The sequence below is a fragment of the Pseudoalteromonas sp. SR45-1 genome, from assembly GCF_014163655.1.
GTDB classification, from domain to species: Bacteria; Pseudomonadota; Gammaproteobacteria; order Enterobacterales; family Alteromonadaceae; genus Pseudoalteromonas; species Pseudoalteromonas distincta.
Genome location: NZ_JACJDR010000016.1, coordinates 1 through 57,671, shown reverse-complemented (window position 1 = coordinate 57,671; position 57,671 = coordinate 1). Strand labels below are relative to the sequence as shown.

48 protein-coding genes, 1 other RNA gene and 1 pseudogene (1 of these 50 running past the window's edge) are annotated in these 57,671 nt (G+C 39.8%); 26 read left to right on the top strand and 24 right to left on the bottom strand.

Annotated features, from left to right (window positions below; translation table 11 throughout):
* The 4 genes in view from cydD to H5089_RS15715 are tightly spaced (at most 12 nt apart) and all read right to left on the bottom strand, a layout consistent with a single transcriptional unit that may run on beyond the window.
* Nucleotides 1-484, bottom strand: the beginning of a protein-coding gene (cydD, locus tag H5089_RS15730) for a thiol reductant ABC exporter subunit CydD (protein WP_182712641.1). The gene continues 1,310 nt to the left of window position 1, outside the view; the window shows 484 of its 1,794 coding nt (coding positions 1-484); its start codon is at nt 482-484; its stop codon lies beyond the left edge, outside the window.
* Complete coding sequence (gene cydX, locus H5089_RS15725) at nt 474-638, bottom strand: cytochrome bd-I oxidase subunit CydX (RefSeq protein WP_002958303.1); 165 nt, start codon at nt 636-638, stop codon at nt 474-476. The genes cydD and cydX overlap by 11 nt, the downstream gene beginning before the upstream one ends.
* Nucleotides 639-650: 12 nt before the next feature.
* On the bottom strand, nt 651-1,790 hold the full coding sequence (cydB, locus tag H5089_RS15720) for a cytochrome d ubiquinol oxidase subunit II (protein WP_002958302.1): 1,140 nt from the start codon (nt 1,788-1,790) through the stop codon (nt 651-653).
* Nucleotides 1,787-3,370: a cytochrome ubiquinol oxidase subunit I gene (locus H5089_RS15715; protein ID WP_182696042.1), complete on the bottom strand. Its 1,584-nt coding sequence runs from the start codon at nt 3,368-3,370 to the stop codon at nt 1,787-1,789. Before H5089_RS15715 ends, cydB begins: the two co-directional genes overlap by 4 nt.
* 301 nt (nt 3,371-3,671) lie before the next feature.
* Here H5089_RS15715 and lpxB point away from each other — a divergent pair, with 301 nt between their 5' ends.
* The 6 genes from lpxB (at nt 3,672) to H5089_RS15685 (ending at nt 11,629) form a co-directional block, all read left to right on the top strand.
* Nucleotides 3,672-4,829, top strand: a complete 1,158-nt coding sequence (gene lpxB, locus H5089_RS15710; RefSeq protein ID WP_182712629.1) for a lipid-A-disaccharide synthase — start codon at nt 3,672-3,674, stop codon at nt 4,827-4,829.
* A complete protein-coding gene (gene rnhB / locus H5089_RS15705) occupies nt 4,819-5,421 on the top strand; it encodes a ribonuclease HII (protein ID WP_182712628.1) in 603 nt (200 codons plus the stop codon). Before lpxB ends, rnhB begins: the two co-directional genes overlap by 11 nt.
* Nucleotides 5,422-5,423: 2 nt before the next feature.
* Entirely contained in the window at nt 5,424-8,915 is a 3,492-nt protein-coding gene (dnaE, locus tag H5089_RS15700; RefSeq protein WP_182712627.1) for a DNA polymerase III subunit alpha, read from the top strand.
* A 16-nt stretch (nt 8,916-8,931) separates the two neighbouring features.
* Nucleotides 8,932-9,888, top strand: coding sequence for an acetyl-CoA carboxylase carboxyl transferase subunit alpha (gene accA, locus H5089_RS15695; RefSeq protein ID WP_002958297.1), 957 nt, complete (start codon nt 8,932-8,934; stop codon nt 9,886-9,888).
* 82 nt (nt 9,889-9,970) lie between these two features.
* Entirely contained in the window at nt 9,971-11,275 is a 1,305-nt protein-coding gene (tilS, locus tag H5089_RS15690) for a tRNA lysidine(34) synthetase TilS (protein ID WP_182712626.1), read from the top strand.
* Nucleotides 11,276-11,629 (top strand): hypothetical protein, encoded by a 354-nt coding sequence (locus H5089_RS15685; protein ID WP_182712625.1) that lies wholly within the window; start codon nt 11,276-11,278, stop codon nt 11,627-11,629.
* 30 nt (nt 11,630-11,659) lie between these two features.
* Here the strand turns inward: H5089_RS15685 and H5089_RS15680 are convergent, their stop codons facing one another.
* Nucleotides 11,660-12,556, bottom strand: coding sequence for a GGDEF domain-containing protein (locus tag H5089_RS15680; RefSeq protein ID WP_182712624.1), 897 nt, complete (start codon nt 12,554-12,556; stop codon nt 11,660-11,662).
* A gap of 133 nt (nt 12,557-12,689) precedes the next feature.
* Between H5089_RS15680 and H5089_RS15675 the strand changes: the two genes are divergently transcribed.
* Entirely contained in the window at nt 12,690-14,663 is a 1,974-nt protein-coding gene (locus H5089_RS15675) for a monovalent cation:proton antiporter-2 (CPA2) family protein (RefSeq protein WP_024596261.1), read from the top strand.
* Nucleotides 14,664-14,678: 15 nt separating this feature from the next.
* Here H5089_RS15675 and H5089_RS15670 read toward each other — a convergent pair whose 3' ends face one another.
* On the bottom strand, nt 14,679-15,824 hold the full coding sequence (locus tag H5089_RS15670) for a patatin-like phospholipase family protein (RefSeq protein WP_002958292.1): 1,146 nt from the start codon (nt 15,822-15,824) through the stop codon (nt 14,679-14,681).
* A gap of 239 nt (nt 15,825-16,063) precedes the next feature.
* Here H5089_RS15670 and H5089_RS15665 point away from each other — a divergent pair, with 239 nt between their 5' ends.
* The 3 genes from H5089_RS15665 (at nt 16,064) to H5089_RS15655 (ending at nt 20,613) form a co-directional block, all read left to right on the top strand.
* Entirely contained in the window at nt 16,064-16,939 is an 876-nt protein-coding gene (locus H5089_RS15665; RefSeq protein WP_182712623.1) for a DUF3014 domain-containing protein, read from the top strand.
* A gap of 139 nt (nt 16,940-17,078) precedes the next feature.
* An RNA gene (gene ffs / locus H5089_RS15660) (signal recognition particle sRNA small type) lies at nt 17,079-17,175 on the top strand.
* Nucleotides 17,176-17,853: 678 nt separating this feature from the next.
* Nucleotides 17,854-20,613 (top strand): response regulator, encoded by a 2,760-nt coding sequence (locus tag H5089_RS15655; protein WP_182712622.1) that lies wholly within the window; start codon nt 17,854-17,856, stop codon nt 20,611-20,613.
* A 26-nt stretch (nt 20,614-20,639) separates the two neighbouring features.
* Here H5089_RS15655 and H5089_RS15650 read toward each other — a convergent pair whose 3' ends face one another.
* Nucleotides 20,640-21,329, bottom strand: a complete 690-nt coding sequence (locus H5089_RS15650; protein WP_182712621.1) for a DUF1826 domain-containing protein — start codon at nt 21,327-21,329, stop codon at nt 20,640-20,642.
* Nucleotides 21,329-22,528 carry a zinc metallochaperone GTPase ZigA gene (gene zigA / locus H5089_RS15645; RefSeq protein WP_182712620.1) on the bottom strand — a complete coding sequence of 400 codons (1,200 nt, stop codon included), beginning with the start codon at nt 22,526-22,528 and terminating at the stop codon, nt 21,329-21,331. The genes H5089_RS15650 and zigA overlap by 1 nt, the downstream gene beginning before the upstream one ends.
* Nucleotides 22,529-22,750: 222 nt before the next feature.
* Between zigA and H5089_RS15640 the strand changes: the two genes are divergently transcribed.
* Nucleotides 22,751-24,886 carry a TonB-dependent siderophore receptor gene (locus H5089_RS15640; RefSeq protein WP_182712619.1) on the top strand — a complete coding sequence of 712 codons (2,136 nt, stop codon included), beginning with the start codon at nt 22,751-22,753 and terminating at the stop codon, nt 24,884-24,886.
* Between the two features lie 34 nt (nt 24,887-24,920).
* Here the strand turns inward: H5089_RS15640 and H5089_RS15635 are convergent, their stop codons facing one another.
* The 5 genes and pseudogenes from H5089_RS15635 to H5089_RS15615 form a co-directional block, all read right to left on the bottom strand.
* Nucleotides 24,921-26,015: a mechanosensitive ion channel family protein gene (locus H5089_RS15635; RefSeq protein ID WP_182712618.1), complete on the bottom strand. Its 1,095-nt coding sequence runs from the start codon at nt 26,013-26,015 to the stop codon at nt 24,921-24,923.
* A 97-nt stretch (nt 26,016-26,112) separates the two neighbouring features.
* Complete coding sequence (locus tag H5089_RS15630; RefSeq protein WP_002958285.1) at nt 26,113-26,514, bottom strand: DUF6691 family protein; 402 nt, start codon at nt 26,512-26,514, stop codon at nt 26,113-26,115.
* A 3-nt stretch (nt 26,515-26,517) separates the two neighbouring features.
* Nucleotides 26,518-26,930, bottom strand: a pseudogene (locus H5089_RS15625) (YeeE/YedE family protein).
* Between the two features lie 2 nt (nt 26,931-26,932).
* A complete protein-coding gene (locus H5089_RS15620) occupies nt 26,933-28,192 on the bottom strand; it encodes an OmpP1/FadL family transporter (protein ID WP_182712617.1) in 1,260 nt (419 codons plus the stop codon).
* Between the two features lie 379 nt (nt 28,193-28,571).
* On the bottom strand, nt 28,572-29,996 hold the full coding sequence (locus H5089_RS15615; protein WP_182712616.1) for a sugar porter family MFS transporter: 1,425 nt from the start codon (nt 29,994-29,996) through the stop codon (nt 28,572-28,574).
* Between the two features lie 358 nt (nt 29,997-30,354).
* On the opposite strand from H5089_RS15615, the gene H5089_RS15610 reads away from it, so the two are divergent.
* Complete coding sequence (locus tag H5089_RS15610; protein WP_182712615.1) at nt 30,355-30,774, top strand: N-acetyltransferase; 420 nt, start codon at nt 30,355-30,357, stop codon at nt 30,772-30,774.
* 505 nt (nt 30,775-31,279) lie between these two features.
* On the opposite strand, the gene H5089_RS15605 is transcribed toward H5089_RS15610, so the two are convergent.
* Complete coding sequence (locus H5089_RS15605) at nt 31,280-31,774, bottom strand: dual specificity protein phosphatase family protein (RefSeq protein ID WP_182712614.1); 495 nt, start codon at nt 31,772-31,774, stop codon at nt 31,280-31,282.
* An 89-nt stretch (nt 31,775-31,863) separates the two neighbouring features.
* On the opposite strand from H5089_RS15605, the gene H5089_RS15600 reads away from it, so the two are divergent.
* The 3 genes from H5089_RS15600 (at nt 31,864) to H5089_RS15590 (ending at nt 36,107) form a co-directional block, all read left to right on the top strand.
* Complete coding sequence (locus H5089_RS15600) at nt 31,864-34,065, top strand: exonuclease domain-containing protein (protein WP_182712613.1); 2,202 nt, start codon at nt 31,864-31,866, stop codon at nt 34,063-34,065.
* Between the two features lie 135 nt (nt 34,066-34,200).
* The gene (locus tag H5089_RS15595; RefSeq protein WP_182712612.1) at nt 34,201-35,091 is read left to right on the top strand and encodes a hypothetical protein; all 891 of its coding nucleotides are present in this window, start codon (nt 34,201-34,203) and stop codon (nt 35,089-35,091) included.
* A gap of 62 nt (nt 35,092-35,153) precedes the next feature.
* Entirely contained in the window at nt 35,154-36,107 is a 954-nt protein-coding gene (locus H5089_RS15590; protein ID WP_182712611.1) for a hypothetical protein, read from the top strand.
* Here the strand turns inward: H5089_RS15590 and H5089_RS15585 are convergent.
* On the bottom strand, nt 36,091-37,437 hold the full coding sequence (locus H5089_RS15585) for a S8 family serine peptidase (protein WP_182712610.1): 1,347 nt from the start codon (nt 37,435-37,437) through the stop codon (nt 36,091-36,093). The genes H5089_RS15590 and H5089_RS15585 overlap by 17 nt on opposite strands.
* 140 nt (nt 37,438-37,577) lie before the next feature.
* Between H5089_RS15585 and H5089_RS15580 the strand changes: the two genes are divergently transcribed.
* From H5089_RS15580 to H5089_RS15570, 3 genes are read left to right on the top strand one after another with little or no spacing between them, the layout of a single operon-like run.
* Complete coding sequence (locus H5089_RS15580; protein ID WP_039038091.1) at nt 37,578-38,069, top strand: RNA polymerase sigma factor; 492 nt, start codon at nt 37,578-37,580, stop codon at nt 38,067-38,069.
* Complete coding sequence (locus tag H5089_RS15575; RefSeq protein WP_182712609.1) at nt 38,066-38,806, top strand: anti-sigma factor; 741 nt, start codon at nt 38,066-38,068, stop codon at nt 38,804-38,806. Before H5089_RS15580 ends, H5089_RS15575 begins: the two co-directional genes overlap by 4 nt.
* Before the next feature lie 25 nt (nt 38,807-38,831).
* Nucleotides 38,832-39,344 carry a CC0125/CC1285 family lipoprotein gene (locus tag H5089_RS15570; protein WP_182712608.1) on the top strand — a complete coding sequence of 171 codons (513 nt, stop codon included), beginning with the start codon at nt 38,832-38,834 and terminating at the stop codon, nt 39,342-39,344.
* A gap of 17 nt (nt 39,345-39,361) precedes the next feature.
* Here the strand turns inward: H5089_RS15570 and H5089_RS15565 are convergent, their stop codons facing one another.
* Complete coding sequence (locus H5089_RS15565; protein WP_182712607.1) at nt 39,362-40,246, bottom strand: DMT family transporter; 885 nt, start codon at nt 40,244-40,246, stop codon at nt 39,362-39,364.
* Nucleotides 40,247-40,348: 102 nt separating this feature from the next.
* Between H5089_RS15565 and H5089_RS15560 the strand changes: the two genes are divergently transcribed.
* Nucleotides 40,349-40,837 carry a sel1 repeat family protein gene (locus tag H5089_RS15560; RefSeq protein WP_182712606.1) on the top strand — a complete coding sequence of 163 codons (489 nt, stop codon included), beginning with the start codon at nt 40,349-40,351 and terminating at the stop codon, nt 40,835-40,837.
* A 176-nt stretch (nt 40,838-41,013) separates the two neighbouring features.
* Here the strand turns inward: H5089_RS15560 and H5089_RS15555 are convergent, their stop codons facing one another.
* On the bottom strand, nt 41,014-41,901 hold the full coding sequence (locus H5089_RS15555; protein WP_182693739.1) for a LysR family transcriptional regulator: 888 nt from the start codon (nt 41,899-41,901) through the stop codon (nt 41,014-41,016).
* A gap of 101 nt (nt 41,902-42,002) precedes the next feature.
* On the opposite strand from H5089_RS15555, the gene H5089_RS15550 reads away from it, so the two are divergent.
* From H5089_RS15550 to H5089_RS15530, 5 genes are all read left to right on the top strand, one after another.
* A complete protein-coding gene (locus tag H5089_RS15550; protein ID WP_182693738.1) occupies nt 42,003-42,995 on the top strand; it encodes a zinc-binding dehydrogenase in 993 nt (330 codons plus the stop codon).
* Between the two features lie 61 nt (nt 42,996-43,056).
* Nucleotides 43,057-43,347, top strand: a complete 291-nt coding sequence (locus H5089_RS15545) for a putative quinol monooxygenase (RefSeq protein WP_182693737.1) — start codon at nt 43,057-43,059, stop codon at nt 43,345-43,347.
* Nucleotides 43,348-43,359: 12 nt separating this feature from the next.
* Nucleotides 43,360-43,779: a VOC family protein gene (locus tag H5089_RS15540; RefSeq protein ID WP_182712605.1), complete on the top strand. Its 420-nt coding sequence runs from the start codon at nt 43,360-43,362 to the stop codon at nt 43,777-43,779.
* A gap of 56 nt (nt 43,780-43,835) precedes the next feature.
* Nucleotides 43,836-44,600: a type 1 glutamine amidotransferase domain-containing protein gene (locus H5089_RS15535; RefSeq protein WP_220486985.1), complete on the top strand. Its 765-nt coding sequence runs from the start codon at nt 43,836-43,838 to the stop codon at nt 44,598-44,600.
* Nucleotides 44,601-44,645: 45 nt separating this feature from the next.
* On the top strand, nt 44,646-45,239 hold the full coding sequence (locus H5089_RS15530) for an NAD(P)H-dependent oxidoreductase (protein ID WP_182712604.1): 594 nt from the start codon (nt 44,646-44,648) through the stop codon (nt 45,237-45,239).
* A gap of 270 nt (nt 45,240-45,509) precedes the next feature.
* On the opposite strand, the gene H5089_RS15525 is transcribed toward H5089_RS15530, so the two are convergent.
* From H5089_RS15525 to H5089_RS15495, 7 genes are all read right to left on the bottom strand, one after another.
* Complete coding sequence (locus H5089_RS15525; protein ID WP_076914928.1) at nt 45,510-45,662, bottom strand: DUF2496 domain-containing protein; 153 nt, start codon at nt 45,660-45,662, stop codon at nt 45,510-45,512.
* Nucleotides 45,646-45,927, bottom strand: a complete 282-nt coding sequence (locus H5089_RS15520) for a late competence development ComFB family protein (protein ID WP_002958257.1) — start codon at nt 45,925-45,927, stop codon at nt 45,646-45,648. The genes H5089_RS15525 and H5089_RS15520 overlap by 17 nt, the downstream gene beginning before the upstream one ends.
* A gap of 51 nt (nt 45,928-45,978) precedes the next feature.
* Nucleotides 45,979-46,872: a histone deacetylase gene (locus H5089_RS15515; protein ID WP_182712603.1), complete on the bottom strand. Its 894-nt coding sequence runs from the start codon at nt 46,870-46,872 to the stop codon at nt 45,979-45,981.
* Between the two features lie 13 nt (nt 46,873-46,885).
* Entirely contained in the window at nt 46,886-47,494 is a 609-nt protein-coding gene (locus H5089_RS15510; protein WP_002958255.1) for a primosomal replication protein, read from the bottom strand.
* Nucleotide 47,495: 1 nt separating this feature from the next.
* A complete protein-coding gene (locus H5089_RS15505) occupies nt 47,496-48,272 on the bottom strand; it encodes a TSUP family transporter (protein WP_182696019.1) in 777 nt (258 codons plus the stop codon).
* Nucleotides 48,272-50,347, bottom strand: coding sequence for an ATP-dependent DNA helicase DinG (gene dinG / locus H5089_RS15500; protein WP_182712602.1), 2,076 nt, complete (start codon nt 50,345-50,347; stop codon nt 48,272-48,274). The genes H5089_RS15505 and dinG overlap by 1 nt, the downstream gene beginning before the upstream one ends.
* A gap of 84 nt (nt 50,348-50,431) precedes the next feature.
* Nucleotides 50,432-52,165: a tetratricopeptide repeat-containing sulfotransferase family protein gene (locus H5089_RS15495; protein WP_182712601.1), complete on the bottom strand. Its 1,734-nt coding sequence runs from the start codon at nt 52,163-52,165 to the stop codon at nt 50,432-50,434.
* Nucleotides 52,166-52,272: 107 nt separating this feature from the next.
* On the opposite strand from H5089_RS15495, the gene H5089_RS15490 reads away from it, so the two are divergent.
* On the top strand, nt 52,273-54,612 hold the full coding sequence (locus H5089_RS15490) for a DNA polymerase II (RefSeq protein ID WP_182712600.1): 2,340 nt from the start codon (nt 52,273-52,275) through the stop codon (nt 54,610-54,612).
* A 279-nt stretch (nt 54,613-54,891) separates the two neighbouring features.
* On the top strand, nt 54,892-57,671 hold a 2,780-nt coding region (locus H5089_RS15485; protein ID WP_182712599.1), incomplete at its 3' end, for a TonB-dependent siderophore receptor.

The window sequence follows — 57,671 nt, the reverse complement described above, 5'->3', positions numbered from 1 at the left end:
CCAATATTGCCAGCGGAATAAGCGCGCTGTAAGCAACACCTGGCAAGTATTTAGCATAATAGTCGTGAAGTGCTTCAACGCCATTATGCAGGGTATTTAATGTAGCGCCTTGGCCGTGTTGTTCTATATAACTAGGCCCAAGTAAGCTGAGCTTATGGAGAAGTGTTTGGCGCATAGCCGATTTTATTTTAAGCGCAGCAAATGCACTTAAGCGCTCACTTAACGCTAAAAACACCGCGCGCAATAAAATAATGCCTGCTAAGGGCCATAATAAATGAGTGACTTGGGCTAAATTATTACCTTCAAACATTACATTATGAATAGCTTGAGCCAGTAAATAAGCACCTGCAATCATCAGTAATGCGTTAAAAGTACCCAGTGCAATGCTTAACTTTAACCACACTGCAGCGGGTTTACTTTGACGCTTTAAAAAAGCGCGCAGTGATTGCTGCTGCGCGCGATCTGGCCGGGGGTTAGTCGTCATCTTTTGTGTTGTTAGCATCATTTAATAGATCGTGCATGGCTTGTTCATCATCAGCAATGCTGTTTTTATTTTGATGAAATTCGTACCACATTACATTTATTACACCTAAGGTACAGGCCAAAAGTACACCTAAAATCCAAGCGAAATACCACATTGTTTAGTCTCCTTAGTAGCTACCATGAGTGTTGTTTTCAATTTCTTCTACCGTTACTCTGCGCCACATTTTTACGTAACACCAAGTGGTGTAGGACAATATTAGTGGTACAAAAATACACACTGCAACAAACATTATATTGAGCGTTTTATGGCTCGATACCGCATCCCAAATTGTTAAGCTAATATTAGGGTTGTTACTCGATGGCATAATAAATGGGAACAGAGAAACACCGGCCGTCATAATTACGCCAATTAACATTAAGCTTGTTGAAATAAGTCCAAGTGCAGGTTTATTTAATTTTGAAAACACAAGTGCACTTAATGCCATTGCAAAGGCTAAAATAGGGAAGGTCATTGTCCACGGACGAGTGCTGTAATTACTTAACCAAGCACCTTGCGCTGTAGTGACTACTTTAGCTAAAGGGTCTGCATGACTTTGTGTATCAGCCATAGATACAACTTGGTAACCCGTTAAGTTAGCCACCCAAAAACCAGCTGCAGCAAATAACACGATAAACACAATAAGAGAATAGCGACCATATTGACCCGAACGCTCTGCGACCACACTTGCTGTTCTAAGTTGTAACCACATACCCGCATGCGCAACTAACATGGTAATACTCACTAAACCTGCAAGTAATCCAAATGGGTTAAGCAAGCCAAAAAATGATCCTTGGTAGCTTACACGCATAAGGTTATCAATATTAAACGGTACGCCTAAAAATAAATTACCAAACGCAACACCAAATACTAATGCTGGAATCGCGCTGCCTGCAAGCAAGCCCCAATCCCAGTTATTGCGCCAGCGTTTTGAGTCTACTTTACTGCGGTAATCAAATCCAAGTGGTCTAAAAAACAAAGCAAAGAGTACTAGCATCATGGCAAAGTAAAAGCCCGAAAATGCAGCTGCATAAACCATAGGCCACGCCGCAAATAACGCGCCGCCTGCAGTTATAAACCATACTTGGTTACCATCCCAATGCGGGCCAATTGTGTTTATTACTGTGCGGCGCTCTGAATCTGTTTTACCAACGAGGCGAAGCAACATAGCAACGCCCATATCCATACCATCGGTAATAGCAAAACCAATAAGCAGCACACCAATGATCAACCACCAAAGCATTTTTAATGTTTCATAATCAAAAATCATGATTGCTCTCCTTCAGTTTTATCAGCTTTGCTTGGTAATTCAAAATGATACTTACCAGTATGTAGCGAGCTTGGCCCTTGCTTAACAAAGCGGATCATCAGCCAGCCTTCCACAATGGCTAAACCAGTATAGAAAACAATAAACCCAGTTAAGCTAATTAAAATATCGTTTACTGTTAGTGACGACGTGGCTAAAAAGGTCGGCAGTATTTCAGATATAGCCCAAGGTTGACGACCATACTCGGCAACAATCCAGCCAAACTCAATCGCTATCCAAGGTAGTGGAATACTCAATACGGCAGCCCATAACAACCAGCGTTTTTGCTCAATAACGCGGTGTGCGTTGTAGTAAAATGCCAATATAAATACACCTAGCATGGCCACACCACAGGCAACCATAATCCTAAATGACCAAAACATAGGGCCTACTTTAGGAAAAGAGTCTTTAACAGCTTTTTGAATTTGTTCTTCAGTAGCATCTACAACATCAGGTGTGTAGCGCTTAAGTAGCAAGCCATAGCCTAAATCATCTTTTAGAGTATTAAATTTGGCGATATTATCTGGCGTATCTTCACCGTTTCTAAGTTTTGTAAGGTATTCATAAGCAATCATACCGTTGCGAATACGTACTTCATGTTGTTTTTCTAGGTCGTTAATACCCGTTACTTGCTCATCTAGTGAGCGCGTAGCAATTAACCCAAGTGCGTAAGGTATTTTAACCGCCGCATGTGTTACTTGCTCTTCTGAATCAGGAAAACCAAATGCGGTAAACGCAGCCGGAGCTTCTTCTGTGTGCCATTCAGCTTCAATTGTGGCAAGTTTTACTTTTTGGACTTCGCCTACTTCGTAGCCTGATTCGTCACCGAGTAAAATTACACACAAAATTGACGCTAAACCAAAGCCTGATGCGACTGAAAAAGAGCGTTTAGCAAATGCTAAATCACGACCCTTCAATATGTACCAGCTACTAATACCAAGCACAAACATAGACGCTGCTACATAACCTGCCGATACAGTATGAATAAACTTAACTTGGGCTACAGGGTTAAACACAAGCTCTGCAAAACTTGTCATTTCCATGCGCATGGTTTGATAGTTAAATTCAGCGCCTACTGGGTTTTGCATCCAACCGTTGGCAATTAAAATCCACAGCGCCGACATGTTAGTACCAATGGCCATTAAAAAGGTCGCGCCTAAATGTTGGCGTTTAGAAAGCCTGTCCCAGCCTAAAAAGAACATACCCACAAAGGTCGATTCTAAAAAGAATGCCATTAAACCTTCAATAGCCAGGGGAGCCCCAAAAACATCACCTACGTAATGGGAGTAATAAGACCAGTTAGTACCAAACTCAAATTCCATGGTAAGGCCTGTTGCCACACCAATTGCAAAGTTAATACCAAACAATTTTCCCCAAAACTTAGTCATATCACGATAAATTTCGCGACCGGTCATAACATAAACCGATTCCATAATAACTAAAATCCAGGTCATACCTATCGTTAACGGTACGAATAAGAAATGAAAGAGAGCGGTAACAGCAAACTGTAATCGCGATAGATCCACAAAGGTTTCATCTATCATTATTGGCTCCTTGAGAGTGACGGATTAACAGGGCAACATTTTATTGGCAAAGTTAAAATTTAATGAACTTTCAGTAATTACTGAAAGTTTGTAATAGTATTTACGTTTGTGCAATCTTTGTCAACATACATATTAGTAAAGCGTAATATATATTTCCTATGCTACATCAGTATTAAAAACAAACAACATAAAGCCTTAACTTAGGTAATAAAAAACCAGTTATTTAAAGCGTTTAACCAAACAGTAAAACACGGTAAACTAACAAGCATGAACGCCTGGTTTACTTGTGAAATAAAATCAAATGAATAAAGATAAAAAACAACTACGAATTGGTATTGTGGCAGGTGAACTGTCGGGCGATATTTTAGGTGAAGGCTTAATTAAAGCCCTTAAAAAACACTTTCCGGACGCTATTTTTGAAGGAATAGCAGGACCTAAAATGCAAGCGCAGGGCTGTAAAACACTTTACGACATGGATGAGCTTTCGGTTATGGGGCTTGTTGAGGTGCTAGGGCGTTTACCACGTTTGCTTAAAATACGTAAACAACTCGTGCAGCATTTTGTAGATAACCCACCTGATGTATTTATAGGTATTGATGCACCGGATTTTAACTTACGTGTAGAAAAGCCACTTAAAGATGCGGGTATTAAAACCGTACAGTATGTAAGTCCGTCTGTTTGGGCGTGGCGCGAAAAGCGCATTCATACAATAAGTGCAGCCACTAACTTAGTGTTAGCATTATTACCATTTGAAAAAGAGTTCTACGATAAGCACCAAGTGCCATGTACATTTGTGGGGCATACCTTGGCTGACGACATAGCACTTGAGCACGACGATACTAAAGCACGAGAAGAACTCGGCTTAAGCCTTGATGACAAAGTACTGGCGCTGCTACCTGGTAGTCGAGGCTCTGAAGTTGGTTTGCTAAGCGAGACTTACATTAAAACAGCCGCGCAGTTGCAAGCTAAAAACCCCAATCTTAAAATTGTGGTGCCGTTGGTTAACGAAAAACGCAAAGCGCAGTTTAGTGATATATTAAACGCTACCGCACCAAACCTTAATGTTAACCTGCTTGATGGGCAATCAAAATTAGCGATGCAAGCTGCTGATGCTATTTTATTAGCCTCGGGCACAGCAACACTTGAAGGTATGCTTTATAAAAAACCAATGGTTGTGGGCTATAAAATAAAGCCTGTGAGCTATTGGATTTTTAAAACTTTATTTACGTTTAATATTAAGTACTTTTCGCTGCCTAATTTATTAGCCGACGAAGAGCTTGTGCCTGAGTTTTTACAAACCGAGTGTAATGTGACTAACTTAACAAACGCACTTACCCCTATGCTCAACACAGATAACAAAGAGTTAAAAGCACGCTTTTTAGCTATTCACGAAAAAATTAGATTAAATGCCAGTGAACAAGCAGCCAATGCTGTGGCGGAGTTAATAAATGCAGATTGATAGACCCAATGTATCCTTAATTGCTGGTGTAGATGAAGTAGGGCGCGGCCCACTTGTTGGTGATGTAGTCACTGCCGCCGTTATTTTAGATCCCACTAAACCAATTGCAGGCTTAGCAGATTCTAAAAAGTTAACGGATAAAAAACGCCAAGCACTTGCAGTTGAAATAAAAGAAAAAGCATTGTGCTACGCGTATGGACGCTGCAGTCCAACAGAAATTGACGAGTTAAATATTCTACACGCAACGATGCTTGCCATGACTCGCGCAGTAGAGGCATTAAGCACACAACCTGAATTTGTATTTATAGATGGTAATCGATTGCCAAAACTCACTATGCCAGCACAAGCTGTTGTTAAAGGTGATAGCTTAGTGGCCGAAATTTCAGCGGCGTCTATTTTAGCTAAAGTAGCACGCGATGACGAAATGCTTGAACTTGATAAACGCCACCCAGAATATGGTTTTGCAGGGCACAAAGGGTATCCCACTAAAGCGCACTTTGCAGCACTTGAACAATACGGTGCAATTGACGAGCATCGTAAAAGCTTTAAACCTGTGCAGCGGGTTTTGGCGCAAGTCAATGGTGAGGGCTAAGCATGGCTGCTCCTGATTTTGTTCATTTAAGAGTTCATTCAGACTTTTCGATGGTTGATGGCCTTGCTAAAACAAAGCCAATCGTCGCAAAAGCGCAAGAGCTGCAAATGCCAGCCATTGCAATTACCGATCAAATGAACTTTTGTGGTTTAGTGCGTTTTTATGGCGCCACGCATAATGCAGGTATTAAACCTATAGTGGGTGCTGACTTTTGGGTTCGTAGCCCAGAGTTTCCTGATGAGCCAAGCCGCTTAACCATATTAGCCAAAGACAACGACGGCTATAAAAATATTACCTTATTAATATCTAAAGCGTATCAGCGTGGGCATGTGTTTCATCGCCCAGTTATTGACCGCGAATGGTTAGTTGAGCTAAAAGCAGGCTTAATTATTCTCTCAGGCGCTAAAGACGGTGACTTAGGTAAAGCATTATTAAAAAATAATCCGACTGTAATTGAATCGGTTGTTAGTTTTTATAAGCAGCATTTTAGCGATAACTACTACCTAGAGCTTGTTCGCACCAATCGACCGCTTGAAGAAGATTACTTGCACATGGCGGTAGAGCTTGCTGCTAAAGAGCAACTACCGGTTGTAGCCACCAACGAAGTGGTGTTTTTAAAGCCAGAAAACTTTGAAGCGCACGAAATTCGTGTTGCTATTTTTGACGGTTACACGCTCGATGATAAGCGCCGCCCTAAACGGTTCTCTGAAGAACAATATCTAAAAACACCTGAGCAAATGGCTGAGTTGTTTAGCGATATTCCAGAAGCCCTACAAAATACCGTAGAAATCGCTAAGCGTTGTAATGTAACTGTGCAATTAGGTACTTACTTTTTACCTGATTACCCAACCGGCTCGCTTAAAATTGAAGACTTTTTAGTTAAAGTGTCACAAGACGGCCTTGAAGAACGACTACAGTTTTTATTCCCCGACGAAGAAGATAGAAAAGTAAAACGTGTTGAATACGATGAGCGTCTTGCAATTGAGCTCGGTGTAATCAACCAAATGGGATTCCCAGGTTACTTCTTAATCGTAATGGAGTTTATTCAGTGGAGTAAAGATAATAATATTCCAGTTGGACCTGGTCGTGGTTCAGGTGCAGGTTCGTTAGTTGCGTACGCGCTTAAAATTACCGACCTTGATCCACTTGAGTTTGACTTACTCTTTGAGCGATTCTTAAACCCTGAACGTGTATCAATGCCCGATTTCGACGTCGATTTTTGTATGGATAGACGAGACGAAGTAATTGATCACGTGTCGGCTTTGTATGGTCGGGATGCGGTTTCGCAAATTATTACCTTTGGTACCATGGCTGCAAAAGCGGTAATACGCGATGTAGGGCGAGTGCTTGGCCATCCTTACGGGTTTGTTGATCGAATTTCAAAATTGATTCCGGGTGACCCCGGTATGACACTTGCCAAAGCGTTTGATGTAGAACCGCGCTTGCAAGAAGCCTACGATGGCGACAATGAGGTAAAAGACTTAATCGACATGTGTCGCATCCTTGAAGGGTGTACACGTAATGCCGGTAAACATGCGGGTGGCGTAGTAATATCGCCAACCACTATTACCGATTTCGCTGCACTTTATTGCGATGACGAAGGTAAGTTTCCAGTAACACAGTTTGATAAAAACGATGTAGAAACAGCCGGCTTAGTTAAGTTCGATTTCTTGGGTTTACGTACACTGACTATATTGCAGTGGGCGGTCGATATGACCAATGTGCGCATGAAGCGCCAAGGTAAAGACCCCGTTGATATAAACACCATTCCACTGGATGATAAAAAAAGTATTGAGTTGTTACTTCGCGCCGAAACGACCGCTGTATTCCAGCTAGAGTCGCGTGGTATGAAAGACTTAGTACGCCGCCTTAAGCCCGACTGCTTTGAAGATATGATTGCACTTGTGGCCTTGTTCCGACCAGGTCCGCTGCAATCAGGCATGGTAGATAACTTTATCGACCGAAAACTGGGCCGAGAAGAAATCTCATACCCAGATGCGCAGTATCAGCACGAAAGCTTAAAACCAATACTTGATCCAACTTACGGCATTATTTTGTATCAAGAACAAGTAATGCAAATTGCGCAAGTACTAGCAGGTTACACGCTAGGTGGCGCCGACATGCTGCGTCGTGCAATGGGTAAGAAAAAACCCGAAGAAATGGCAAAGCAGCGTTCAACGTTTGAAGATGGTGCAAGAAATAACGGCATTGACGGCGAGCTTGCGATAAAAATCTTCGACTTGGTAGAAAAGTTCGCAGGTTACGGTTTTAACAAATCTCACTCAGCAGCTTACGCACTCGTATCGTATCAAACATTGTGGATGAAAACGCATTATCCTGCAGAGTTTATGGCTGCGGTAATGTCGGCCGATATGGATAACACCGACAAAATAGTTATTTTGGTGGATGAATGTGAAAACATGAAGCTCACCTTATTACCACCAGACGTAAATGCAGGTGAGTTTAAGTTTACAGTAAACCTTGAAGGTGAAATTGTTTACGGCATTGGCGCGATAAAAGGCGTGGGTGAGGCTCCGGTTGATGCAATCCTAGAAGCGCGTGCAAAAGGCGGCCCATTTAAAGATTTATTTGATTTTTGTGCCCGTGTTGATTTAAAACGCTTAAATAAACGTGTTACTGAAAAATTAATTTACGCAGGTGCTTTGGATCAATTAGGACCAGAGAAAACCCAATCTGGGCGTGCTACATTACTAGCTAGTTTAAAAGATGCTATGCGTGCGGCCGATCAACACAACAAAGCTGAGCAATTAGGACAAAGTGACTTATTTGGTTTATTAGCCACTGAGCCTGATGAAGTTGAACAAGCTTTTATTAAAGCCACAGGGCTTACTGATAACGAGTGGTTAGATGGCGAAAAAGAGACGCTAGGCCTTTATTTAACTGGGCATCCAATAAATCAGTACCGCCGTGAGCTTAGGCATTACACTAGCGGAAAAATAGTTGATTTACAGCCAACTAATCGTGATGTGTTTGCAACGGCCGCTGGTTTGGTGATTGCTTCTAGAGTATTAATTAATAAAAAAGGAAATCGTTGGGCCTTAGTAACTTTAGATGACAAGAGTGCACGGATTGATGTACGCTTGTATTCAGACGAGTTTGAAAAGTACCAAGATATGCTCCAAGTTAACAATATCTTGGTAATATCTGGACAGGTCAGCTTTGATAACTTCTCCGGTGGTATTACAATGACCGCCAGAGAAATAAACACCATTGCTCAAGCGCGTGAAAAGCGTATTAAAGCGATTAAAATGACGCTGAACATGGTGCAAATCGAGGCAGGTTTCTTCGATAAATTACAAAAAGTACTCGAACCCTATAAAATGGGAACGTGTCCGATCAAGGTTTATTACCAACGTCCAGATGCGTTGGCGCAATTAACTCTTGGGATCGAATGGTGTGTTACGCCAAGTGACGACTTAATCCATAAGTTATCACTAATGGCTGCGCAAGATGTAGAACTAGAATTTAACTAATTAGGTAGTTTAGAGCATGAGCCTCAATTATCTTGATTTTGAGCTTCCAATTGCAGAATTAGAAGCAAAAATTGAAGAATTACAAAGTATCAGCCGCGCTGGCGAATTAGACCTTGAGTTAGAAGAGGAAGTCAGCAAATTAAAAGAAAAAAGTGCCAAACAAAAACAGGAGATTTTTTCTAATTTAGGCGCTTGGCAAGTATCACAGTTAGCACGTCATCCGTTGCGTCCTTACACTCGAGATTATATCGAGCGCATTTTCACGGAATTTGACGAGTTTGCTGGCGATCGTACTTTTGCTAACGATCCAGCTATTTTAGGTGGCATTGCGCGTTTAGATGGCGAACCGGTAATGGTTATTGGCCAACAAAAAGGTCGTGATACTGCTGAAAAAATTAAACGCAACTTTGGTATGCCAAAGCCAGAAGGTTACCGTAAAGCATTACGCTTAATGGAAATGGCTGAGCGTTTTAAAATGCCAATCATGACCTTTATTGACACACCAGGTGCATACCCAGGTGTTGGCGCTGAAGAACGTGGTCAATCTGAAGCAATCGCACGTAACTTAAAAGTAATGGCGTCACTTAAAGTGCCGACAATATGTACAGTTATTGGTGAAGGCGGTTCAGGTGGTGCATTAGCAATTGGTGTTGGCGACAGAGTTAACATGTTGCAGTACAGCACTTATTCTGTAATTTCGCCTGAAGGTTGTGCGTCTATTCTTTGGAAAAGCGCTGACAAAGCACCGCTTGCAGCAGAAGCAATGGGTGTAACTGCAGAGCGCGTTAAAGAGCTAGACTTAATCAACAACTTAGTTGATGAGCCACTAGGTGGTGCACATCGTAATTACGATGCTATGGCACGTAACTTAAAAGTACGCCTTAAGCGTGACCTAGCAGACTTACAAGCGCTTACGCTTGAAGAAATGCTTGATCAACGTTACAAACGTTTAATGTCGTTTGGTTATTGCTAAACACATTAATTGTTAAAAAAAGCCGCTTATGCGGCTTTTTTGCTTTAATATGTTCAGAGTTTTTATATTAAAGTGCGGCCATATGCATACAACAGCAATTTATCAGCAATTAAAAAAATCACTAAATAGCTATATTGAGCAAGGTAACACTGTTTTTACTGTGGCGCTTTCTGGTGGTGTTGATTCTGTGGTGTTGCTGCATTTAATGCGTGCTTTAAGAGCCGATAACCCTGCAATTGATGTATCGGCTATTTATGTTCACCATGGCTTGAGCCAGTATGCCGATGACTGGCAACGCTTTTGCAAAAATGTATGTATTGAGCTTGATGTGCCTTTTAAAGTCGCAAAAGTTGTAATTGAGCAGCAGTCGCGTACGAGCCTTGAAGCCCAAGCTCGCGATGCACGTTACAAAGCACTTGATGAGCTAAGCCCACAAGGCAGCATTGTTTTATTGGGCCAACATTTAAACGACCAAGTAGAAACGTTTTTACTGCGCTTAAAGCGTGGCTCGGGTTTAAAAGGGCTTGGCGCCATGCACCAAGTGCGTTTGCTGCAAAGTGGCCGTGTATGTTTTAGGCCATTGTTAAACGTAAAGCGAAGCGATATAGAAGCGTTTGCGGCGCGCTTTAGTATTAACCACATAACTGATGACTCAAATACAGATGAAAGTTTTGACCGTAACTTTTTACGCTCAAAAATAGTACCTGTGTTAGCCGAGCGCTTTACTGGGTTTGAACAATGTACAGCACGAAGTATTGAGCTACTACAACAGCAGCAAACACTACTTGATGAGTACACTCAGCTTGATTTAAATAAGTGTATTAACGAGCACCAAGCACTGTGCATTAGCCAAATAAGCGAATACAGCTCAGCGCGTATTGCAAATATAGTACGTGCGTGGCTTGCATTATTTACACAAGTCATGCCATCGCAAAAGCAGCTTGAGCAAATTATTAATCAAGCAATGTGCGCAAAAAACGACGCACAAATGCGTATTGATTTGCTCGATGGACAAATACGCCGGCATCAAGGTTATTTGTATTTTGTAACACCAAGTGAAGTATTAACAGATACAGAGCTGAATCATTCAGAACTAAAACTTGCTGATGGGCGTTTATTAATTAAAAGGGCTGGTAGCGGTGTAAGACCTCCACACGCTAATGAGCAAGTAATAGTGCGCTTTAATTGCAATAGTGCGCGTATAAAACCACTTAAAAAGCCTGGTAGTAATACAGTTAAGCATTGGTTTAAAGATGCAAAAATAGCACCTTGGCTTCGCGCCAGCGTACCGCTTATTTTCTATAATGATGAATTAGTGCAAGTGGTTGGTTATTTTATAAGTGCTAAGCATGTTGATGAAAATGGTATTTTTTGGGAGTGTAAATAAATGAGTAAACAGCCGCATGTTGGTTTGTCGTTAGTGACTAAAGCGCCAATGGGTATGCTGATAACGGCCGTAATAGCTATTATCGCTAATGTTTTACTTGAGTTAAATATAGTTACGTTAGGTTATGCAGTTGCGGGTGGAGTTGTATCTTCAGTACTTTTATTAGCTTATTGGTTAGGTAAAGGTGGATTGTTTTTTATTTTAGGCGTGAGCCTGCCACTGCTTTTAGTATTATTTACACCGCTTGCGACTATTACTGCATTACTTAATTTAATTAGCGGGTTCTTTTTTGGTTTTTGTGCTGCGTTGTTTATTTATAAATTGGTAAGTGCAAAGCCTAGCGGGGGAAGCTAGGCTTTTTTATTTAATGCAGTTAAGTAAAGGCTAATATGCTTTTGCGCAGTTTCTACCTGATGCCTTTGCTTTGTATAAACCTTTATCTGCTCGAGCAAATATCTCAGTTTCGCAATCTTGGCTGTTAGCTAAAGTAAAACCAATACTGGTTGTTACTTTATACTTAGACATTAATGGCGATTTTCTTACTAAGCACATTATACGCTCAGCAATCACTTTATTAGTTGTAAACTCAGGGTCTTCAATAAGTAAAGCAAACTCATCACCACCAAATCTAAATACCGAATCAGTGCCGCGTATACTGCTACACAGTACTTTTGAAAATTCTTTAAGTGTATCGTCACCAATTTTATGGCCGAAGTTGTCGTTAACTTGTTTAAAGTTATCTAAATCAAGCAACATTAAACTAAATGGGCGTTGATAACGGCGACAGTTTTCAAGCTTTTGAAGTAAAAAGTCATTAAATTGACTACGATTATTTAAACCGGTTAACGCATCCTTTGTGGCAAGCTTTAGTACGCGGCTATACATCATCGCATTACGAAGTGGATAAACCAGCGCACTATGTAATGTATGTAATTTTTTCTCAATTGCGTGACCAAGTGGGAATTTACTAAAATAAATTAGCTGCCCTAAGTGGTCTTTATTAATCGCTAAATCAAAAATATAGGGTGTACTATTTGTATCACTTTGTGATGTTTGAGCAGTACCTAAAGTTGATTGAAACTGCAATCCAGAAAAATTGAGCAATTGTTTTGCAAATTTAGCGTAAATAGCCAGAACATCCTCGATCACTAAGCTTGTTTGTAGCTCTGCGACGAGTTCATGCGTTTCAGTTATTTCATTTTTAGGTGAGTGTTCAGCCGAAAACGGCAAAAAATCACCGCGACCAGACACACGCTGCGTCAAAATATGGACGTTTTCCATTAAATTCTCCCCCGAGGGTGTTACTTTGCAATAACTAAGCTATTTTTGTGCCATATTTTAAAATTGCATGAAAAACATATGGTTGTTATATTTACTTACAAGCTACTAGTTTAATTTAAACGCGAGGCTGCATTTGCAAAGTATTAATGCTCAAATTTTTGGCTTATTAGTCGCGGCAGTTCTTTTTGTGTGGTTTTTTAAGCGCATTGGCTTGCCGCCTATTTTAGCGTACCTAGCAACGGGGGTTTTAGCCGGTAGTCATGGTATTGGCTGGCTTGCACAATCTCACGAAATAGAGTTTGTAGCTGAATTGGGTATTGTGTTTTTGTTATTTAGTTTAGGGCTAGAATTTTCTATTTCTCGACTAATGGCAATGCGAAACCTAGTATTTGGTTTGGGCTCATTACAAGTAGGTATAACCAGTTTACTCTTCATTATTATTCTATATTGCTTAAACTTTTCATTACTCACCAGTTTTACCATCGGCACAATTATGGCGCTTTCTTCAACCGCTGTAGTAGTTAAGCTATTAAAAGAAACGGGTGAGCTTAATCAGCGCCGTGGGCAATTAGCCGTTGGTGTACTGCTTTTTCAAGATATTGCTGTTGTTCCTCTATTAATAATACTTCCTTTATTTGCATCAAGTGACTCTCAAAGTATTGGCTGGGCTTTAGCGTTTGCCCTAAGTAAAGGCGCATTTGTATGTGTGCTTCTTTGGGCAATTGGTAAATGGGTATTGCCCATTGTGTTTAAAGAAATAGCGCAAGTACGAACCGATGAGTTATTTGTACTTACCACCATATTAGTCGCGTTGTTTGCAGGTTTTTTAACGTATATGTTTGGCTTGTCTATGGCGCTAGGTGCTTTTTTAGCCGGAATGATGTTAGGTGAGAGCCATTACAGGCATCAGTTAGAGGCCGATATACGCCCATTTCGCGATATTTTAATGGGGCTATTTTTTGTTACTGTAGGTATGCAGCTGGATATTTTATTTGTACTGGGGCATATCGTAATAATTATTGGCGCCTTGCTGGGTTTACTGGTGTTAAAAATTGCAGTGGTAGCCTTTAGCGCGCGGCTAATGCATGAGCGAAACCAAGATTCACTCGCCTGTGGCATTATGCTGTGGCAAATGGGGGAGTTTGGCTTTGTACTTATTGCACTTGCTGGCCAGCATCAATTATTAAATTCAGAGCAAGCTTCATTTTTAATTGCCCTTGGTGTGCTTTCAATGGCATTTACCCCATTTTTGATTGATAAAACGCCATTTATTTTAAAGCGTTTAGGCATACTCGATCGCCCAAGTTTGGCGCTCGAGAGTGAGCCACAAAGTAGTACGCTTTATAGTGACCATGTTGTTATTTGTGGTTTTTCGCGAGTTGGGCAAACTATAGCGCGTTTTTTAAAGCCCGAAGCAATAGACTATGTTGCGATTGAAAGTAACCCAATTTTAGTACAAGAAGGCAAAGCGGCGGGTGAGCCTGTCATATTTGGCTATGTTAAACAAAAAGATATTTTAAAGTGCGCAGGAGTAGAGCGAGCTCGCTTGGTTATTATTACTTTTACAGAGTTTGATCATGCACAGGTTGTTATTGATGCCATAAAGCAAATAGCACCCAATGTTAAAATACTCATTCGTACCCGTGACGATAGCCAGCTAGATTATTTAAAAGAGCTAGGTGTAACCGAAGTAGTACCTGAGTCGTTAGAGGCAAGCTTAATGCTCGTGTCGCATGTGTTGTCTATGTCGGGCGTACCGATGACGCGTATTGTGCGAAGAGTAAGTAAAGAGCGTCGTAATCGTTATCCGTTAATGCAAAGCTTTTATGCAGGCTATTTTAAAGATAACGAAGATACATCAAGTGACCGGTTAGAGTACTTACATGTGGTTGCTCTGCCTGATAAAGCTTATGCAGTTAATAAAACAATCGAAAATCTAAATTTAGAAAAGCGTCGGGTACTGGTAAAAGCGCTGCGCAGAGAAGGAGCCGAAATAGACACGCCATCAGCACAAACAACCTTATTGGCTAATGACGTTTTAGTGTTACAAGGTAAACCAAGGCGTGTTGAGCGGGTAGAGCACTACCTGCTCGACGGAATAGAATAACGTTTCTGTTTGAGCTTAATCTAGTTCTAAAAACTTGCGTATCTCCGGTAATTTTTTCATACCGTCTTCATAACCAATTTGCATTAAATGTTGGGTGTAGCGTTTTTCAAACAATAGATAACTGGTTAAGCTCGATTGCGAATGTTTTTTAACACCTATGGTACGTAGCAATACTTTAATAGCCCACGGCATATCGTCGTAATACTGTGCTGCAATAGCATTAAAGTTTTGCGATGGGTTAATTACAAAGGTATCTATTTGTTTAAGTTCTTGATGTTTGTCACGCGCGGGTAATAGCCCTAATGTTCGGTTAACACGAGCCAAACGCTCTAAATCCGATTGCATAGTGTCGGTAAATACACTGTCTAGTAAATGCCCCGCAACAGCAGAGAGTCCAGGATAATGTGGCGAATAACCCGGCGGGTGTAATTCTTTAGGTTGATCGACCCCAATAATAAATATTTTTTCAGCGCCTAAATGAATCGACGGACTCAGCGGAGAAAGTTGATGTATAGAGCCATCACCAAAGTAATGGTTATAAATATTTACACTTGGAAACACCATAGGAATGGCACTTGATGCCATTAAGTGCTCAACATTAATACGAGTTGCGCGGCCTTCGCGTTTAGCACGTTGCCACGATGTTTGCGTATTAGATTGAAAAAATGCAACCGAGTCACCCGTTGTATAACTTGAGGCTGTAATAGACAGCGCATCTAAATAATTACGGTGTAAATTGCGCTCAATGCGGTGTAAATCTAAAATCTCGTTTAATAAACTACGCAGAGGGCGGTTATTTAGTAAGCTCGCTGGTGGGTGGTTAATATGCTCTGACTGAAAGCTCGTTAAGATATTGCGAGCAATATGACCAAACACGCTTAAAAAGTCACTTTTATAGACCATAGAGGTTGAAAAGTTTTTCCAAACTGATTCGAGCTTTCGTACAGCCAAATGCGCACAAGAAGCGTAACATGCCAATGCAGCAGAGTTAATAGCGCCAGCGGAGGTGCCATTTATTACTCTAAATGGCAATGGGGCAGTACGAGGCATACTATGAGCTAGCGCTTTTAGCACACCCACTTGATAAGCAGCTCTTGCGCCACCACCTGTAAGTAATAAGGCAGTTTTAGGTTTTTGTGGATCAACTTGCTTGATTTTCATATTGGTGGTTAAACTGTTCTACGTCTTTACTTTATTTATTAACTGTAAGTCTTTAAGCTAGAAGAATCAAAGGATAACTGCCCTAATGCTTATTACATTATTTAATCACCCAATTTAGTAGGTAACTTACTTTGCTATAATTGCCGTATTATAAAATGTCATAGTATTTGTGTAAGAATGAATTTAATCCACTTAGCGTACTCTAAGTGATATCGCATTTTAATTTTTATGGAGTTCGTATGTCAGATAAACCAGAAGCATCAGATGTTCAAAAACGTCCACCTAATAACAATATTCTTTTCGCCGTTATTATTTTAATAGTCGTAGCATGTGCGGCTGCCTTCGTATTGCTCACACCAAGTGACGAGCAAGAAACACGCACTGAGGTAGAGCCCGCAGTTAAAGAGCAACCTATGATGGAGCTTAAACCCGAGAACGACCCAGTGGTAGACGCGCCATCTGTAATGCCAGAAAAACCAGCCGAGCTTGAAGTACCAGTACAAAGCCCGAGCGAGCCGGAGCCTGAAGTAGAGCCACTACCAACACTTAACGAAAGTGATGCAGTTGTGGTTGCTAAAATGGATGAGTACCTAAGCGACTCAGTAATGAGCCTAATGGTGACCGACGATGTAATTCGCCGTGGTGTTGTATTTGTAGATAACCTAGCTAAAGGTAAGGTAGCTAAAAAGCACACGCCTGTTGTACAGCCAGAAGAGAAATTTAGCGTTAATGAAGGGGATATCCTCACAATTAACCCTAACAGCTACGAGCGTTATACCCCGTATGTGAAAATATTTACCAGTATGAGTGCAGCGCAAGCCGTTCGCATGTACGAAGAGTACAAGCCACTTATAAATAATGCATATAGTGAAATTGGTTATGGAGATGATGAGTTTAATCAAACGCTAACCGATGCAATCGATTTATTACTTGATACGCCAGAGCCTGAAGGTGACTTGCCGTTACTTCGCGATTCAGTGACGTATCAGTATGCGTTTTCGGAGTGGGAGCAATTACCTGCTGCGCAAAAACAGCTTTTACGTATGGGTCCAGAAAACATGAAAAAAGTAAAAGCAGCACTTCGTAATATAAAAGCGCAGTTAGAGAGCAATTAATACGCACTAAAACAGCTAAATATGCCGCGATTGTATATGAAGTATGCAATCGCACTTTCTTTTTTGATTATCCCTTGAATAACAGAGCAAAAGTAGAGATAATCCCTCCCGCGCCAACCAAGGCCCTCAATGGTAGTCTTATTGGTCCTCTCGCAACACTAGCAGGCGAACCTGGTCAGGCCCGGAAGGGAGCAGCCACAGTTTGTGACGTGTGTGCCGAGATGTGGCTGGTAAGACTGCCACCCAAATTCCTCATTTGGGTGTTGTTTGAAGTATAAGTTGACATATTTGTACTAAAAGGTGGCATAAATTGGAAGTATAAGGTGGCATAGTCTAGTATTTAACCTAATGGTTAGATGGTTGACTCATATTTGCACTTCGGCTTTTTGCCTTTTCCAATAACTTGATAAAGGCTACCACTGACAGTTTTGATTAGCTGGTTCTGAGGTGATATTTCCACTATTCTTGATGTGCTAATATAATCGTTTGTTGCGAATCGGTACGTCATGTCATCGACATAGATATCCCATAAAATTTATCCAATCATTTTCTTCACCATCAAAAATTGAAACTTAACAGTGTTTAAGTCTTAATGAGAAATATCTATTTCTACTAAATTAATCGGAATTTTTTAGCATTAAAAAACTGGCTTTGGTATCAGGAGCTTTTAATTCAAGAAAACCAGTCACTTTATGCCATTTTATGATTCAACTCTATGCCAACTTATACTCCAAGCAACATTGGGTGTATATCGCTAACTCCTTAATATTTATATTTTTTCACTAAATTAATCCATAATACCTAATAGTTTCCAGCTCCTTTTCTCGCTAGACAACTTTTAACTTGTACGCAATAATGTAGCAATTATATTAATTTAACACTGCGTGTTAACAAAGTACTCTAGGGTTGAAGTAATGCCTCAAAGAAGTAAGTGGACACTCGCTGTTTTATTAGGGCTGCTAGGGGGTTTAGTTAACCTCTCGCCGTTATATTTTTTCGACAGTTCTGAGTTTTTATTTGGGCAAGTATTTGTATTATGTAGCTTAGTGTTTATTGGGCTGCGTTATGCGTGCTTAAGCCTTTCGATTGTATCTGGCTTTTTACTTTATAGGTGGGGGCATTGCTGGCCGAGTATTGTTTATTTACTCGAGCTTTTTTGGCTTTACACTTTTTGTTTACGCCGCTCTAAACCCATACTCCCTCTTGGTACTGTTTTTTGGCTGTTAGTTGGTTTACCTATAATTTGGGGAATAGGGCAGTTTCTTATTGGTCTGCCATGGTTAACGCTAGTTGTTGCAATATCAAAGTACCTCATAAATGCGTTAATTAGCTTAGCTTTAGTTGATTTATTTAGTGTATTTGTACCCCACGCCAGCCGTGCCTATCAGGGCAGGCCTCTTGCTCGCATTCTTAGCTATGTTGTAAGCGTTATTATTATATTGGTTATACTGCTTACCAGTGTAATTTTAGTGAACGATCACCACTCTCGGTTAGAGTATGAGGTAGACGCCCAACTCGAAGAAAAAGCCAAATATATAAGCACTCAATTAAGTGATTATTTAACGTTTCATAAAAATGCCATTGTAATGAGTAGCGACGCCATAAGCGCGGGCACAGATAGTGAGCAGCAGTTAAAAAGGCTAATGAATCTATTTCCAGGGTTTGCTACAAGCTTGTATGCAAACCCTAGCGGCTACGTCGAAATAACGTCGCCTAATAACCTTATAGCGGGGTTAACTAAGGCGCAGCGTAATGTCACTGATCGCGAGTACTTTAATCAGGCTAAGCAATATCCTCTCGGTTATAGCGGTGGTGTGTTTCAAGGTCGAGGGCTTGGCAATGAAGCCATTGTTGCGCTGTCGGCACCTATTTATCGTGATGGTGAGTTTTTCGGCGTAGTAGAGGGGTCGTTAAAGCTTGGACGATTAGAGCAGTTTATTCCTAATTTATTTGAAAATACTGGCGAATTAGTTGTACTGGATGATAAGCAAAAAGTGGTTTTTAGCTCGCTTGAGCAGTTTAAAATATTAACCGACTTTAACGAAGATGGTTTTAATGCGCGTAATATGGGCGATAAAAATTTATTTCGCTCCAATAATAATGAGGTTTACCATAGTTCTAGATATGTTAATCCGCAGAGCAAATGGCAAGTAATCACTTTTTATAATCGTAAACATTTGAGTATGGCTGTAGCTAAAGCATGGCTGCCAAGTATTTTGCTAGGCGCTATGCTAATTATTATGGTGGTGCTGTTTGTACGCCAACTTGCAAACTTATTAGTGCAGCCAATTAGTGGTTTAACTAATTTAATGCAAAGCTTTAATAAATCAAAAAAACATACTTTTAATACAGATTCAAGTTGGCAAGAAGTATTGCAACTACAACAGCAGTTTGAAATGCTAGCCACTGCGCTGCAGCATTCAATTGAAAACCTGCAAGCGTCAAATATAAAAAACCAAGACCTAAACAAACAACTCAGTGAGTTTAACCAGCAGCTAGAAAAACAAGTTGCTGAGCAAACTAACAAGCTTAAGCAAGCAGTAGAGCGTGCTAATTTAGCTAATGTGGCTAAATCGCAGTTTTTAGCAAATATGAGTCATGAACTACGCACCCCAATGAACGGTATTTTGGGCATGGGTGAAGTATTGCTGCGTGATAGTTCGTTAACCGACGAGCAAAGAGATCTTTTAGATACGCAACAAAAAAGTGCTCAAAACTTATTAAAAATCTTAAACGATATTTTAGATTTTTCTAAAATTGAGGCTAATGCAATGCAAATTAGCCCGCGCCCAACAAACTTAGCGCCGTTTATCGAAAATATTAAATCGTTGTTTTCACCCATTGTAAGCTCTGACGATGTGCAGTTTATAGTTCAGTGTAGTAACACCTTGCCAGATTGTATTAACGTAGATGATTTACGCTTAAGCCAAGTTATTATTAATTTATTATCTAACGCGTATAAGTTTACTGAGCGCGGGTTTGTGCGTTTATCGTTTGATTACAGTGGCCAGCAATTATTTGTGAGTGTGTCTGATAGCGGCATTGGCATAGAAAAAGATCAGCAATCGTTATTGTTTAGTGAGTTTACTCAAGCTGATGTAGGTGTTGCGCGTAAATATGGCGGTACCGGGCTAGGTTTGGCCATTAGCCAAGGGTTAATTAAAAAAATGCAGGGTGAAATATCTTTAAATAGTGAACCCGGTAAAGGCAGCATGCTTAAGTTTTACATTAATGCGCCTAAAGCTGAGTTTATAAAGCACACAGCCGCAGTACAGTCGCAATCAGTACCTAACCTTGGTAGCAAAAAATTACTATTGGTAGAAGACAACCCCATAAACCGCCAAGTAATTGCAAAAATGTTAGAGCCAACTCATGTACAACTTACAATGGCTAACGATGGAATTGAAGCGTTAAAAGTGCTTAAGGGTAACACCTTTGACTTAATTTTAATGGATTGCCAAATGCCAAATATGGATGGTTACGAATGTACCCAAACCATACGTGCTAACGAAGTAAACACTAAGGCACATGTGCCCATTATTGCAATTACCGCTAATGCCTACGAAGACGATAAACAGCGCTGTCTAAGTGTGGGCATGGACGATTTTGTATCTAAACCTGTAAATACACAAGGTTTGTACGAAGTAATCGCTAGGGTGATAAACGCGCACTAGCTTAGCGTTTATCACCACAACAAATTTTAGATAAAATCGAGCGTAAGTAATAAGCGTTGCTCGTTTGCAGCCACCGCTGGTGAGCGATGTACAAGCCCTGCACCTTCGTTTTCATCCCAGTACTCGCCTTTAAGCAGGGCAACATCACCTTGCTTGAGTTGATTAATATTATTTAGGCTTTTAAATAAGCCAGACTCTTCATCGGGTTTACCTAAATTACCAGTACCTAGCTTTGAGCGGTTTACATCGCTGTGACTTAACCACTGCGTAGCAACACCTTGATAGGTAGTAACTAGCCGGCAGGGAATTTTGTCTACATGAAAACGCGGGCACATGGGTTTATCTAATATTTTTAGCCTTAAACCGGCGCGTTTTAAATCAAACAGGCAGCAAAACATTTCAACCAACAGTGCGATATCTTCACACAGCGCTTTAACTTCATCGCGGTTATTATCTTCTGGCTTAAGCGTTTTTATTAATTGCTCAAACGCATCATCGGGCGATACCGCAAGCTCTAGTGGCTTTAAAGCATTTGCGCTAATGAGAGTATTAACTGCATTTGTTAATGTTTGCTCAAGGTCTCTTTGCCAAATAACAATGTTAGTGTCTTGGTTATAAATTTGTGGCAATACATCGGCGGCACACTCTTTAGCTGCTTTTCGGTACAGCGGTTCCGCAGGCTTTATTTGCGCAGTTATTGGGGCTAGGGCATTCATTACTCTTCCTCCCAAATAGGAAACGGGTCGTTATAGGTTCTCCAAAAGTCCTTTCCCTTAAGTACCGCATCTTCTGGTAGTAGGCAGTCATCAAGCGCTTTAATCATCGCTTGTTTATTTAATGATTGACCAATAAACACAAGCTCTTGGCGCATGTCACCAAAGGGCTCTACCCATTTATTATTTATGTCAGCAAGCAGCTCAGGCTCTGTAGGCCAGTCTTTTTGGGGGATGGCTTTAAAAAACATACCAGCAAATCCGTAATGAGCTATACCGCCTGCTTGGCCCCACTGCGCGCAAAATAAAGGGCGTGTTGCTAACCAAAAATACCCTTTTGAGCGAATAAGTTTGCCAAATTGTTCGGTGCTATGAAGAAAGTTATAAAACTTTTCTGGGTCAAATGGGCGGCGCGCAGTGTAATTAAAGCTGCTAATACCATACTCTTCAGTCTCGGGAATATGTTCACCACGCATTTCTTTAAGCCACCCCGGTGCTTGTTGGGCACGTTCAAAATTAAATAAACCGGTGTTTAGCACTTCGTTAATATTAATATGGCCGTTTGAAATAGGAATAATGTTAGCTTGAGTATTAAGCGTATTTAAAATGGCAGTGAGTTTATTTAATTCATCGTTTGTAATTAAATCAGTTTTACTAATTAAGATTACATCGGCAAATTCAACTTGGTCAACAAGTAGGTCGGCTACGCTTCGCTCGTCGTCTTTTCCTAACGATTCGCCAGTATCTTGTAAATCATTTGCTTGTTCGTAGTCGTTTAAAAAGTTAACGGCATCAACCACCGTTACCATAGTATCAAGGGTGGCAATATCACCCAGTGAGACGCCATTTTCATCGGAAAATGTGAAGGTTTCGGCTACAGGTAATGGCTCAGAAATACCGGTTGATTCAATAACGAGGTAATCAAAACGCCCATCTTTGGCAAGTTTGCCCACTTCAACAAGTAAGTCTTCTCGTAGGGTGCAGCAAATACAACCGTTGCTCATTTCAACGAGCTTTTCGTTACAGTGATTGAGCGATACATCGTTTTTAATAGTGGCTGCATCGATATTTATATCGCTCATATCGTTAACTATAACAGCCACTTTTTTACCTTGTCTGTTATTAAGAATATGGCTAAGTACAGTGGTTTTACCAGCCCCCAAAAAACCTGATAACACTGTGACGGGCAGTTTATTTATCATTTAATAATCTTACTAAATTACAATTAAAGGTATGTTATATTATATCAATTCCGTATTCCAGTAATGCTAATTAATTTTTTAATGCTGAGCTGCAAATTTAGTGTGTTACTCAAAAACTCTTCATTCGAAAAATAAGGATGAATATGAAATTATTTACATTGCACATGTTAATGATAGTCGTTATCATTCGCAGCGTTTTATAAACCTCTTCTTTGGATCAATATGTTTAACCAAAAATATTTGGCGCTCAGTATTGCTGCGTCTTTTTCTGCTTTTTCTAATGTGGCATTTGCCGAGCAAAATAACGATATTGAAAAAATAGAAGTAACTGGCCGTGCCCAGCAATTTTACCTAGAAACCGAAAGTAAAATTGGTACTAAAACGGATTTAGATCTTATTAAATTACCGCAATCTGCGCAGGTATTAACCGAGCAACTTATTATTGACCAAGCCGCGCGCGACATTACCGATTTATACCGCTCAATTGCGGGTGTGAGTGAATACAGCTACTCAGGTGTAACTTTTCGTGGTTTTAGAGATGACGCCAATGTATTTTATGATGGTGTGCGTGGCGACCCATATTCGGGCTTTGGTGTACCGCAGTTATTTAATGTTGAACGTGTTGAAGTATTAAAAGGGCCTTCCTCTGCTTTGTATGGCGGTGGCGAACCTGGTGGGATGATTAATTACGTAACCAAAAAGCCAAGCTACACACAAAAACGCGAACTAAAGCTTACTTTAGGTAACTACAACACCCGTGGTGCATCACTTGATATGACAGGTGGTTTAAGCGATACAATGGCTTATAGATTGGGTGGTTACTATGAAGAGCAAGACAGCTTTCGTAACAATGCAGACTCAAAAAACACCGAGCTGACAGGTGGATTGTTATTTGATTTAACAGATTCAACAACCCTAACCACAAGTGTTGACTACATTAAACAAGACCTAGGCGGAAACCGCTTACGTGGCGTACCGGTAGATGACAACGGCAACTTTTTAGTTGACCCAAGTTATAACGCCAATGAGTCGTTTGATTATCAAAATATGGAAGCTTTGGTGCTTCAAGCAGAACTTAGCCATTATTTTAATGATGATTTTTCGTTAAGTACTACGTTTCGTTACATGGATAACGAGCGAGACCAAGCCTACCATGAGTCGCAAAGCTGGGTAGATGTAAATGGTGATGGCGTTGCCAATATTGACGATGAAACGATTAAGCGTGAATACCGTAAGCAATTTCGTGCCAATAAAGAGGCAAGTGTAACCACCGACTTTGTTTATAACTTTGGACAAGGACAATTAACACATCAGTTTTTATTTGGTGGTGATTACCACACCGTTGATACCGAATATGACTACTTTCGTGCTCGATATGAGGCCGATGGCGTCGCTAATTTAAATATTTTTAATTTAAACTACGGTGAAACCGACCCAAGCACTTATAACCTCACCGACATGAACCGCGATGGCGTTGATACCGACCGATTTGGTGTGTATGCACAAGACGTAATTAGCATAGGCGAGCAGTGGACAATTATTGCAGGTTTGCGCTATGACCATTTTAAAGAGTTTAATCAAGAAACTGGCTTTAGTTACTCAGATAACGACATAACGCCGCGCGTTGCTGTGACCTACCAACCAGTAGAAAACACATCGGTATATATTAACTACTCAGAGAGCTTTAATCCTACATCGTCAGCCGATCAAGAAGATGTAGAAGGCGAAGGTAATTTAGAACCAGAAACCGGTAAGCAAACCGAGCTGGGTATGAAAAACCAATGGCTCGACGGCAAAATAATGAGCACCTTTGCAATTTACCAAATTAATAAAGAAAACGTGGTAATGAGCAACCCTGACGATACGGGAGCAGGGGATGGCATTGCTGCACTTTTAAATATAGGTGAAGTAGAAAGCCGAGGATTTGAAACAACTTTAGTCGGTGATTTGTCAGCGCACTGGACCGTAACGGCCAACTACGCTTACAACGATACGCAAGTGGTAGACGGCGTAACGGGTGATACGCTTTCAAATACATTTGGAGACGGTTCGCGCTTTGCTAATGCACCACGCCACCAGGCAGGTTTATGGACTCGCTACGCTATTGATTCAATTGACTCATCAATTGCATTTGGTGCAAATTACGTAAGTGAGCAACTTAGTACAAGTGGCCAAAAAGTAAAACCATTTACCGTATTTGATATGAGCTGGACGAGTCGCTTTGACGACGTATTACTGAGTGTAAATATTAATAACCTGTTTGACAAAGAATACGCGGTTAGTGGATTTAGTGAGCGAAACGGCCACTTTCCTGGCAGCCCTCGTGAAATTATTGGGCAAATAACCTACAAGTTTTAATACTTATTAGCGCGAGAGTTACTCGCGCTTTGTTTTAAGTGTCGCCTTGCACCTTTTTATCACTATTAAATTTAGCGGCTTCTTGAGTAGTGTTAATAGCCGTAATAGGGAAGGGGATTACAATACCTTCTTTTTTATAGCGTTTATGCAGGGCTTTTATAAAAGCAGATTTTACCCAAAAGCGATTAAAGTATTCTTTAGCTCTAAGCATTACCGTAAAGTTAATGCTTGATCTATCAAAGGTATGAAAAACCACAAAGGTATTGTAATCATCAACGCCCCATTCGTGTGAAATAAGTATTTCGCGAGCCACTTCAAGTGTTACTTGCTCAACAAACTCTAAATCTGAATCGTAATGCACGCTTATATCTACAGGGACGCTTAGCTCTCTTTCAGGATAAAAGTAATTAATAATACGCGATTTAGATAATTGGCTATTAGGTATAATAATCATATTATTAGGTAGCATTTTAACCCATGTAGAGCGCCAGCCTATGTGATCTACAAAGCCTTGTTCTTTTGATTCAAGCTCAATAAAATCGCCCACTCTTATGGGTTTATCTATCACTAGCTGCACGCCAGAAAAAAAGTTTTCGAGGGTAGGTTGTAAAGCAAGGGCAACAGCCAGTGATGTAATACCTAACGAGGCAATAATGGGTGTAATAGAAATACCTAACGTGCCCATTAATACTAGTATTCCTACGGATGATAATGTAACGCGTATCACGCCTTTAATTATGCTTTTTGAATTAAAAACAACGGCAGATTGTTTGCCATAGTAATTAATAGTGCCAATAATAAAGCGGTCTAAAAACATAATAAGTGCCAGTAGAGCTAGTACAATATTAATGCTATTAAAAGGAATTTGTTGAGAAATAGAAGTACTAATAATGAAGGTGTCGTGCTCTAAAATGGTGAGTAGCACAATAATTGTGCACAGTGTTAGCGGCTTAGATATTGACTCTATTAGTAAAGTATCGAATATAAGTTTGGTTTTTGAAGTCCATTTTTTTAGCCAGTACATCACAAAAAAACGAACTAAAAACAGTAGTATAGCTATAAGTAAAAGGGAGGACGCTGCGCCTAACCAAGGTGTGCTGTTAGAAAATTCCAGCGCTTTATTTAGCATAACTTAAACCTGTTCAATATAGTTTTATATATATTGCAGCAAGTTATGTACCTTTGTTTGGGTAAAAGTAGCTGCCGAGTTTAGTCGGCAGCAAATATTATACTTTTTTGGCTAACCACATACCGCCTAGCACGGCTGCAAAAAATAATAAAAACTCCATTTTAAGAGACACCAATTGAACCAAACCCGGGCCTGGGCATATACCACTTAAACCCCAGCCTAAACCAAAAAGTACCGAGCCGATAATTAAGCGCGCATCAATTTTTTTTAAATCACTTAAATTAAACGTTCCTGAAAGAAGTGGCTTCTCTTTTTTTGCAACCCATAACCATGTAAGCATCATTATTAGCATGGCAACAGCCATCACTATAATTAAGCTTGCGTCCCATTGGTTTCCATAAGTAAGAAAGTTAATCACTTTAGCGGGGTTTGTCATCCCGCTAATAATAAGTCCTAAGCCAAATATAAAGCCTATAACAACCATCATAATTGCTTTCATTATTTATCCTACAAGGTTTGCTGTAATGAAGGCGACAAGCATAAATGTGCATGTTGCAACCCAAGAGCGAGTAGAAAAGCGCGACATGCCGCACACACCATGGCCACTTGTGCACCCATTAGCTAACGTTGTACCAGCGCCAACTAAAAGCCCTGCAACAACAATAAGCCAAGGCGGTAATTGCAATTCGCCTTCTAATAAAGAAGGCGCAAATACCCTTACAGCCACTCCTGCCAACAACAACCCTAAAATAAAGTATAACTGCCAACGAGAGTCTGAATTTGCTTTAGCGAATACAGACTTAACAATGCCTGATATGCCCGCAATTTTCCGTATAAAACCAGTAATAACGTACACGCTATACCTATTAATGCCCCGCCTATTGCAGCCGATACTGGGGTGAATTCTGTTATCATTTTTAAATTTCCCAAACAATAGAAACGCCTAAACCGGTTTGTTTCATTTCGATTGATAATTGTTGATTAGGCGCTAAGTAGTTAGCACCCGTTACTTTTTTTGCTGGCGAATAAAAAGCCATAGCGTTTAATTGTACCTTGTTGGTAAAAGAATGGCTAAAGCCAGTAGTAAAATGCCACTCTTGAACGCCCGGGGCTAAAATATTAAGCAAAACGTTTGATGAAGGAATAGGTTGCTCGGTATAAGATACCCCAAAACGAATTTTTTGTTGCGATGTACGTTGCCACTGATAGCCAAGCTTATAAATAGTCATATCGTTCCAGCCAAACCCAGCGCCGGCGTTAGCCCCTAAAGGTGCTGACACCAAGTTACTGATTGGATTTGCAATACTTTTTACTTCGCTGTAATTTATTTTTTGCCAGTCAAATACAACCTGATTACTTGGGGTAAGCTTGTAGGCTGCGCCAAGTTGAAACGAACTTGGTAGATCAAATCCGCCTTGCTCTGCAAACAAACCTTTATAGCTATCAAACTCTTGCATAGACACTGATGAGCGGTAACTCGCCCCCCAGCTTAATGACGAATTTATATCTTGGCTAATACCTAGTTGAATGCCTAAGCCTGTGCTTGTATCGGTGCCATTATTTGTGAGCGCTTCTGGTGATTGCGAAAAAGGAGCAAAGTTTCCAAGCCCTTGCGCTTCAAACTGTTGCACCACGTAAATAGGGGATACACCAAGGCGTGTTTGTTCATTCAACTCATAGCTTACTGTTGGGCTAATAAAGAGTTGTTTTAAATCAACGCCCGTTGTACCAGCGTAAAAAGTCCCCTCAGGAGAGGATTCTGCGCCGTACTCGGTATTCATACCGCCGTTGCCATACACTAATAAACCAATATTTACTTTTTCATTTAATTGATGGCCAATAGCAAACTCTGGAATTACAAATACGGTGTTGTCGCTTTTTTGTGTTTTTGCTTCAAGATAAAATGCGCCAGGGTAAAAAGTATCTACTTTTGATGCAGTATATTTTCGTTCAGGTGAAAAAAGCTCTAAGCCCAGTGATAGCTCTGTTCCATTAGGTAAAAAGGTTGCTGGATTATTAGCGCCAGACATTAACTCTTCTGACAGCGCTACACCTGCGCCAGCCATGCCTTTGTGGGTCATGCCATAGCCGTGAGTAAAATAACCATTAGTAGCAAATGCACTGAACGAACCTAACGCACACGTTAAAGCTAAGCCTGAAATTAACTGTTTTTTCATTTTAGTAAATACATAAAGTTGGAATGGGCGGACAATAGCTAATTTTTGATATTCTAAAAAGGAATTTAAATAGATTAGTAATAATAAAAGGTAATACGGCAATGGTTATAAAGTTAAAATAAATGAGCGTAGATTGCTATTCAACCTTAACTTAAGTTAAAAGTTTCGCTAACGTATTGAGCTGTAGTGATATTTAAGTATGCAATCGGTAGCTATAAACTTTGGTAGTAAAAGCTTGCTGGTAAAAGGAGCGTTTACGTATTAACAGCAGTTTAAAATATATTTATTAATTAACGTTTAGCTCATCCAAACAATCACTCTTAAATAACGCCATTGTATGTAAAAGCAAAGCGGTGATTAATATCACCGCTTTTAAAAATCACATAGATTCGAGCGTTTTACCGCGCGTTTCTTTAATGTATTTAACAACAAAAAATATGCTTATAAGTGCCGATAACGCATAAAAGCCATAAGCACCGGCAAGGCCAATGTTGGCAAGCATAATAGGGAAGGTCATGGTAATGGCAAAGTTAGCAATCCACTGCGCACTAGCTGCAACAGCAAGTGCTGCCCCACGAATACGGTTATTAAACATTTCGCCTAATAATACCCATACAACAGGGCCCCAACTTAAGCCAAAAAATACCACAAATAAGTTAGCCATAATCAGCGCAAACGTACCCATGTTATCGCTAAGGGCAAGTTTGCCTGCTTCATCAAGGCCTGCACTGCCAAATATATAAGTAAGCGCGCTTAAGCTAATAAACATACCAATACTGCCTACTAAGAGCAGTGGTTTACGGCCAATTTTGTCAACTAGGGCAATGGCAATAAAGGTCGATACAATATTAGTAGTACCTGCGAGTACATTTATAAATAGCGATTGCGACTCGTCAAACCCAGCGGCTTGCCACAGCTCTGAGCCGTAATAAAACACCACGTTAATACCCACAAATTGCTGAAATACACTCAGCGCAACACCCACCCAAACAATTGGGTGTACTTTTTTACTGTTATCAATAAATAAATCGCGAATACTTGGCTTTGTGTCGCTATGCAATGAGCGTTTTACATCGCTTATTTGTTTATCTGCATTGTCGTCTGAAATTTTGCTAAATACCGCTTTTGCATCATCCACTTTACCTTGCGCCACTAAATAACGAGGCGACTCAGGAATAAACAACACACCCACTAAAAACAGTATTGCAGGCACAAGCTCAGCCCAAAACATCCAGCGCCAAGCGGCTATATCAAGCATTAAAATATTTTGCGCGCTGCCTGCTGCATCAGCAATTAAGTAGTTACTTAAAAAAGCAGCAAATAAACCCAATACAATAGCGAGTTGTTGTAATGTAGCTAAACGACCACGTAGTGCTGGTGGCGCAACTTCTGCAATATAAGCTGGCGCTAATACTGATGCAGCACCAATACCTAAACCACCAAATAAACGGTAAAAAATAAACTCCGCAGAGCTTTCGCTAATGCCCGAACCAAATGCACTAATGGCAAAAATAATCGCAGTGATGATCATAATTGCACGGCGACCAAACTTATCAGCCAGCGGCCCCGCAGCAAGCGCACCTAAGGCGCAGCCAAGTAACACAGACGCTACGTTAAAGCCCGTAGCCACACTGCTTGAATTAAATGCCTTACCGAGTGCCGACACCGTGCCGTTAATAACACCTGAGTCAAAACCAAATAAAAAGCCACCAATAGCAGCCACGGCCGATATAAATATTACGTAAAAAAGAGAGGTGTTTTCAGCTGTGTTGGCTGAGTGGGAAGGCGGTGTGTGCGTTGTCATTATATGCCCTGAAATATAAATTGAATATAAAGGAGTATAATATCGTAAAGCGCTACGGCTGAATACATTTGTGCGGGTATAAAGGGTTTGGCGTGTATAAATTAAGCAGTGCTTTGAAGGTTTTAATTTAAGGGATTTAGTTTAAAGGTATTAGCTTAAAGGCGTTAGATTCAATACTTTGCAATTGCATAAACTGATATGAGGTTTAGTATTTGTTTACAGGTGGTTATTTGGGGGTTAAGGTAAATGCATTGAATATAGGAACATTGTCGGTTTATAAAACGACAAATGTCGTAGAGTAGTGGTGCAGTAGTTACTTAGTTTTTTTGAGCATTAATTCTTTTTTGAGGCTAGATGGATGCTAGAGATTGTTGCTACTGAAGACTTAAAGGCTGCCGCACAGTTTACGTTTAGCAATATGAAACCCTATTACGAAATGTATGCGGTAGATTGGGATGTAGAAGACGTTTATCAAGCTACCAAAAACCTTAAAAATTTTGATATTTTGTGTAAGGAGCAACACATAGGTGTCGTGCGCTTATCGTTTGAAGAAGGGCGTTGCCAACTTCGCGATATTCAGATTGAAACTGCTTATCAAAACAAAGGTTATGGTGCTCACGTTATTGCTAAAGTAGTTGATATGGCTCGTCAACAAGGCGTCAAATTCATAGATCTAAAAGTATTTCAGCGTAGCCCTGCATTTAAATTATATAGCCGCATCGGATTTGCTGTCGATAGAGAAGATGATCGTTTTTGCTACATGAGCTTGCAAGTCTAATAGCAACAGTATTATACCAATCCGCAATAATAGTTAATCAGTTTAAGAGGCTAAATGTGTCGCTATCAGCGTTAAAAAACTCTCATTTACGACTGCATGGATGCAGAAGGTAGAGCAATGCAGGAGCAATTGCCGAGAACAACTAAATAGCGTGTTTTTTGTCTAGCTATCAACACGTTTTTCCATCCTCAAAATAGATCACTTAATTAAGCGGATTGGTATCAAAGAGGCGCAAAGCACTTAGCTTTCGCGATTCTTTAGCTAACTTTAGTCAAGTGCGACTGTATTACCCTATGCGGCCATTAGTTTTTAGGAGAGCGAGGTGTACTTAATTGCTGTGTGGTCTGCTCAAAAATTTAAAAGTACATTTAGGCCTGCAGGTTTTGGCTCATTCCTATTCGGTGGTTTTATGGTTTACATAATTACGATTAGTTACTGCTAATAAGTGGCAAAGCTTACCAAGGGTAACTAATAATGAGCGTTAAGATATTCCCCAGTTTTCCCCTCACACCTCAAAGTTATTAAAGTATTCTTTTTGCAGCTCTATAGTGAGTGCTTTAGGGCGAATACCTTGTACTAAGCTATATACCTCTTCTTTTGTGTAACCTGCCGAATTTAAAATAAGCGCAGCGACCAACCCTGTGCGGCCTGTACCGCCTTTGCAATGTATGGCAATGGTTTGTTTGTGTTGTATGGCCTGTAATATGTCGGTTTTGTGGGTGTTCCAGCTTGATGTAAAAGGTTGTTTGGGTGCTTCGTCGTCATTTATTGGTAAATAAAACCAGGTTATATCGTGCTTATTGCACTCAGTATTAATTGTTTGTACGTTGTTTTTTTCAAGCTCCTTTTGCGGCATAAGTGAAAGCAGCATGTGAGTGCCAGCCGCTTTTAATGTGGCGATTGAATCCGCTAGGTTTTGTGTTTTTGTGCCAGGGCAAGGCGTAAAAATAATATTTGCGCCGTTATTGAGTGATAAAACATCGTACGGATGCGCGCTCATGGTAAGTCCTTTATTTTTAATGAATTTGCTTTAATAAGCCCACTATAGCGTGTTTTAGTTACAAGTTTAAGATTGAATAATAAGCACAAATGCTAGATACTGTTTTTATATACAGTTGTGGCGATATTATGAAAAAAGAATTACCAGCAAAATACTATTTAGCGCATTTTAGAGAGCTTATTGAGTTTGTAACAAGTAAATGTATGCATTTACTTGAGCCCAAACACAGCGAATTCATTAGTAAAATTAATCAGCTAGATGAGCAAAGCCAGTGCATGTTGGCGCGGGTATACTCGCGAAAGCCTTATTTAGTGCAGGCGCAATCGCTTAATTATGAAGAAATAACCTCGCCGCATCAGGCTATTTATACGCTAAAAAAAGCCGGCATTTTATTTGAGCCAAACGAGCAGCATTATTCGCAGCTTTTAGCACACTTAACTAAGCCTTCTTTGGTTGAGTTGCTAAGTAATTACAGTGAGCAAATAAGCTTTAAAAAGAGCGCCGCTAAAGGCGCGCTGGTGGATATTGCGCGTGAGTTTTTTAAAGCACGCCCACAAGAGCTTGCGCCACTTTATAGCCAGTATGTAATTAATAACCGCAGTGATTACTACGAGTATTTTGAGTTTTTATTTGCAGGCAAACTAAGCGGTGGTGATGTAAATCATCAAAATCGTTTTGTAATGCGAGACTTAGGCTTAACCGCTACGCGCGAAGGACACAGCGAGAGCTTGTCGCGTTTTGAAACACTTGACGAAGCGCAATCAAACTATTTATTAAACCGTTACCGGTTAGCATTTAAAAATATTACAGATGAGAGCGACTATGTTGCTTTAGCGTCACAGGTTTTAGTGCAAGCTGCACATGGTGCAATTGCCGTTGTATTAAAAAACAAACTATTAGTTAGGCTTTATAGGCAGCTAAAAACAGTTGATAGCGAACTTGCTTTTAGTTTACTTGAAGGGTGCGTGGATGATAGCGAAGCACAAGAAATTCAAATAAGAGAGCAATACAGGCTTGGTAATAAAGAGTGGGTAAAAGCACGGTTAGAAGCCATTATCGAAAACCCACTTACTGATGATTTACTTTATTTTGCTGACGATTTTTTAATGCGTAAGTTTAATAAAAAAACACGTTCGCGTTTAAGTGCCATGCTTGCCGACACTCAGTGCGTGCTAGAAATAGATGAACTGTACCGAGGTGAAGTAGAGCAGGGCGTAAACGATTATTATACTCGCGAAGGTATGGCTGTATTTAATACCGAAAACACGCTTTGGCAAAGCTTGTTTGGCTTAGTATTTTGGCACGAGTTATTTATTGAATCGCCTTACCCACCGTGTAATGAATTTGATATTTACCCGCAAGTTTTGCAGCTTGGTAATTTTTATGAAGCACAAAGCACGCAAATTGACGCACGTTTAAAAAGCTGCGGCACTAATCAGGCGCTGCTTAATTTGGTATGTAAACATGCCGCGCAATATTTTGAGCAGCCCAATGGTTTATTTAGATGGCGCAGCAATTTATTAGAGCCACTAGAGGCACTTATTTTAAACAGCCCGCTTGAAGCGTTAATTGCGCACTTAACGGCAATGAGTAAACACTATTTACAGCTAAAAGACGGCTACCCCGACTTAATGGTTATTAATAATGGCCAAGTACATTTTGAAGAGGTAAAAGCCCCAGGCGATAAACTTAGGCGCAACCAATTAACCACCATTGATAATTTAAAAAATGTGGGTTTTACAGTACATATTGCTGCAGTTAAGTGGTTTGTAGACCCTAACCGTATTTACAGCGTGGTTGATATAGAAACCACGGGCGGCTTAAAAGGCGGTAACCGCATTACCGAAATTGGCATTGTTAAAGTGCAGCACGGTAAAGTAATTGATACCTGGACGACACTTATTAATCCGCAGCGCCATATCCCAAGCTTTATTACTAAATTGACCGGCATAAGCGATGGCATGGTTTGCAACGCGCCTGTATTTGCCGATATAGCCAAGCCACTGTTAGATAAACTTGCAGGCAGTATTTTTGTAGCTCATAACGTGAACTTTGATTACGGTTTTATTAAAAAAGAATGCGAGATTGCAGGGCACTTTTTTAAAATGCCAAAAATGTGCACCGTGGTTGAATCGCGCAGAGCGTTTAAAGGCTTAAAGTCGTATTCGCTTGGTAACCTCAGCGCGCATTTTAATTTAAATTTAACCAGCCATCACCGCGCATTGGCTGATGCTACCGCCACTGCCGAGCTGTTATTGCTGATCCAAAACAGTGAAACGCTAACGCAATAAACGAGTAATTTATATTTAAGAGTATGAAACTTAAATAATTAAGTAACGTTATTATAATTTTTAATTATTTTTGGAATAAAGTGTTTTTGTAAATCGTCTTCTTTATGTCAATCCGACAAACTAGAGGACAAAACAATGACTAAATTAAATAAAATTGTAAGCGTAATGATGTTAAGCGGTGTGTGTACTTTTACAGGTGCAGTGCACGCCGCTGATATTGAACTATCTCAGTCAACGTCGGCGCAGCAACAAACATCTACATCTATTGCGCTTTCACAAAATGGTTTAACAGCCAGTGGTAGCAACGAGTCAAACGTATCTAACGATACACAAGTAACGGCTGATGATTCGCAAAACACAGATTCAACGGCGAATAACACGCAAACTCCAGCGCAAGAAAGCAGCGAGGCCGCAGAGCCTGCAAATACATTAGTTGCATCTGCAAGCGGATCTTTAAATAATTCATTAAATGCATCGGCCTCGTCTTTGAATGCCACAGGCAATACCACAGCCAATACAGCGCTCGATGCAACAGCGCAGTTAACCTCATCGGCGGGTAATTTAACAACCGCTGTGAGCCAGTCGTCATTACTTTCTGTTACCTCTGAACAAGGCATTCAGCCAGACACTACCGACGTACCAGCCGATGCTTCTTTACTTTCAAATGTGGGCAGCGCTACCGATTCAGTTACACAAGCTGATGCAACTAATGCAACTAATACGCTTAATGCGGGTGAGCTTACAAACCAATTAGCAATTACTAATACGGCTGCAAACTCAGTGAGTTCTGCACTGCAAGCGGGTGATGCTATTAATACCAGTAATGAAGTAGTAAGCAATGTTCAGCAATCTTTAATTGCCAGTGTGCAAGACAGTACGGTTAGTAGTTTACAAAGCACGGTACAGCAAAGTGTTAGCGGGCAGGTGAGTGCAGCGGTTACTGATCAAATTAGTAACGATGTAGCACTTAGCACCGCAAGTGAAGTAGTAACCAACATTACTAACGATTTAGACCTAGGCCTTTAATACGCCAAGTGCTTGCACAAATGCCGAATGGGCAAACCTATTCGGCCTGTTGGAGAATAAATATGAAAGCAGTTATAACCGCCACATTGTGTGTTTTTAGTGCTCAAGCGGTGCTTGCACAAACTAACCACATTAAAACAGCTGAGCAAAATAAGCCCTTTAAAAGTAGCTTTGAGCTAAATGCTGATGCTGAAGTTGGGGTATTAAGTAACTCGGCGCTCTCTGTTCAGGAGCTTGACGATATTTCGTCGCAAAGCGACAGCGGCATAAAAACCGCAGCCGGTGTTAATGCAAAATGGCAATTAACTAAAAGCGCTAAATTAACCTCAAGCTATAAGTTTGAACAACAAGACTACGATGAGTTTGATCAATACGATTTAGACCTGCATCAATACGGTTTAGATGGCAGTTATAGCTTTAATAGCCATGAGCTAGGGGTTCGTTACGATGGCGCAAAAGCAAATGTAGATGGCGAAACATTTTTACATTTTAATCAAGCCAGCGCCTACTATGGCCATTTTTTAAACCCGCGTACGTACTTGCGTATGAGTGTAAAAACCAAAGCTAAACGTTTTGTTACTGCAAAAGCACGTAATGCCGACGGCGTAGGTGGGGATGTAGCGCTTTATCATTTTATAAATAATGGCCAAACCATGTTAATGGCAGCGCTAAGTGCTGATAAAGAAAACGCCGACGACAACCAATACGACTTTAACGGCTACGGTTTTACTACTAAAGTTACGCACAAATTTACGGCCTTTAATGTAGCGAATAAAGTGGGGGCTGGCTGGCGTTGTCAAAATAAAGATTACGATGAGCAAACAACGGATGATTTTTTTGAGCAAATACCGTCGCGAGATGAGCACAGAAATGTCGTTAATGCGTTTTATAACCTAGCTTTATTTGAGCACGTAACACTCATAGCCGAGGCTGAATATGGCGATTATCAATCAAAGCTTAGTAGCAATACCTATACGCAATCGGTTTTATCGGCGTCAGTTAAAGTGCATTTTTAGGTGGGTAAATGGCACCATAACCAAAGGTGGTGTCTTTGCCTTGCTCGCCTAAGTCGACGGCCAGCGATGTAAGCTCGTTAAGTGCTTTGGTTTTATTATTACCATGCTTTAACAATAAACAACTTAATGCCGCGCTTACATGCGGCGCCGCCATTGACGTACCCGACTCCCTCCCAAATTTTCCATTGCCTTGGCTTGTAACAACATTTACACCAAGGGCTGCAAAGTCTATGTAATCACCTTTATTTGACCATCTATAAATTTGGTTATTTGCATCAATAGCACTTACCGCTATCACGCTTTTATACGCACCTGGGTATAACGGCTGCGACGCCGGCCCTTGGTTACCTGCAGCAGCTACAATTAACACGTTTTGTTTTATTGCGGCAGTAATACTTGCTTCTAAAACTGCGTTATTTGGCCCCGTTAGGCTCATATTTATTACGGGTATTTTATTACTTACTAACCAGTTAAGTGCTTCTACTATGGCAAATAATGTAGCCCCTTGTGCATATTCAGATTGCCTATAAAACACCTCGGCACTGTAAAGCTGAGCATTGCTTAAAAGCGGGTTAAGTTTTGCGCCTTTACCTGTAATTAGCCCTGCAATGGCGGTGCCGTGTAAATTTGGCGAGCTTAACCCTTGTGGTAAAAAGCTTTGCGTAGTGATATTTGCGCCTTTAAAAGCACTGTGTTTGGTATTAATAGCGCTGTCGATCATGCCAATTTTTACGCTTTGTGTGCAGTAGGGGGCAATAGAGTTATTTGGTGTTACTTTTGCGGTAGGCTCGCCTGTTTGCGCTTGGTATATGTGGTTTCGGTCAAGTATTGCAGACTCATCTAAGTTAAGTGCTTTCAATAATTCACTTTTAGAATTAACACCTTGGGGGGCGTTAAAGCGCACTAAGCTCATGTTAAGTGCGTTGTAATTTTTTACCGACACAATGGTTACATTTTGCTGTTTTAGGGTATTAAGTTGTTGGCTATTTGCCATTAATAACCATTGGCGCTCTATTGCTCTAAAGCCGTTTTCTAGCTCTACTTCAACAAATGCGGTGTTTTGGCTATTTATATTAATGTTAAGCACATTAGGTAAGCTGCTAATTGGCTCACTTATTTGAGCTTTTAGTTCATCAATCGAAACTTGTGGTACAGGCACCGGAAGTGGCAGGAGCTGTGCACGCTCTATAGTTTGTTCAATACGCTGCTCTATTGGGTTTAACTGCCCAAGCACTTGATCGACTCTCACTATATTGGCAGAACTCGTTGCGCTAAATATGCAAAGTGAGGCGGCTATTATGTGTTTAACGCGGACTTTTTTCATGTTCATAGTGGGTTACTTTTATTAAATTTATCATGCTAGTTAGTTAACGTTTAACACATAAAAATATTTCATTATTCAAATTATTTTGATTATTTGGGAATAAATGTTTTTTTGAATCGTCTTCTTTATAAAAGGGGTAAAAATCAATGAACGAAACATTAAAAACCTTATTGCCCATGCTTAGGCGTTTTGCCTATTCGCTAACGGGTAGTAAAGCAGATGCAGACGATGTAGTGCAAATAACAATTGAAAAACTATTAGTAAAAGGCATTCCGGATGACGTTGAGCCTGCTAAATGGGCGTTTAAAATTTGCCGCAATGTGTGGATAGACGAATACCGCTCACGCAAGGTAAGGCAAAATACGGCCCAGGCCGATATATTACCAGAGCCAATTACAAGTAATGAGCACCAAACGCTAGAAAACAAACAAATGCTTAAAAATGTAAATACCGCACTTGGGCAATTACCCGAAGAGCAACGCGCCATCGTATCGCTGGTGGCAGTGCAGGGCATGGCCTATAAAGACGTAGCACATACACTCGATATACCTATAGGCAGTGTAATGAGTAAATTATCACGAGCACGCAGTACACTTTATAACTTAATAAAACCCGACTTTAAAAAGGAGCAAGTATGAACATTAACGACGAAACACTTAGCGCCTTTTTAGACTCAGAACTAAGCGAGCACGAAATGGAGCAAGTGCGCAAAGCCCTTGAAACCGATGATGAGCTAGTAATGCGACTTGCAGAATTTAGCGAAGTAGACATGTTAGTAAAAGAGCACGCAACAAGTATTGACGACGCACCACTTAGTGACTCATTAGCTAAAACGGTTGTAAAGCTTGATACAGCAACGACAAAAAACACGTTAAACAGTAATGTAGTAACCTTAACGCCTTGGCAAAAGGCTAAGCACTCGGCTAATAAAAGCTTAGCAATAGCTGCAAGTGTTGCCGTGGTATTTGGTATTGCAATGACTAGTTATTTACAACCCAATGAGTCGCAAAATTTAGTAGCCAGTAGCATAGCCTCAGCCCTTAATACACAGCTAAGTAGTGGAGAGTATGAGCAAATTGATGGCTCAGTATTTAGCGCGCAGCTTAGTTTTAAAAATCAGCAAGGTGAGCTTTGTAGGCAGTATGCACTAAGTTCAAACAACACAACGCAAACAAGTATTGCATGTAAAACGCAAAGCGGTTGGCAAATTAAAGCGCAAACAGCCACGCAGCAAAGTAATAATGGCGCGCAATATCAAGCGGCGTCTAATAACAGTGAGTTAGATGCTGTTATAGACAGCTTGATCAGCGGCGCACCACTAGATAGAGCGCAAGAGCAGCAAGCAATTAGTGCAAAGTGGCAGTTAAATAAATAATAATGTGTATAAAACGAGGTGAATTATGAAAACATCTATTTTAATTATCAGTATTTTACTTATGGCGGGTTGCGCATCTAAACCTGATTACCGCGCCGCGAATAATGGCTCACAAGGTTACAGCGAGCAAAAAATTAGCGACGATCAATACCGAGTAGAGTTTAAAAGTGTGTCAAACAACGTAGCAGATGCAGGTGACTATGCATTATTACACGCGGCTGAGCTTACCCAAGCGCAAGGCTACGACTGGTTTGTTGTAACGAATAAAGAAACCTTTGTTGAGTCTAAATCGCAAGCGCCCGCGTCAACTATTAGTGCATCACACAGCCAGCAATATGAGCGAAGCTGCGGTTTATTAACTTGCGAAACACGCGCACGCCCAACAAGCAGTGTAGGCGTGCAGGTGAGCAACAATGATAAACGCAAAGAAGTACACACCCTGATTGATATTAAAATGGGTAAAGGCATTAAACCCAGCGACAATAGCTATAGCGCACAAGACTTAATTGAAAACTTAAGCAAAAAAGCACAAAAGTAAGCGCTTTGTAAAAGCACTTAGCGTGTTTTAGCTAGGTGCTTTTTTCGCGGTAAAAATCCAGTAACCAGCATAGTGCCCACAATAACAAATAAAGCGCCTAGTAACGTGTTTGGCCCAATTTGCTCATCTAAAATTAAATGTCCCCAAAAAATGCCAAATAGCGGAATTAAAAACGTGACCGTTAAAGCTGAGGTTGGGCCTATATCTTCAATAAGTTTAAAAAATAAAATATAAGCAAGCGCTGTACACACTACGCCAAGGGCTAAAACGCCAAGCATAACGTTGGTGGTTGGTACTTCACGCATTGGCATAAAAAGTATAAGGGGCAGTACCATAAAACTTGCTGCCCACATTGAGCCGTGTGCGTTATCAAACGGTGCAAGCTTTGGCGCATTTTTTGTGTAATGGGATGCAATGGCATAACAAAATGAAGCGCTTAGCGCTGCTACAATAGCAATAAGTGGCTGAGTATTTAGTATAAGATGGTTTTGCCCAACTAAAATTGCCACACCTACTAAACCCAACAGCAAGCCTAAAACCATACTCTTAGTTGGCTTGGTTTTACTCCAGATAATACCCACAACTGCGCCCCAAATAGGCGTTGTAGAATTTAAAATAGCTAACGTAGATGCGCTGATAGTTTGCGCGGCATAAGCAAAAAGTAAAAAAGGCAGGGCGGAGTTAAGAGCGCCAATTATAAAAAAGTGCTTTTTGTGTTTAGTAAACGCCAAGCGACGCTTTAAGTAAAGCGCCACAATAAAGAGGGTGAGTGCGGCAAAGCCAACTCTAAATTCTATTAACACCGCTGGGCCTAAGCTGGTAGCTGCCATTCGCAAAAATAAAAATGACGCGCCCCAAATTGCAGCCAGAAAAAATAACCGAAGTAGACTTGCTAAGCTCATGATAGTATTTTAATTATACAAATTGGATTACACAATAGCAGGCTTTGCAAAGAGTGTAAGCCAGATTCGGTACTCGCATATAAAAATAATAAAGGACTAGTTATGGCTAAATGTATATCGGTTGCAGCAATTTTGGCTGTAGGTTTATTAGGTGGGTGTGGGTCGACCCCTGTTAGCCTATACAGCGACAATACAATGAAGAAAAAAGAATACAATGGTATTAAAGCGTATAAAAAGGGGCTATACGAGCAAGCTTTTTATGATTTAAAAGAGCCGGCAGCACTTGGCTATAAAAGTGCACAATATACGTTGGCATTCATGTTTTTAAAAGGCCAATACTTGGAGCAATCTACTAAACTCGGAATGGGCTGGCTAGGTGTTGCAAAAGAAGCGGGGGTTGAGAATTGGTCTGCGCAATACGATGCATTTTACAGTGCAGCGACTACGCAGCAAAAACAACAAATAGACGAAACAGTTGAGTTGTATATAACGCAATTTGGCGTTAAAGCACAAAATATGACCTGTCGGCGTTCAACTTCGCCTAGGCGTACATTTGGTGAAGTTAAATGTAGTAGCTCACATCTAATCTGACAGTAAACGCAAATAGTTTAGACCTTATCTGACAAGCAGCTATGAGCGAATAACGGGCGGCCTCTCTAGCGCATTTTTGTAAAATTATCAGTTACAGTCTCGTTAGCTGGAAAGCCTCTAAATTCTAATAGCAACCGTCTTGCAGTGGTAGAGTTCCAAAAAAGCAAAGTTTATATTTAAAGAGGATTACTTTTTATCCACTTTTTCAAGTGGTCAATGAAGTTCTTAACTATTATCGATTGGTTTTTCCTAGAAGGATATAACAGGTTAATTGAAATTGAGGGGTCGCATTCCCAGTCCTCCAAAATAACCTTTAAACGCTCTTGAGCAACACTTTCTTTAATGTGCCAATCTGACAAAAGCGCGATACCGTGGTCTAATTCCACCATACTCAAAACGCTGTCTCCTAAGCTAGAAGAAAAGGCAGGGTTTAACTTAACTGTTTTCCGTTCACCTTCTCTAATGAATGACCAATTAGTTTCATTACCAACGGTTAATAAAGTATGCTCTGTTAAATATTCAGGTGAATGTGGCACTCCTCTCTTTTCTAAATAACTCGGCGTTGCACATAAGACTCTCTTTGTATCGGATAGCTTTTGACCTATTAACGATGAGTCCCGCGAAGGGCCATGCCTAACAGCTAAATCAACACCTTGTTCAGTTAAATTTACCAAGCTGTCAGTAGAAATGATTTCAATATTAACTTGCGGGAAATTTTTTAAAAAGCTGCTAATCACAGGTAATAAATAGCTTTGCGTAAAAGAAGCCGACGCAGTTATTTTTATTTTTCCTTTTAACGTATTAGTTGGGTCAAGGTCATGTTCAATCTCATCACTAATACTTAACAGTCTTTGTGCATGGTTATATAGCTTCTCACCTGTAAATGTCGGACTAAGAGTCCGAGTTGTTCTATAAAATAATTTCGCACTCAGTCTGTTTTCGAGCGCTATCAACCTTTTACTTACTGCCGCAGCCGTTAGATTGTGAGCATCAGCAGCCATTCGGATAGATTTGAGTTCAAAAATCGTACTGAATATCTTCAGCTCTTCTATGGAATCAATCACATTATCAACCTTTCGGAATTAATCATTAAACCTTTGGTGTGTTTCTGGTAGTTAATTATGTTGATAATATCACTTTCGTCAATAACAAAGAGGTAAATTTTATGAAAGCAATTGCAATTAATGGTCATGGTGATGTTGATGTTCTACACGAAATCGAAGTTGATGCACCAAAACCAAAACGTGGTCATGTCGTAATTGATGTAAAAGCGACAAGTGTGAATCCTGTAGATACTAAAATCCGTAAAGGCAGTGAAGGTACTGCTGGTATGGTTTACCCTGCAATCCTTCACATGGATGTATCGGGTGTAATCAGTGAAGTTGGTGAAGGTGTAACTAACTTCAAAGTTGGTGATGAAGTGTATGGTTGTGTCGGTGGTATTGTTGGCATTCCAGGTACTCTAGCTGATAAGGTTGAAGCTGATGCTGTATTATTAGCACACAAACCTAAAACGCTTAGCTTTGGTGAAGCGGCTAGCTTGCCTTTAGTAGCAATTACCGCTTGGGAAGCAATTATTGGTCGAGCTGAAATCCAGCCGAGCGATAAAGTTTTAGTTCATGGTGGTACAGGTGGTGTAGGCCACATCGGTCTACAGCTTGCGAAAGCGCTAGGTGCACATGTTACAACGACTGTTGTAGATGAAGAACGCGCAGAAATTGCAAAACAATTGGGTGCAGACGAAACGGTTCTATTCCCTAAAGAAGAACCAAAGGAATATGTTGAAAGATTAACCAATGGTCATGGATTCGATACTGTATTTGATACAGTGGGTGGGCCAGTTCTGCAAAACTCACTAATCGCTGCAAAACTGAAAGGGCATGTTATTTCTACAATTGGTTATGCTGATTATAACTTAACTGAAATGCACTTTAAGGCTCTTAGGTTAGATCTTGTATTTATGGCGATTTCGATTATTCACAATATCGATAGAGATACTCACGGTGACATTCTACGCCGACTTGCTGGGCTTGTAGATAAAGGCCAAGTTAAACCTTTGATTGATAGTGTTTTCCCTTTCACTTTGGATGGAGTTAAAGCTGCTCACTCTCGTCTAGAGTCAGGATTAGCTACAGGCAAAATCGTCATTGAGCGTTAATTCTCTCTTCTTGAACTAAAGGCTGTGTAAGCAGCCTTATACACCAAAATAGAGGTTAAAAATGAACAATGAAGTTATGATTGTTGTGGATATCCTATGTGAAACACAGCATTACAACACCGTTTTAAACGCAATTTATAAGTGCGCAAGTGAAAGTGTGCTTGAAGATGGGTGCGAGCGTTATGATGTTTACCCTGATACGAATGGTTCACAAAAGATCACATTGGTTGAAATGTGGCGTGACATAGATTCTTTAGAACAACATAAGAGTCTGCCGCATTATCTTCAATTACAAGCCTCATTAGAAGATAGAGTGCTATCAGTCGATATTCAAACAGCTCGTGTGTTTTAAGGTTTGTGATAAATGAAGTATCTTCACACAATGCTGCGCATATCAGATATTGAAGCATCACTGAGGTTTTTCTGTGAAGGTTTAGGGTTGAAGATTCTTAAAAGGAAAGACTACTTTAAAGATAAGTTCACTCTAATCTTTTTAGCTGCACCAGGTGATGAAAGCGCTCAAATTGAACTTACGTATAACTGGGATCCTGATTCTCTATATTCTGGACGAAACTTTGGGCACATAGCATACAGGGTTCAAAACATATATGAGACATGCGCTCATTTACAGGCACTAGGTATCGAAATAAATAGACCTCCTAGAGACGGTCACATGGCCTTTGTACGCTCCCCAGATGATATTTCAGTCGAGTTGTTACAAGCAGGTGAGCCGCTACCACAAGCTGAGCCTTGGGCTTCAATGCCAAATATTGGTAGTTGGTAAAGTATTAAATATGTAACCAACGAGTCCGTTGGTTAAATTTGTATGAGAAAGATATTATGAAATTTCTATTATTATTCATGACGCTAGTTTTCGCTGCCCCAAGCTTTGCTGCGGATAAAGTCCTTTTCGTATTGACTAGCCACAATAAGATGGGTTCGTTAGATATGAAAACTGGATTTTGGCTAGGTGAATTAACGCACCCTTATTATGTTCTTGCTGATGCAGGCTTTGAAGTTGATGTTGCTAGCATTGAAGGTGGAATGGCACCAATAGACCCTGAAAGTCTAGATTTTTCAGACGAAGATAATGCTAGGTTTATCAATGATAAAAAACTTATGGCTTCAATTATAAACACCATAGCAATTGAAGATGTAAACAGTGAAGATTATCAAGCGGTAGTTTATGCAGGAGGACACGGAACAATGTGGGACTTCTCGAACAATGAACTTATCAATAAGTTAACCGCTTCAATATATGAAAGAGGCGGTGTTGTAAGTGCTATTTGCCACGGGCCAGCTGCTTTTACAGATGTAAAACTTAGTAACGGACAATACGTCGTTGAAGGAAAAAAATTAGCTGCGTTTACTAACGAAGAAGAGTCAAATATTGGACTAACAGATGTGGTTCCGTTTTCACTACAGGATACTTTAATTTCTAGAGGTGCAAAGCACATTTATGGTGCAGCGTGGGTAGAAAATGTAGTGAATGATAAGCGAGTAATTACTGGTCAAAACCCACAATCTGCTCGAAAAGTTGGTGAAGAAATTCTGTCCGAACTAAAAGATATCAAATCGATTAATTCTAAGAGCTTTATTAATTAGTGGGTTGTAAGTGAAATGCTAATAAAGAATTGGAAGTAGCACCTAGTGAAAAATATCTTAATATTAAATGGCGGAAAAAGTTTCGCTCACTCTAAAGGTGAACTGAATAGTTCCCTTGCAGCCTTTGCTGAAAACTTCTTTAGACAGAGAAACTGCAATATTAGTAATACGACTATCGATAAAGGTTATGATGTTGATGAAGAAATATCTAAATGGCTATGGGCAGATTTGGTAATATTTCAGATGCCTGCATGGTGGATGGGGCCTCCATGGACTGTGAAAAAGTACATGGACGAGGTTTTCACCGCCGGACACGGGAAGTTGTATGAAAGTGACGGTAGGTCTAGAAGTGATAGTTCAAAGAACTATGGCTCTGGCGGCTTACTTCAAGGTAAAAAATACTTGCTTTCTGTTACGTGGAACGCCCCAATGGAAGCTTTCATTGATAATGAGCAGTTCTTCGAAGGGGTCGGGATAGATGGTGTGTATTTGCCAGTGCACAAAGCAAATCAGTTTTTAGGAATGGAGCCACTAGAAACTTTTATTTGTAGTGATGTCATGAAAAACCCAAAAATTCAAGCTGATATGGAACGGTACAAACTACACTTAGAGGATGCAATTGTAAACCTGATTTGGTAGTTTTAAGTGTTTCAAACAGCTTTACTCAGTGGACTTTTTGTCCCCTTATAACACCATATACACATGTTATATGGTGTTTTATGTAGATAGCTTCTGATCTTTCCCAAAATAAACACAGCGACTTTGAGTCAACACATATACAACTGTCAGATTCGATTGAGTTCTATTATTCGAATCTGACAGATCAAGTTAAGATTTATTCAAGAAAATTGATTGCACTAAGCACGAAGGTAGCGTTACCGAGCACGACATACAGATAATAGAATAGAGTTATGACTTTTCTAGCTTCTTTTCAAAGTCGCTTTTAACTATTTCAAGTGCTTTAAGTACTTCTTCTGGAGCAACATCGTGTTGCTCTAGTATCATAATTAAATCTACTGCAAGTTTCATATGTGTAGGGGCTTGATCAAGTGGACTTGTCATTTAACTCTTTCTTTTTTGATATTTGGCTGATGGCAACGTTTATTGCGGTTTGTACACGTTGTTCCATATGTATGCGTTCTGATTGCGGTAAATAAAACGCCATATCTACATCGTAGCGAATATATCGTGGCGGGAGCTGATTTAGTACCGTACAACAAAAGTCAGCCATTACATCTTCATCATATTTTTCATCAAGTTTAAGTTTGATAACTTCCTCGACTACAATCTTTTCGTAATAGTTGTGTATGTCTTCGTGTAATCGCATATTCCCACCGCTTTAAAATAATCCGTTTAACTGAGTCTATACTATGGCTTGCTATAAATCGATAGCGGCTTTAAATAGTTGTTTATGAACATTAATTAGTGAACTCAAATTACGCTGATAACCTCCACCTAGGCCGCACATTAGTGGGATTTGGTGTTGCTTACAAAAGTTGAGAGTAAAAAAGTCGCGTTTATATACGCCATCTAGTGATACTTCAAACAAGCCTAACTCGTCTTTTGTGTAAATATCAGCACCTGCATTATACAAAATAATATCGGGGTTATGAATACGCACGCAAAAATCGAGTGCTTGCTCTAATGTAGCAAGGTACTCAACGTCGGTTGTTTTAGCGGGCAATGCAAAATCGTAGGTGGACTCTTGCTTATTACGAGGAAAATTTTGTTCACAATGAATTGAGCAGGTAATAATTTGGTCATGATTTTGAGTGATTTGTGCTGTGCCATCGCCTTGGTGTACGTCGCAATCAAAAATTAAAACAGTGTCGACTTGCTCTGTATTTATTAAATGTGCTGCTGCAATAGCTAGATCGTTAAAAATACAAAAACCGCTACCGTAATCACTGTATGCATGATGATAGCCACCACTTAAATTAGCCGAAAAACCATGTTTTAGCGCGTGTTCACTACTTTGGATGCTTGCACCAACTGATAGTAATGTGCGCTCTACCAATTCATTTGAATAAGGGAAGCCCATTTTTTTTATGGCTTTATTGCTAAGAGTCCCATTTAAAAAGTCATCTATATAACGTTGGCTATGACATAGCGAAAGTTGAGATTTGGTTGCTTTTTTAGGCTCTTGAAAGTGAATAGCCGAAACACCTAGGTTTTCTATTTCGGTTTTGAGTAACTTATACTTTTGAATAGGGAATCGATGACGTTCTGGGAGTATAAGGTCTGAATACAATGGATGATAATAAAGCTGCATAGTAAAGTGCGCCTTAACGCAGCTGCTGTTTTTCTACTTGTTGAATTTTATCTTCGGTGGCAGAAATTGCTTTTCTGCAGCGGCCTAATCGAGCGTGTGTGCTTAATATTTCAAGGTTAAGCTTTTGTGCTTTAGCAGGCGAGGCTTTATCCATTTGCATTTTTCGCTCTTCAATCATGAGCACTAAACGGCGTTCAAACTCATGGTTTTGTTTTAATTCGTCGTAAAGCTCATGGGATGATTGCATTATTTTTTGCACAGCTTGCTTATAAACGGTTTGCTTAGGGCGTGGTTTATAATGGCTTTTGTTTTCTTTAACCCAAATAGGGGTAGATTTAATAACATTGAATACAGCTTGTATTTGAGCTGCAATACGTTCAAGCGCGTAGGTATAAGCATGGCGATGCTCGCTTGGCGGTAACCTCGAAACTTCATCTTCTATTTCTATTACGTAATCGACTAGGTTCATGCTTTTGGTACTAAAAACTGCGCGGTCAAACAAGCTAGGTTGTGCTTGCATGTAACGATTTTTAGAAAAAAGTTTAGCTTTATCAAATTGCTCAGCTTGTTGTTTTAGCGTTGCAACTTGTTGGCGTAGTTTATCTAAAGCCATTGAATGCATATTAAAAGTAAGCCTCGTAAATTAGTTTTAATGCTAAAAGTATAACCATAGTATTAAATACTGGGCGAATAAATTTGCTACCAAAACGTATTGCTGAATGCGCCCCAAACCATGCGCCTAGCATAATAAAAAAGCCCATTGTTATGCCAAGTAAAAAGTTTACATGGCCGAGTGCAACAAAGGTAATTAAAGATATAAAGTTAGACACAAAATTCATTGAACGCGCTAAACCACAGTTGAGTAGCAGGTTCATTTTGTAAAGCATGCCATTAGAAGCAGTCCAAAATGTACCCGTACCTGGGCCTGCTAAACCATCAAAAAAGCCTAATGCTAAACCTTGTAGCCATTGTTTTATTTTCATCGCTTTGTTTAGTTTAGGAAGTTCATCGCCTTCGGTGGTGCTTAAATTACCAAATAAGCTATAGCCAGCAACTAAAATAATAATAATGGGGAGTAGTTTGTTTAAAAAATCGATACTTAAATGATCAACAATAATAGTACCTATCAATGCACCTATTGCGGTTGCAATAATGGAGGCTGCCCAAAACTTAGGACTAAATAAGTTCTTTTTATAGTATGTATAGCTTGCCGTTAACGAGCCAAAGCTAGCCGCTAATTTATTGGTGCCTAATGTTAAATGTGGAGGTAAGCCAGCAGTTAATAAAGCGGGTACAGTTAACATGCCACCGCCACCGGCGATAGCGTCTATAAAACCTGCGGCAAGTGCAACAGCACATAAAACAGCCCAGGTTGTTGGATCGAGTGCGAGTTCAAACATTAATAATCTATTTGTCTTTTAAAAGGTGGTAGGGTGTCGAGCATGGCTTTACCGTATCGCTTAGTAACTAAGCGCCTATCGAGAATAGTAATACAGCCTTCATCACTCTCTTTTCGCAGCAGTCTACCACAGCTTTGTACCAATTTCTTTGCGGCATCTGGCACGGTAATCGTTAAAAACGGGTTACCACCTTTGCTTTGTACAAATTCTGCTTGCGCTTCTTCTATTGGCGAAGTAGGTACAGCAAACGGAATTTTAGTAATTATTAGGTTCTCTAAATATTTACCTGGTAAATCAAGACCTTCCGAAAGGCTCTGGGTTCCAAATAAAATACTGCCTTTGCCTTCGTCTACATTTTTAGTGTGTAATTTAAGCAATGCTTCTCGCGACATCTCACCTTGTACTAATAAGTTAAAACCTTTTGTTCTAAGAAACTTTGTTACGTGGTCCATTTGCCAGTAAGAAGCGAATAGTACAAGGTTCGCTTTTTTATCATTTAGGTACTCTGGTAAAGTTTTAGCTAGGTGATCACTAAAGTCTTTATCGGTAGGTTCTACTTTAGATACCGGAATACGTAAAGTGGCTTGTTTTGGGTAATCAAAAGGAGAAGGTACTTTAATAAATTTAACGCCTTCTTCTTTAGCAAGTCCTGTTTCGTAAGCAAAGTGATCAAACGAGCCCAGTGCACTTAATGTCGCAGAGCACAAAACAGCGCCCGCGCATTCTCGCCACAATTTATCTTTCAGGTAATAACCGACCTCGATAGGGCAGTCGCTTAATAAGTGGTCGTGATGGCTTTTATATTCAAGACGTTTTATCCACCGTGCATGGGGAGCACCTTCGCCTTTTTTTGCGTAACTAGACCATAGTTTGTTTAGTTGCTCTAAGCGGTTTATGTATTGACCGCTTTCGCCTAGTATTGGGTCGGCAACGTAAGGTTTTATGTCGCCGTCGCTTACATCTTGGGTAAGGGTGTCGTGCATTTTGTTTAAACAGCGCAGCGCATCTTGCGTGGCTTCGCTTATGTCTTTTGCTTTACTGTGCAGCGATTGTGGAATTTCACCGTGCTCAAAGCGATAAGTATCGTCTTTCGAATATTCAAAGTCGGCATTATCAAGGATATCGCGAACTACTTTTAAATCTTTATTCGCGTCATTAATGCTGTCGCAAAGTTTAAAGTTTTGGCCAATGGCTCTTTGCCCTACTAAAACCTTCGCCATTTTCCCGCTAAACTTGGTGAGCTTATCAAGCCATTCTATTGTGCCTTTAATTGTTGCTGCGGCCGATGAAAAATCGCGTGTTATATGTGCTAAATGGTGCGCTTCATCAATTACATAAATGGTGTTGTCGGGCTCTGGTAAAATTTTACCACCGCCTAGGTCTAAATCGGCAAGTAATAAAGAGTGATTAATTACCAGTACGTCCATTTGCATTAATTGATTACGAGCAAGCTGAAACGGACATGTTTGATGGGCCTTCATTTGGCGTTGGCATGAATGTTTATCGCACGCTATTAAGTTCCATACTCTGTCGGGTACGGTATCGGCCCAACTGTCTCTATCGCCTTGCCATTTTTTATTCACATAGGCGTTATATAGCTCATTTAAACACTTGGTTTCCATTGCGCTCAATGGTGAAGTAAGTGTTGGCATAAAGTCCATTTGTGTTTGGCTATCGCCGTTTACAGCATTATGTAATTTGTGAGCGCAAATATAACGATGGCGACCTTTTACCAAATCAAATTTAAAGTCGAGGCCTGAATGCTTTTTAAAAAATGGGAGCTCTTTTGCTATTAATTGTTCTTGCAGTGCAACGGTTGCGGTAGAAATAACTAGCTTCTTTTTTTGCGCTAAGGCAAGAGGCAACGCGCCTAAACAATAGGCAAGAGACTTACCGGTACCGGTGCCTGCTTCAATTACGCAAATGCGCTGCTTTTTATGGTATTCGCCAGCAAGTGTTTTTGCTATTTCGGCTACAAGATAATTTTGACTGCTACGAGGGCGATAATCTTTTAGGTTACTAGCCACATGCTGGTGTACTTGCCTAATTGTTTTTTTTAGTGAGTCAGAAAGCATGGGATGATTTACCTAAAGTATGTATATAATTACAGTGCTATGGATTTTAGAGTTATAAGAGTGTAACTACAAGCAGCTTGTTTACTAATTTAGCCTATTAAGCAGTGGCGTTAGATGATTTGCATATTTTTTCCAGTCAGTCAGCGCTTCTTTGTAAATTGGCTTACGTACTTGTTCTGAACTGGGAGTTAAAACAGGGCGTTGGTTATTATAAAACTCATAACACGCTTGCTCTACTACTAAATTGCAATGTTCAAATAAATCATTAACCGTTTCAGTGAAGTTGTTTATTAAGCTTTCATAATTAATTGTATATATTTCGTCAGGATATACGCTATGCCAATGTGTCATCAGCTTATAATATTCATTCATGTAGTGAGCTAAATCTTCCTGATCGTAGCTATAACTATGGCCTTGTGAAAATGAGTGCTTATAAAGGCTCCATGCAGTCGCTTTTTTATCTCGTTGTACATCGATTATTTTTGCATTAGGGAATAAAGTTTTGATAAGAGCAATATGTTGAAAGTTGACTGGTTGTTTATCAATAAAGTAAGGCTTGTTATTGCGAAAAGGTTCAATGAATTTTAAGTAGCGTTTGGCTAATGTTGCCAAGTGCTCTTGAGTCAAACTATTTAGCTTATAAGGTACGTTGCTTTTTATCTGAAGGTTTTCTAACTCTACTGCAATAGAATTGATTTCTGATAATTCATAGCTAGCGTCAACATGGCTATGCGATGCCAGTATTTGCTCAATAAGTGTAGAGCCACTTCTAGGCAAGCTTACAATAAATATCAGCTGGACTTCATTTTCGGTTGAGGAATGTACTGTATTGGCTACTTTTTTGGTTAGGTATTTTTTACAGCGCTCATTAAAGTCATTAGTAATGTAAGGGGTAAGTGACTTTTGTAAATCGTTACTTATTCTTAGCTGCAAAAAGGCATCTTCGTATCTGCTATGTTGTTCATATGCTTTAGCTAAAGCAAAGTGAAGTTGTGCTCTATTTAATTTATTTGAATCTATTGTTATCTGCTGTTCTAAATTAGCTATATTGAGCTGAGTGAAAGTATATGTTTTTAAGTTTGCTAAGTTCCAATAGGCTTCGCCGATATGGGGAGCTAGTTTTATTGTTTTGCAATAGTACGCAATAGCACTTTGGTTATTGCCAATTATCTTTTCTATGTTTCCAAGTCTTAAATTGCAATATGCGGGGTAATAATTTTTATTTAACAAAGATTGGTAATTTAGAGATGCATTTTTGAAGTCCATCATTTTTACATAGGCAGCAGCGAGTAGACTTTGGGATTGTGGTAGTAAAGTAACTAATTTGGTCGACCTATTATAAAAAGAGATTAGTTCTAAATATTGCTTTGTATTAAATAATGCTTCAATGTGCGCATCATAAGCGGCTGATTTTGTGCTATTTATATTTATATTATGAGAAGTAATAGCCAAATACGTTTTTAAGTCGTTTGCCTGAAAAGCTATTTTACTTAATAACACTAAAACACGGTATTCATTCGCTACAAGCTTGAGCAACTCATGGGCAATGTTTTCTGCTGGTTTTAATTCTTTGTTTAATAGATGCTGATTCGCTTTATCTAAACGTTGGTTAAACCAAGCAATCATCTCATATTGTTTAATGGCTTGTTGGTATTGCTCTTGCTCTTTTAACTGTCGATGTACTTGGGCTAATACTTGCCAAGCTTGATGGTGCTCTGGTGCAGTTTGAATTAAAGATAATATTATTTTTTTGGCTTGTTGAAGCTTGTTTTGTTGAAGGAGATTATTAGCGTGTTGGATAATTTCAGAAGGGCTCATTGAATGCTCATATTATTTTTTCTTAAGACTAACTTAGAAAGAAATAAAATATAACCTGCTTTACAAATTTTATTTTGTCGTTTTTTATTACAAGGCTTATTTCATTAATGCACTTAGACTCGGGGTTTATTCTCTCTACAGAAACAGTTGATTCACCTTTGGGCGTAAGTTTTGTTATTTGGCTTTTAACTGAAAAAGGGCCATTAAAAGCAATTAGCTTACCAGAGTCAGTTGTTTTTTTTATCAAGTTAAAGGATAAAGCGACGGTAGAAAAAGTACTGCGGCTCTCAGATGTTTCTTTTGAAATTGTCCCTGTAGAATTAAAAGATTTTCAGCAGGGGACTGTGGCTGGTTGCTACTTTAAATCACTTAAACATTACTACAATGCGTTAAAAGCTCTAAGCGCAGAGGGCATTGTGACATACGAAGATGACATACGCCCTATAGATCGCTTTTTAATGGAGCGATTTATTAAAGGCTCCACATGGGTGAGAGGAGATATTACACAAAAAGACGGATATAGGCTGTTAACCAATTGCCAATTTAAAAATAACCCAGATGTAAATCCTAAGTTTAAAACAGTTTCTTTAGACATCGAGTGCAATGGAGAAGGGGTATTATTTTCCATTGGTTTGGTCGGTCATGGCATTGATTGTGTATTAATGATTGGCAGTCCTATTAAATATAGTGATGCAATTGAAATAATATGGTGTGTTGATGAAATCGATCTTTTACAAAAATTACAGCACTTTATAGCAAAAACAGATCCAGATCTTATTATTGGTTGGAACGTCATTGAGTTTGATTTTTCTGTTCTTCACTCCAGAGCTGAAACTCTAGGTATAGAATTGCGTCTTGGACGTAATAACGAAAAAATAAAATTACGAGTAGGCCATTATACTCGATTAACTATACCAGGAAGAGTTGTTATAGACGGTATAGACACGTTAAAAAATGCGACCTACCACTATGATAGCTTTAGCCTGTCAAATGTAGCTGCTAAGGAGCTTGGTGAGAAAAAGTTCATCAGTTCAAGTGACCAGCTAGCAGAAATTGAACGCCAATTTAATGATAATAAGTTATCCCTTGCGAAATACAATAGACAAGATTGCGTACTGGTTCTACGTATTTTTAACAAATTAAATTTACTTGATTTTGCTGTTGTTAGGAGTCAATTAACGGGGCTTGAACTTCATAGAATGGGCGGTTCAGTCGCTTCATTTGTTAACCTTTATCTGCCCTTACTTCACCGAAGTGGTTATGTTGCACCTAATTTAGGAGATCATGGCTTAAGTTTTGATAGTCCTGGAGGGTATGTAATGTCTTCAAAACCGGGGTTTTATAAAAATGTACTTGTACTTGACTTTAAAAGCTTATATCCATCAATTATGCGTACTTTTTGTATAGACCCTCTTGGTTTAATTGAGGGGTTGCTCAATCCAAAAGATGCAATTCCAGGATATAATAATGCACTTTTTTCAAGACATAAAAATCATTTACCAGCCCTTATAAAAACTCTATCAATAACAAGACAAGAAGCAAAAGATAGCCAAAAACCTATGTTATCGCAGGCTATAAAAATTATTATGAATAGCTTATATGGAGTGCTTGGTTCTCGGGGGTGTCGCTTTTACGATCCACGTCTTTCAAGTTCAATCACACTACGTGGGCACGATATAATGCAAACCACAAAAAAATGGATAGAGGAGTGTGGGTACAATGTAATTTATGGCGATACAGATTCAATATTCATTACTTTGGATGACGGTTTGAATACGCTTCAATGCGATGAAATTGGTAAACAATTAGCTATTAATATCAATCAACAGTGGGTACAAGAAATTAGTCAGAAGCACGACTTAGAGAGCTTTTTGGAGATTGAATTTGAAACCTTATACAGTCCTTTTTTTATGCCTACAATTAGGGGGAAAACGATGGGCTCTAAAAAACGATATGTAGGTCAAAAAATTAACAAAAATCACAATGAGCTAGTATTTAAAGGTGTTGAAGCAGTTCGAAGTGATTGGACTGAGTTCGCTCAAGAGTTTCAAGTAGAGTTGTTTGAAACTTTGTTCAGTAGTGACTATAAAATAAGCCTTTTAGAGGAGTTAGTTAATTCTTACTCTAGGCGTTTACAAAATGGAGAATTTGACGATAAATTAATTTATAGAAAAAGGTTAGGACAAAATTTGACTGAATATAAAAAGAATATTCCACCACATGTCCAAGCAGTTAAAAAATATAAAGCCCAGAACCCAAATTTTGAGGTGAAACGAGGGCAAATTATAGAGTATGTTTACACATTTGATGGACCAGAGCTCAGTGATACAAATAAAAGACTGAATTATCCTTTGTATATAAAAAAACAATTAGACCCAATAGCCGAAATGATTTTTAGTGCTATGGAAGTGACGCTATCAAAGAGCACTCAAACCTCTCTCTTTTAAGTTACCGTAAGCTAAAAGTTAACCTTTGTGAATTCAATCCCCCCTTTTTTTATAATTTCCCTTAATGCAGTAATGGCGCTATTTAATAATACCAATGTAAATTTTTTGATTTTAAAATTGTAATGCTTTAGCTTTGAAAGTGTTGGTAATTAACAATAAGTTAATTTTATGTTGACCGCATTGTATTGCTGGTATTATCATAACGTATGATTACCATTTATTAACAAATGGTAATCAAGCAAAAAATATAAAAAATATAAAGTATTCTGGGAGAATCGAATGTTAAATAATAAAGTTTCAAAAGCAGTTCGCTTAGCGATAGCTTTCGGTACAGCTTCAACAGCTGCTTTTTCAGCAAGTTCGTTTGCTGCTGATGAAGAAAAAGTTGATAAGGTTGAACGAATTGAAGTTACTGGTTCACGTATCAAACGTACAGATATGGAAACAGCTAGCCCAGTGCAAGTAACAACTGCTGAAGAAATTGCTGTTGCAGGTTTTACTCGTGTTGAAGACATGATGAATAGCTTACCGCAACTAGAAGCGTCTAATACTTCTTTCCAATCAAATGGTGCTTCGGGAACTGCAACTCTTGATTTACGTGGTATGGGTCCTCAGCGTACTCTTGTTCTTGTAAACGGTCGTCGTATGCAAGCTGGTGGTATTTACACACAATCAGCGGATATTAACCAAATTCCTGCCGCGCTAATTAAACGCGTAGATGTAATGACTGGTGGTGGTTCATCTACTTACGGTGCAGACGCTGTTGCTGGTGTTGTAAACTTTGTAATGAACGATCAGTTTGAGGGTTTTGAAGTTAATGTAGGTACAACTGCTTACCAACATAATAACGATAATGAATACATGCAAGGCCTAATGGATGATGCTGGCTTTGAATATGAAGAAGGTAATACGGGTCTTGATGGCGCGTCATTTGATTTTGCAGCGACTCTAGGTGGTGCATTTGATAGTGGTAGGGGTCATGCAGTAGCTTACTTTACTTACAACAGACAAAATGAATTACGCCAAGGTGCACGTGATTACTCATCTTGTGCTCTAAATGCTGCTGGTACAGCTTGTGGTGGTTCAGGTAATGCTGTTAACCCTAACTTTTATATCTCAGCTCCTAACGCTGACGGTGTTGTAGACTTTGGTGAAGGCCAGTACGAATACTGGACTCTAGGTCAAGATAGCAGCTTTATTCCTTCAGTTGGTAATACATATAACTACGCGCCAATTAACCACTTTATGCGTCCTGATGAACGTCATACATTAGGTATGTTTGCTAACTACGAAATCAATGATAGCTTCCGTCCGTTCATGGAAGCAATGTTTATGCGTAACCGCACTACAGCGCAGATTGCTGAGTCTGGTACGTTCTTTAATGATAATTACTCAATTGATTTTGATAGCCCATTATTAAATGATACACAACGTGCACAACTAACTGAGCGCTTTGGATTGACTTCTGGTGATCAGTTTGCAACTTATATTGGTAAGCGTAACGTTGAAGGTGGCCCTCGTGCAGACAGCCTTGAACATAACTCTTTCCGTTTAGTGTTAGGTAGTAAAGGCGAAATTAACGACCTTTGGTCTTACGAAGCATTTGCTCAATACGGTTCAACTTCATCTTCTTCAGCATATGAAAATGATTTCTTTGGTCCGCGTATAATCACCGCTTTATCAGCAAATGGTGAAGATTGTAGCGCGACTTCTGGTTGTATTCCGTACGATGTTTTTCAGTTTGATGGTGTAACAGAAGAAGCTGCACAGTCACTTACTGGTACGGCAATCTTGAACGGTGTTACTGAGCAATTGATTGTAAGTGGTTTTGTTACTGGCGAATTCGATTTCTCACTTCCATCTTCAGAGTACCCAGTTGCTGCTGTATTTGGTGCAGAGTATCGTGAAGAAACATTCAGTAGAACAGCTGATGAAGTATATGCACAAGGTCTATTACTAGGCCAAGGTGGTACTACTAAGAGTTTAAATGGTGGTTATCAAGTACGTGAAGTGTTTGGTGAGCTTAGCCTGCCAATCGTTGAAGATTTACCGTTAGTTGAAAGTTTACTTGTTGAATTAGGCTACCGTTGGTCAGATTATAGCACTTCAGGTGCTGAGCCGACTTATAAAGTGGCAATGAACTGGGATGTAACAGGCGATTGGAAAATTCGTTCAAGCTACAACCGTGCAGTTCGTGCAGCAAACAATGGTGAGCTATTCGCTCAACAAAGCACTGGTTTATGGGCCGGTACTGATCCATGTGCTGGTACACCAAGCCTAACAGCTGCTGAGTGTGCAAATACAGGTGTTTCTGCAAGTCAGTACGGCAATGTAGGTAAGAGCCCAGCGGATCAATATAATGCTCTGTTTGGTGGTAACCCAGATTTATCTCCAGAAATCGCTGATACTATTACTTTAGGTGTTGTTGGTAACCCATTTGAAAACTTCAACTTCTCAATCGATTACTGGGATATTGAACTTGAAGACGCGATTGGTAATATTGACCCAGAAATTCTAGTTACACAATGTGGTAAAAGCGGCGCGGCTGTATTTTGTGATAACGTAGACCGTACACCTGGTAGTGGTAGCCTTTGGATAGGTTCTGGCCAAGTTGTTGCTACAAATACTAACTTAGGTAATATCCATTACGAAGGTATCGATTTAAGCGCAAACTACGATATGGAAATTGCTGAAGGTACATTAAAAACTAGTATCATTGGTACCTACATGTTAACTAAGGAATTTGATAATATTCCTGGTGTAAGTGAAGTATATGACTGTGTTGACTCATTAGATAACGGTTGTTTCCCTCAACCAGAATGGCGTCATGTTGTATCTGCTAGCTACGACACGGGCAGCTGGTGGAGAGCTACTGCTAAATGGCGTTTCTTCAGCGGTGTAAACGATTACACTGGTGCTGATACATTAGTACAAGACGACGGTATTAGCTCACAAAGCTATATTGACCTTAAAGGTACATTTACTATAAATGATTACACGTCTTTATTAGTAGGTGTTAACAACGTTATGGATAAAGAGGCACCTCTAGTTGGTGGTTC

Bases quoted from the DNA above. Each gene is read 5' to 3' on its own strand.
- cydX (WP_002958303.1), bottom strand. From the start codon at position 638: ATGTGGTATTTCGCTTGGATTTTAGGTGTACTTTTGGCCTGTACCTTA.
- cydB (WP_002958302.1), bottom strand. From the start codon at position 1,790: ATGATTTTTGATTATGAAACATTAAAAATGCTTTGGTGGTTGATCATT.
- H5089_RS15715 (WP_182696042.1), bottom strand. From the start codon at position 3,370: ATGATAGATGAAACCTTTGTGGATCTATCGCGATTACAGTTTGCTGTT.
- lpxB (WP_182712629.1), top strand. From the start codon at position 3,672: ATGAATAAAGATAAAAAACAACTACGAATTGGTATTGTGGCAGGTGAA.
- rnhB (WP_182712628.1), top strand. From the start codon at position 4,819: ATGCAGATTGATAGACCCAATGTATCCTTAATTGCTGGTGTAGATGAA.
- dnaE (WP_182712627.1), top strand. From the start codon at position 5,424: ATGGCTGCTCCTGATTTTGTTCATTTAAGAGTTCATTCAGACTTTTCG.
- accA (WP_002958297.1), top strand. From the start codon at position 8,932: ATGAGCCTCAATTATCTTGATTTTGAGCTTCCAATTGCAGAATTAGAA.
- tilS (WP_182712626.1), top strand. From the start codon at position 9,971: ATGCATACAACAGCAATTTATCAGCAATTAAAAAAATCACTAAATAGC.
- H5089_RS15685 (WP_182712625.1), top strand. From the start codon at position 11,276: ATGAGTAAACAGCCGCATGTTGGTTTGTCGTTAGTGACTAAAGCGCCA.
- H5089_RS15680 (WP_182712624.1), bottom strand. From the start codon at position 12,556: ATGGAAAACGTCCATATTTTGACGCAGCGTGTGTCTGGTCGCGGTGAT.
- H5089_RS15670 (WP_002958292.1), bottom strand. From the start codon at position 15,824: ATGAAAATCAAGCAAGTTGATCCACAAAAACCTAAAACTGCCTTATTA.
- H5089_RS15665 (WP_182712623.1), top strand. From the start codon at position 16,064: ATGTCAGATAAACCAGAAGCATCAGATGTTCAAAAACGTCCACCTAAT.
- H5089_RS15655 (WP_182712622.1), top strand. From the start codon at position 17,854: ATGCCTCAAAGAAGTAAGTGGACACTCGCTGTTTTATTAGGGCTGCTA.
- H5089_RS15650 (WP_182712621.1), bottom strand. From the start codon at position 21,329: ATGAATGCCCTAGCCCCAATAACTGCGCAAATAAAGCCTGCGGAACCG.
- zigA (WP_182712620.1), bottom strand. From the start codon at position 22,528: ATGATAAATAAACTGCCCGTCACAGTGTTATCAGGTTTTTTGGGGGCT.
- H5089_RS15640 (WP_182712619.1), top strand. From the start codon at position 22,751: ATGTTTAACCAAAAATATTTGGCGCTCAGTATTGCTGCGTCTTTTTCT.
- H5089_RS15635 (WP_182712618.1), bottom strand. From the start codon at position 26,015: ATGCTAAATAAAGCGCTGGAATTTTCTAACAGCACACCTTGGTTAGGC.
- H5089_RS15630 (WP_002958285.1), bottom strand. From the start codon at position 26,514: ATGAAAGCAATTATGATGGTTGTTATAGGCTTTATATTTGGCTTAGGA.
- H5089_RS15620 (WP_182712617.1), bottom strand. From the start codon at position 28,192: ATGAAAAAACAGTTAATTTCAGGCTTAGCTTTAACGTGTGCGTTAGGT.
- H5089_RS15615 (WP_182712616.1), bottom strand. From the start codon at position 29,996: ATGACAACGCACACACCGCCTTCCCACTCAGCCAACACAGCTGAAAAC.
- H5089_RS15610 (WP_182712615.1), top strand. From the start codon at position 30,355: ATGCTAGAGATTGTTGCTACTGAAGACTTAAAGGCTGCCGCACAGTTT.
- H5089_RS15605 (WP_182712614.1), bottom strand. From the start codon at position 31,774: ATGAGCGCGCATCCGTACGATGTTTTATCACTCAATAACGGCGCAAAT.
- H5089_RS15600 (WP_182712613.1), top strand. From the start codon at position 31,864: ATGCTAGATACTGTTTTTATATACAGTTGTGGCGATATTATGAAAAAA.
- H5089_RS15595 (WP_182712612.1), top strand. From the start codon at position 34,201: ATGACTAAATTAAATAAAATTGTAAGCGTAATGATGTTAAGCGGTGTG.
- H5089_RS15590 (WP_182712611.1), top strand. From the start codon at position 35,154: ATGAAAGCAGTTATAACCGCCACATTGTGTGTTTTTAGTGCTCAAGCG.
- H5089_RS15585 (WP_182712610.1), bottom strand. From the start codon at position 37,437: ATGAACATGAAAAAAGTCCGCGTTAAACACATAATAGCCGCCTCACTT.
- H5089_RS15580 (WP_039038091.1), top strand. From the start codon at position 37,578: ATGAACGAAACATTAAAAACCTTATTGCCCATGCTTAGGCGTTTTGCC.
- H5089_RS15575 (WP_182712609.1), top strand. From the start codon at position 38,066: ATGAACATTAACGACGAAACACTTAGCGCCTTTTTAGACTCAGAACTA.
- H5089_RS15570 (WP_182712608.1), top strand. From the start codon at position 38,832: ATGAAAACATCTATTTTAATTATCAGTATTTTACTTATGGCGGGTTGC.
- H5089_RS15565 (WP_182712607.1), bottom strand. From the start codon at position 40,246: ATGAGCTTAGCAAGTCTACTTCGGTTATTTTTTCTGGCTGCAATTTGG.
- H5089_RS15560 (WP_182712606.1), top strand. From the start codon at position 40,349: ATGGCTAAATGTATATCGGTTGCAGCAATTTTGGCTGTAGGTTTATTA.
- H5089_RS15550 (WP_182693738.1), top strand. From the start codon at position 42,003: ATGAAAGCAATTGCAATTAATGGTCATGGTGATGTTGATGTTCTACAC.
- H5089_RS15545 (WP_182693737.1), top strand. From the start codon at position 43,057: ATGAACAATGAAGTTATGATTGTTGTGGATATCCTATGTGAAACACAG.
- H5089_RS15540 (WP_182712605.1), top strand. From the start codon at position 43,360: ATGAAGTATCTTCACACAATGCTGCGCATATCAGATATTGAAGCATCA.
- H5089_RS15535 (WP_220486985.1), top strand. From the start codon at position 43,836: ATGAAATTTCTATTATTATTCATGACGCTAGTTTTCGCTGCCCCAAGC.
- H5089_RS15525 (WP_076914928.1), bottom strand. From the start codon at position 45,662: ATGACAAGTCCACTTGATCAAGCCCCTACACATATGAAACTTGCAGTA.
- H5089_RS15520 (WP_002958257.1), bottom strand. From the start codon at position 45,927: ATGCGATTACACGAAGACATACACAACTATTACGAAAAGATTGTAGTC.
- H5089_RS15515 (WP_182712603.1), bottom strand. From the start codon at position 46,872: ATGCAGCTTTATTATCATCCATTGTATTCAGACCTTATACTCCCAGAA.
- H5089_RS15510 (WP_002958255.1), bottom strand. From the start codon at position 47,494: ATGCATTCAATGGCTTTAGATAAACTACGCCAACAAGTTGCAACGCTA.
- H5089_RS15505 (WP_182696019.1), bottom strand. From the start codon at position 48,272: ATGTTTGAACTCGCACTCGATCCAACAACCTGGGCTGTTTTATGTGCT.
- dinG (WP_182712602.1), bottom strand. From the start codon at position 50,347: ATGCTTTCTGACTCACTAAAAAAAACAATTAGGCAAGTACACCAGCAT.
- H5089_RS15495 (WP_182712601.1), bottom strand. From the start codon at position 52,165: ATGAGCCCTTCTGAAATTATCCAACACGCTAATAATCTCCTTCAACAA.
- H5089_RS15490 (WP_182712600.1), top strand. From the start codon at position 52,273: ATGCACTTAGACTCGGGGTTTATTCTCTCTACAGAAACAGTTGATTCA.